The organism is Mesorhizobium sp. dw_380 (assembly GCF_018588885.1).
Taxonomy (GTDB): domain Bacteria; phylum Pseudomonadota; class Alphaproteobacteria; order Rhizobiales; family Rhizobiaceae; genus Mesorhizobium.
Genome location: NZ_JAFFIW010000046.1, coordinates 1 through 50,897, shown reverse-complemented (window position 1 = coordinate 50,897; position 50,897 = coordinate 1). Strand labels below are relative to the sequence as shown.

Genomic DNA, 50,897 nt, shown 5'->3' with positions numbered 1-50,897 from the left:
ACAAGGGGGAGGGTGAAGAAGCGCCTGCCCGCCAGTGGGCCAGCACTTTTGTTGGGAGCGGATCGCAAAAAAGCTGGCTCCCCACCTCCCCCTTGTGGGGAGGTCGGACCGCAGGTCCGGGTGGGGGTGCTTGGCGCTGGCCTTGCAGGACCCAGGTCTTGCAGCGCCGCGCAGACCCCCACCCCGTCCCGCAATCTCCGCTTCGCTCCGACTGCGAGCCGACCCTCCCCACAAGGGGGAGGGTGAAGAGATCAACCCGCTATCGCCAGCGGCACGGCGCTCTTGTTGGGGATCTGGATATCAATCTCCAGCGTCGACATGGTCTCGCCGCGGTCCATCGAGACCTGCAAATAATCCTGGTCGATCTGCACGTGCTTGGCGATGACGGCCATGATCTCCTCGCGCAGGATGGAGACGAGGTCGGGCTGGCTGCGGTTGCGGCGCTCATAGGCGAGCAGCACCTGCAGCCGCTCGCGCGCCACCGGCGCGCTGGAGCGCCGCCGGAAAAGGTCAAACACGTTCATGCCGCCCTCCTTCCCAACAGACGATCGAGGAAGCCCTTGCGCTCGAACGGCACGATAACAGGCAATTCCTCGCCTTCGAGCCGCCTTGCGGCGTCGAGATAGGCCTTGGCCGCGGTGTTGAGCGGCTCCGACAGCGTCACCGGCGAACCGAGGTTGGAGGCCCTGAGCACATCCTGGCTTTCGGGGATGATGCCGAGCAGCGGCACCGACAGGATCTCCAGGACATCGTCGATGGAGAGCATTTGGCCGCGCGCCGCGCGCGCCGCGTCATAGCGCGTCACCAGCACGTGCTTGGCGATCTGCTCGCCCTGTTCGGCGCGCATGGTGCGGGCGTCGAGCAGGCCGATGATGCGGTCGGAATCGCGCACCGACGACACTTCCGGGTTGGTGACGATGACCGCCTCGTCGGCAAAGCGCATGGCGAGCTGCGCGCCGCGCTCGATGCCGGCCGGGCTGTCGCAGAACACGTAGTCGAATACCGAGCGCAGTTTTTCGATGACCTGGCCGACGCCTTCCTCGGTCAGCGCGTCCTTGTCGCGCGTCTGCGAGGCCGGCAGCAGGAACAGCGTTTCGACCCGCTTGTCGCGGATCAGCGCCTGCGACAGCTTGGCCGTGCCCTGGATGACGTTGACGAGGTCGAACACGACGCGCCGCTCGGCGCCCATGATCAGGTCGAGATTCCTGAGGCCGACGTCGAAATCGACGAGCGCCACCTTCTTGCCGGTCTTGGCCACGGCGGCTCCCAGAGCCGCCGTCGAGGTGGTCTTGCCGACGCCCCCCTTGCCTGAGGTGACCACCACTACCTTGCCCATCAAAATGCCTCCGTTGTTGTCGTTGTTATCCCTGGCCGGCTTGCCGGCCTCCGGCCGCCCTGACGGCCGTTCTCAGCTCAATGTCTCGACCCGCAGGCCCTCGCCGTCGAGAAAGGCCTGCACTGGTTTTCCGCGCGACACCCCTTCCATCTCCTCGGCGGTGATGTACCAGCCGTCGACCGACAGAAGCTCGGCCTCGTTGCGGCGACAGAAGATGCGCGCGCCGGTGTTGCCGAGCGCTCCCGCCGAAGCGCGCCCGCGCAGCGTGCCGTAGACATGGATCGAACCCGCCGCGACGATCTCCGAACCGGACGCGACCGAGCCGAGCACGATGACATCGCCATGCGCATGCATGATCGTCTGGCCGGAGCGGATCGGCGCCTTGATCATCAGCGTGCCCGAATCGTAGTGCGCCACCTGCGGCCCGCTTTCGCCCGCCTTGCTTGCGCCAGCCTTGCCCGTTTCGTCCGCCTTGCCCGTTTCCAGCTTGGCCTTGCCCGCCTCGTCCGCTCTGTCAGCTTCCAGCTTGGCCTTGCCCGCGCGACCCGTATCCGCGCGCGCATCCACGCGGGCTTCCGCCGCGCCGCCGTCGGCCATGTCGGAAATCTCCGCCCTGCCCTTGCGGCCGGGCAGCAGCCCATCCGTCGTCGCCTCCTTGGCGCCGACCAGCAGCGGCGGCAGTTCGGGGCCGAGCGAAGCCCCGTCGAGCTCGATGGCATAGATGCGGATGCCGCGCGTACCCAGCTCCGCCACCAGCGCCGCGATCTCGCCGGCTTCAGGCTTCAGCACGTTGAGATCGAGCAGCACCGGCCGCCCGGCAAAATAGCCCGGCGAGTTGCCGATCCAGTGATCCAGCCCCACCAGCCACTCCGCCAGCGGCGCCTCCGGCGTCAACGTGAAAGCGACGAAGGAGCGGGCGCGAAAGCGAATGGATTTGGCCTCGAGGGGAGCGGCAAAGGTCACGGCTGGCGAATCCTTACTGAGAGGTAAACGCTAGCGAGAGAATGGTTAACGAATGGTTAATTTTGCAGTTGGAGGCCGTTAAGAGCTGGCGCGGCTACCTTCTGTGGCTGGGTGGCCACAACGCCTGTTGCCATTCGTTATCCATCCCGACATAGACAAAGCATTCGAGGTTAGTGGATGGGGTGGGGTGGCACCCGAGGGGCGACCGCGCTCACCAGCCACGCGATATTTCAAGGCGCACGCCTAGCGTCGCAGTTGCTCGACCACGTTACATTTGTCCGGAAGGACGGCCTGAATAATGTCCTGCAGCCAGTCTCGCAGCGCGTACTTATGTTCGACACTAGGCCCGTAAGCAACTAGATCGCCGTGGGCCGGATCAGAATCTTTTGGCGTATAAATCACGTTAGTTGGGAAGCTTGGGATTGCGGCGCTACCATCGGTGCGGAGATTTTCAACGCTTTGATACATGACCCCTGCAAACGGCATTTTGTCGCCGCAGAATTCAATCGCTTCCTTTTCCACATCCTTGACGAGAGATAGCAAGCGCCCAGAAAATTCGATACTCCATGGACGCGCGTCGGGCTGACCTATGGCCTTTCCACCAAAGGCAGCATTGTGGAGCGTACCATCTGCCTTCCAATAATCCGTGTTAGTAAGCACACGGAGCCAGTAGTCCGCAGCATCTGCGCCGTCCCCCGCATTCAGCGCCATATTAACTATTCAGCCTTCGCACGAGACTTGCCAAATCAAACTTCAGACTATCAGTCGCGATCGGTTTAGGAGGCAAGATTCCACTTTGCCCATCCATGCGCCTCCAGTAGCCCTTCCAAACATTACCCGGTCCGATATCTATGAACAGCTTACGAAGGCTACCGCTGTTCCAGAGCCATTCAAGGGCTATTGTCCCATCCGTGCCGGGTGCAATTTCGGGGGCTGAAAGCATTCTAGGCAACGCTGCCAAGAAATTTGTAGCGGCCTTTCGGGTACCCGCTGAAATTGGATCGGCATCGAAGCCGTCCCAATCTCGCGACTCGTACTTGGCATAGCTGGCCAGCCTATCCCTAATTTTGAGAGCATCGAGTCGCCTGCTGGTGGCATTTTCTCGGGTGAGCAATGCCAACAAAAGCCGGGCGCGGAAGGGTCTTTCCAAGTCCGTCCTAAAGGGCAGCGCGACATCAAAAGTAATAGGCTGCCAAGCCTTCGGCTCCGATCTTGGAGCCGAAGAGACGGCGTGCCAATCGGCGAAAATTGAGAATTCTGGTCTCGCCGTAATGTTTGCGCTAATCAGCGTGGATCCCTGCGGATGGGAGAACTCACCATCCATCGGGTTAAAGGCATTTAGCGGCAAAATTGGTGCGGTGATATTGGCCGCAGCGAACGCATTCATGGGCACTCACCAGTCTCAACATTCTCGCGTGCTAGATCTACAAGTTCCATAAATATGGGCACTAACAGCGATTTCTCAAATTGTTTTGCGTTTGCCGCATCCGTGCTGTGATCAATTTCCAATCTGACGGCAAAAACTGGCTCACCCATCGCTACCATGCCATTTTCCGCGCCGAGGCTAACCGCGCCAGACAATATACGCATCGCAGAAAACGCAGTTATTCGGTTTAATTCCGCGCCATTCACTTTGCTGTTGGTGGGCCAATTAGTCCTTATTAGAAAATCCTTTACCCTGTCTTCGACTTTAGCAGAGCGGACGTAGTCTCCCAACAATCGATTTGCGTGCTGGAAGTCCTCAGCGCGTTGGAGAATTACGCCACCAAATGCAATGCGAACTATTGGGAAAGCAGCAGTCTCAAGCCATCCGGTCACTGTCTCAACGAATGCATCGGTAGCTTGGTCAAACTCTGCGAACACCGGCAGATCGTGGTCGGATTCCATCGATTGGCTTTGGGCCAAGATGATGTCAGCACGCGACGCTTGATAGGAGAAACTTAGCCTTCCCGGCCCAAACTCGCCAGCGTAAATACGACCCGCCGGCACAGCTTGTCTTGACTCGGCTTCCTCTTGGCCCGTTAGGCGCGACCAATCACTTTCGGACCCCTTCACCGCTTCGTTTGAGAAAACGGAAAGCCTCAGATTTTCAACCAGCCATTTGGCGGTCATAGCTATGCCCCACTGTTCCGCGACATTTAACACTGACAAAAAGTGATTAATAGAGGCGGAGCCCGAGTGAATTGAGGCTCTTGCACCTACCCATCAAATAGCCCACGCTTATTCAGCGCTACAGTCGAGTGCCATTTTCGGAGTGGAACCGCAGGCAACGACGCACCGAAGGCGAGCTTCCGTCCTTGAGTTTCCTGATCATTTCGCTTGGCCCTCCTGAGGCGTGCGCCGCCTTTTGGCTTGGGGGCGCGGGCGGCTTGTTGGATCGCGGCACCAATCGGTGAAACCGCAATACGCATTTCCCTCCCAACTTTCCGACTAGCCGACGCCGCGCCCTCACGGCAGAATGTTGCGATGTGCAACCTCTACAACATCACCACCTCGCAGGAAGCCGTCCGCCAGTGGACCCGCGCTTTGCGCGACATCCTGGGCAACCTCGAGCCATCCATCGATATCTACCCCAATCAGTTCGGCCCGGTGGTTCGCAACGCACCGGACGGCGAGCGCGAGCTTGCGAACCTGCGATGGGGAATGCCGACGCCGCTGGAGCGGGTCAGGGGCAACGCCGACGCCGGCACGACCAATATCCGCAATCCGCAATATGGGCACTGGCAGCAATATGTCGGGGTGGAGCACCGTTGCGTCGTTCCGGTGACGAGCTTCGCCGAGCCCAGCCCGACGCCGGGCGACAAGGACCCCGAGACGGGCGGCATCCAGCGGAACTTCTGGTTCGCCCTCAGTGAGGACCGCCCCCTGTTCTTTTTCGCCGGCCTGTGGACGCGTTGGCAAGGAGTGCGCAAGGTCAGGGAAGGCCCGGGCGATCATGAGGTCTACGGCTTCTTGACGACCGCACCCAACGCCCTCATCAAGCCTATCCACGAGAAAGCAATGCCGGTGATCCTGACGACGCAGGAACAAACGGAGACGTGGCTTACCGCGCCATGGTCGGAGGCGAAACGGCTGCAGCGCACGGCACCGGACGATGCTCTTGTGATTGTCGAGAAGCCGGCGACGCAGATCAAGGTTCCGTCGCAAACACCGCCGCCGGTGCAGGGCTCGCTGTTCTAAGCCTTGTACTTCTGCATCACCCAGATGTAGCCCTTCGGCGGGTGGTCCTGGTCGATAAACTGGGTTTTCACGGTGGCATCCCCGCGGCCGCAACGCTTGCAGCGGAAGCGGATGGTTTCCAGCGGTTTGTTCCATCCCACCACCTTGGCCACGTCGTTGGCGCGGAAGCGGCCGACATGCCAGCAATGGCCGCATTCCACGATGAGCAGCATGTTGGCCTTGGCCGCTCGCCCAACGCTGTCCATTGGCCCGGCCATGGGTCATTCCCGGCCCGAATAGTCCTCGCCAAGCGGCAAAAGGCCAAGGCCGCTCATGCGGAAGTCCGGTTCCTTTTCAGCCACCGCGGCCAACGCTTCGTGCAGCTTGTCCACGAGCCCCGCGAGCAGCCAGAACATCTCGCCATTGGCCTTGAGGTGCAGTTGCGCCGCCAGGATGGTTTTGCGCAGGTCAAGCGCGTCGCGGATTATCGCTTCCGCGTCCGACCGGAACAATCTGTCATAGCGGCTCTTGCGTCTGCCCAATGCGGCTCTCCCTGTTGTGAGCGACCGCCCCACCTCCCGCCCAGATAGGAACTCATTCCTCGCGGAGTCAATTCGCCCTTGACAATTTTGTTCCGTTTTTGTTCACTGTGGGCACAAGCTTTTCGAGCAACCCCCATGGACCACATTGTGACGCTGGACAGCCGCCAGGAAGCAGCCTTGCAAGCAATCGCCGACAAGTTCATTGCACAGCACAAGGGCGACCCGGTGAAGACGCTGAAGGAAATGATCGTTCTCAATGGTCACCTGCAAGACCGGCTTGACGCGCTCTCCGCACCGCGCCGGGCGAGCCGCTAGGAGCAGGCTGCGCGCGGCTTGTTCGATCGCGGCGGGCGCCGGGCCTGTTGCGATTTGGGCAGCAATGATTTTGGCAGCGCCGGAAAACCGGTCTGGAATGCCACAAAAAATGTCATGTCCCGTCGAAGTTGTTGTCATGTCCCGTCCAAGTTGTGGACACTTCTTTTACAAAGGCGCACTCTTGGATTGCGAAACCAAGCTAGAGTTTCGTCCAACACATGCTTGAGGTGCGTCGGTGATTGCCTGACCTATCCGGATACTTCCGGCTGGGCAGAGCTTTCATTGTGTCGCCTATCCGTGATCGGGCTACGGCCTAACGCACGTTGCAGCCTGCTCCGGATCAACTGGGAGGTAAACAACATGCATGGCATTCAACGCAGGGAACTTCTTGTTCAAGGAAGTGCCGCTCTTGTCGCAATCGCTGCTCTCTCGCGTCGCGCCTACGCTTTTCCGGCACAGGCGGGCGAGGAAGTCATTCCGTGGCTGGACCAGCCGACCGAAAATCCCAATCCAGAAGGCATCAAGACGCAGCTTGTCTGGGAGAATCTGGATAGCTGGATAACGCCAAACGACAAGTTCTTCAGCATCTCGCATTTCAATCGACCGACGATCGATGAGAAGACATGGTCCATGGAGATCGGAGGCCTGGTCAAGAAGCCCCTGAAGTTGACGCTCGCCGACATTAGGGCGAGGCCGCGCCAGGAGGTCGTTTTCACCGTGGAATGCTCGGGCAACCACGGTTTTCCCTTTTTCACCGGCGGCATCGGCAACGCCCGTTGGGCAGGGACGCCGCTGGCGCCGATCCTCAAGGAAGCCGGCGTTCTGGAGAAGGGCATCGAGGTCGTCTTTTGGGGTACTGACGAAAGCGAGATCCCGATACGCGACGTCAAGATGAAGCAGAACTTCGCTCGCAGCATGTCGCTCGCCGATGCGATGAACCCCGACAATCTGCTCTGCTATGAAATGAACGGCGCCGCCTTGCCGGCGGCCAATGGCTTCCCGCTGCGGCTCATTGCACCGGGCTGGTACGGGATCGCCAACGTCAAGTGGCTGAAGCGCATCGAGGTTCGCGACACGAGGTTCATGAGCCTGCTGATGGCCCGCGACTATGTCACCATCCGGGAGGAAGACCACAATGGCGAGACCGTATGGGCCGAGACCTCGGTGGGCCGCTCGCTGCTAAAGTCGGCGCCCGCGAAGGTCACCCGGAAAGGCTCGGACTACGCCATCGTCGGCGCAGCCTGGGGGGCGCCGATCGACCGGGTCGAAGTGCAAATCGATCAAGCGCCCTGGGCGCCGGCAACCATCGACCACAGCGAGGAGGCCGAACACGCCTGGAAAATCTGGTCCCTGCCATGGGCGAACCCCTCGCCGGGAGAACACACGGTGACCTCGCGCGCGGTCAGCACCACGGGACAGGTTCAACCAGCAATGGACGACCCCTTGATCGCCAAGAAGCACACATACTGGGAGAGCAATGGCCAGGTGACGCGGCGCATCAAGATCACTTGAAAAAAGACGGGAAAGCCAATGCGGGCGCGAAGCCCGCGGGAGGTTAGAGCGGTTCAGTATTTGATAAACATTGAACCGCTCTAACTATTTGTTTTTGCGTGATTCCAGACGGAAACCGTTACACACTTTTCCTGGAATTGCACTTAGCCGAGTGGCAAAAATTGTCATGCCGACGCTTATGACAAGTCGGGGCGTCGTCACATCGTGCGCGCCAGCCCTCACGCCGCGAGTTGGACCTCGCGGGCGGCGGCGATGATGATGACACTTGCGAGCAAGCCGTAGGCTGCCTCTCAGGCCTCGCGAACCGGCAGCGTGAAGGCGGGGCCAAGACCAGCCGCCAGCGTCTCGATCAGCGCACCAGAGGAGCGTGCCGATGACGCCCGACCAGATCAGACTTGTCCAGGATAGCTTTCGTGAAGTCGTCCCGATACGCGCGGCCGCCGGCGCCCTCGCCACCCACACTCACCGCGCCTCTCAGTGCCTCTTAAAATACTGCACCTCCTTCTCATGCTTCTCCGCCGCCTCGCGTGTCTCGAACGTCCCCAGATTCCGCCGCTTGCCCGTCTTCTCGTCCTTCTTGCGCGAATAAAGCCGGTATTTTCCGTCCTTGAGTTTCCTGATCATTTCGCCTGGCCCTCCTGAGGGGTGCGCCGCCTTTTGGACTTGAGGCTGCGCGCGGCTTGTTCGATGGCGGCGCGGTCGCGGCCCAGGCGGTCGATCAGTTCCTGCGCCTCGTCGCCCGATATGCCGGTGCGCACCGCCAGTTCCTCGACCGTCAGCACGTCGGCGCTGGCGATCTCGCGTGGCAGCGCGTCGCCGGCCGTCAGCGGCAACGCCGCCTCGCGGTCGATCTCGGCTTCGGCCCGGTGCCAGTGATCCTCGGGGTCGCCGCCGCCTTCACGCTGCCAGATCTGGTATGCGCGCTGCTGGATCTTCTCGTGCCGGTCGTCGTCCATATGGTTGTTCCTCCTCTGTTGTTTGGGTGCAGTGCCGATCCGAACGAACCAGGAAATTGCGCGGTCGCACGCGGCGCCCTTCGACGTGTGGGCTCGCCAGCCCGCTACTCGCATTGCCGTCTCGGCCCGCCGAAGTATGGCTGGTAGCTGTTGTCTTCCGGGCGGTAGGAGCGGTAGCGGCTGAAGCAGGAGGCGACATGGTCGGCGTCGCCGCCGGTGGCCGCGTAGGCGCCGAGGCCCGTACCGTTGTCTTCGACATAGCTGGCCTCGGCGGCGGGCGGCTTGGCGCGGTCGGCGGCGAGATAGGGCGAGACGCAGGTGCGCTGCTGCCCGCTATAGGACATGTAGCTGTTGTCGTCGGGATTGTAGGAGCGGTAGCGGTTGGCGCACCAGGCGAGATGCGGCGGCGGCAGCTCGGCCTCTCCCGGCGCAATGGCGCCGGTGACGGTGGGGTCGGGCTGCTTGGCCGGTTCTTGGGCCGGCTCCTGGGCCGGCACCTTGGCGGCGATGTCGGGAGGCGCGGGCTGCTCGGCCGGCACGCGTTCGAGGTCCTGCGCCGCTCTGTTCACCGGCCGCGCTTTCCTGGTCCACAGCTCGGCCACGCTGACGGTCGGCCTTGCCTCATGCGCGGGCTTGGCGGCAAGCAGCCAGGCGGCGAACACCAGCCCGCTGCCGAACACCGCAAGGGTCAGCATGAAGCCGCCGACCAGTCCCAAAACCGCTTTCATGCAACACTCCTTGCGCCCCTGCTAATAGAATGCGGGACGTCAAGGCTTGTTCCAGAAAAGCACGCGCGGCAGGCGTCCGCTGTGGCCGGGGGGCGACCCTCAAACCGGCAGCTCCACGTCGACGGAAAACTGGTTCTCCACGGCCAGCAGCGCCGCCACCATTTCCTTGTCGCGCCGGCGCTGCTGCAGGTAGAGGGCGACCAGCCAGTCCAGCGAGAACCTGCCGGCCCCGGCGACGGCCAGCACGAACATGCCGCCGGCGATCGCCAGATCTTTTTCGAAATGCAAGAGTTCGTTCTGGCTGGCGAAGTTGGTGTGGAACAGCATGGCCGTCGTCAGGCAAAACAGGCCGAGCCCGATGGCGCCTAGCCGCGTCAGCAGGCCCGACGCGACGGAGAGCCCTGCCCCCAGTTGCAGTGCTACGGTGGCGACGAACAGCGGCAGGCCGACGCCAAGCGCCGCCATCGCCTTGGCGGCGCCGTCGAAATGGATGGCGAGGGTCACGCCCTCATGCAGGAAGATGAGGGAAAGCAGCAGGCGGCCGACGAGCAGCGCCGCGTCCCCGAGATGGTATTTCGCGGCGAGGCCGCGCAGCTTCGCGGCGAATTCGGTCGGTGTCATGGGTCAGCCTCCAATTTGAAAGGGCCGGAGCCGGCTCGAGGGAGAGGTGCCGGCTCCGGCAGTGGGCGCCAGCCACGAGCGCCCGAACGGCGGTGGATAAGGGTTGAGGTCGGCGCCAGGCCGCCCACTCCGTCTCGGCTTCGCCGAGCCACCTCTCTCTCCCCGCTTTGCGGAGCGAGAGGAAAGGCGCTGTGGGCTTATTGCGTCACCTTGGTGTCGATGGCCTTTTGCAGATCCGCGAGTTCCTCGCAGCCGGCGGGGCACAGCTTCTGCAGCGACGCCAGCTGCTGCTTGGCCCTGTCCATGTCGCCGGTCTCGACATAGAGCTCGCCCAGATATTCGCGGGCGGCCTTGTGGTCGGGCTTCAGCTCCAGCGCCTTGTTGTAGTAGGTCAGCGCGGTGGTGAAGTCGCCGGTCTTGCGCAGCGTGAAGCCGAGCAAATTGTAGACGTCGGCCTGCTGGTTGTCCTGCGCCAGGTCGCGCAAATCGGCCAGCGCGCCCTTGTAGTCCTTGGCGGCGATCTTGGCCTGGACGGCGCTGAGGTCGGGCGCATCAGTGCCCTCTATGTCGTCCACCGCATAGGCCGGCATGATGGTGGCGACGGGAATGACGGTCAGCACGGCAATGGCGCCGAGCAGGCCGAACAGGGCGTTTCCGCCCAAAAGAAGCTGTTTCATTGTCTTTCTCGCTTGGGTTGGGAGCTCGCGCTCATATCTGCACGGGCGTAAAGCCGTAGGCATTGCCGTCCTTGACGAAGACGCCGGTGCCCGGGAACGGGAAGTGCGACCCGGAAATGCGGATGTTGTCGGCAATCACCCGGTCGATGATCTTGTGGCGCGTGGTGATCGCCGTCGGCCCATCCTGGTCGTAGGCGCCCTGCCATTCCGGATGCGGCGCCAGAAGTGCGGGCACATACATGGTGTCGGCCGAGATCATCAGCTGCTCCTTGCCGGAATTGGCGAGGTAGACAGAGTGGCCGGGCGTGTGGCCGGGTGCGGCGATGATCTGGATGCCGGGCGCGACCTCGGCGCCGTCCTGAACCAGCTTCCAGTTCTTCCATTTCGGAAAGTTTTCGGCGATGCGCTTGCCCGCCGGCTTGCGGCCCTCGGGCAGCTTCGCCAGCCGGCTGGGGTCGGTCCACCAGTTGTACTCGGTGGCGTTGACGATCAGCTCGGCATTGGGGAACACCGGCGTGTTGGTGCCCTTCTCCATCAGGCCCCAGACATGGTCGGGGTGGAAATGCGAGATCATGATGGTGTCGATCGCCCTGTAGTCGATGCCGGCGGCGGCCATGTTGGCCGGCAGATGCGTGGCGTTGGCCTGCCACTGGCCGACGCCCGAGCCGGCATCCATCATGATCAGCTTGCCGCCCATCTTGAGCACGACGACGGTAAGCGGGATGGGCATGAACTCGGTGGTCAGCCCGGCCTTGGCGAGGGCCGCCTTTGTGTCGTCGACGGAAACGTCCTTGATGAAGGCCGGATCGTGGGGCTTGCGCCAGATGCCGTCATAGATGGCGGTGACCTCAATATCGCCGACCGTGTATTTGTAGAAGCCGACGGTGGGTTCCACCGGCGTTTGCGCGAAAGCGGAGCGGGTGAATTCGAGCTTGCCGGCAAGGCCGAAGGCGGCAGCGGCGGCGGCGGATTGAAGCACTGTGCGGCGTGTCATGCTGAACATGGTGATCTCCTCTGTTGAGTGGTGGCTAAAGTCGCGGCAGGCCAGAAATCCCGGGAGAGATGACGGAGGGCCAAGCCCTGGCCCTCCGTCCTGATGCGGTCGAGGTCGGCACCGTCGGGATCCGGTGCCGGCGCTCATGAACTCAGCGGCCCCAGATGCCCTGGCCGGGTTCCTCCGCAGCAGATTGCATCGCAGCCGGCATGCCGTGGCGGGTCATGTCCGGCTTGCCTGTCGAAGCGGTGTAGGTGTTGTCGACGGCCGGCTGGTTGACGGGGCGCTGGCCAAAATGGTCGCTGCCTGCAAAGGCGCTGGTGGTGGCGACGAGAATGACGGCGGCGGCGAAAGCGAGGTTTTTCATGATGATCGTTCCTGTTTGTTGAGAGATTGGTCGAAGGCGGCAGCGCGTTTCAGTGACCCCAGAGGCTGTCGTTGTTGTGCTTGGTGATGATGTCCTGCACCGAGCCCTGGCTCGGTCCGGTCGTCACCTTGGTGTCGACGCCGGCGCGGCGTGCCGTGTAGGGGATCGAAGCGGTCGCACCGGTGTCGACCGGAGCGACAGGCTGGTTGGCATTGTTGGCGCCATGGTCGCTGCCGGCAAAGGCAGCGCTCGAGGCAAGCAACATCGCAGCCACGCCGAGAGCGAGCTTGGTCATTTCGATAATTCCTTGTTTCGTTTCTTCAGGTCGCGGGCCGCTGGATTGGCCCCGCTGAAGTGAAGACCCGGCAGGGCCGCGCTTTATTCCCGAGGGCTGCGAGATTTTTTCGGGAGGGAAGGCATTAGGGGCCGACCTCCCGGAAGGAGGATGAGAAAGCGCGCCGAGACACACTTCAGAAACAATTTTCAACAGTTCGGAAAAACTGGCGAAAAGATCGGATGGCATAAGCATCCCGCGGCGGCCGGAAAATGGCCGGGGCGCAACGCGCACGGGGTGGTTACCGGCAATGCAACGAGGTTCGAACGGATGGATGGGCATGGCGCTCGCCGCCAGCCGTGCCGCAACGGTGCGCCCGCCTGCGCCCCGCGCCCGTGCTCCCGAACATGTGAACACGGAGCGGCCGGTTCCGTGATACCGGCCCGCGCAAAGAGGGGTGCGACTCCGGTCGGAATCCGGGCTCTTCCTTTTTGGAAGCGCCAGTCCTCCATCAACAACGGTCAAGTTGCAGCGGCGGCGACAATGCCTGCCGGCGCGGCGGCGTGATCGATACGTGCCGGTTCGGCAGGATGAGAAAGATTTAGAAATGGACCACGGTGTCGATATCGCCGAACTGGACAGGGAAGCGGCACGATCGGGCAGCGAGCCCGCAACGGGCGAAACGCTTGCAAGGGCTGCCTCCGGCTTCGGAATGCTGGCGCGCCCGCAGGTTCTGACCGGCGCCGACTTCGCCCGGGAAGGCCAGCCCGACGAGCGGCTCGATGTGGTTTTCGAGAATCTGGCCGAAACATTCGCCGCGTTGCCGGCGGTGATCTGCGAAGGCCGCGTCTGGACCTATCAGGAGCTGAACAAGCGCGCCAACCAGTTCGCCCGTCTGCTGGTCGAACGCGGCGTGCGGCCGGGTCACCGGGTCGGGCTTATCCTCGACCGGTCGGCTGAGACCTATGTTGCGGTGCTCGCCGTGATGAAGGCGGGAGCGGCCTTCGTGCCGCTGGCCACCGCGTTCCCTGAGGAGCGCATGACGCTCATCATCGAAGACGCCGGTGTGAGCCTGATCGTCACCATCGCCGCCTATGCCTCGCGGGCCGGCCAACTGCCGGTTCCCCATGTGCTGATCGACGGTGCCGCCGCCGAGATTTCCGCACGCTCCGACGCGCCGCTGCGGCTCGATGCGGCGCCCGCATCCGACGACACCTGCTACATCCTCTACACGTCCGGCACGACAGGCAGGCCAAAGGGCGTCGTCATCCGGCACCAGAGCTTCGTCAATTTCATCCGGGTCGCCGCCGCGTCCTACGGGTACCGCCCGGGCGATCGCGTCTACCAGGGCATGACCATCGCCTTCGACTTTTCTTCCGAGGAGATCTGGGTGCCATTCGTCGCCGGCGCGACGGTCGTGCCGGCGCCTGGCCCGCTGACACTGGTGGGCGAGGAACTGGCGGATTTCCTGCGCCACAATGAAATCACCTGCATGGCGTGCAGCCCGACGCTGCTGTCGTCCATGGCAAGCGACGTGCCCAGCCTGCGCACGCTGCTGGTGGGCGGCGAGGCTTGCCCGCACAATCTGGTGGTGCGCTGGTCGCGGCCGGGACGGCGGATACTCAACACCTATGGCCCGACCGAGGCAACCGTCACCGCAACGATGGGCGCGCTGACGCCCGACAAGCCTGTGACCATCGGCGCGCCGCTGCCCACCTACTCCATCGTCATCCTCGACCCCGACGTGCCGGCACTTGCCGAGCCGGGAGAGCTGGGCGAGATCGGCATAGCCGGTATCGGGCTCGCCGTCGGCTATCTCAACAGGCCTGATCTCACCGACCAGAAATTCATCGCCGATTTCCTCGATTTGCCGAACAATCCGTCGCGGCGCATCTACCGGACCGGCGACCTTGGCCGGATCAACGACGACGGCGAGATCGAGTATGCCGGGCGCATCGACACCCAGGTGAAGATCCGCGGCTATCGCATCGAGCTCGGCGAGATCGAGGCGGTGCTTTTGGACCAGCCCGACATCGCGCAGGCTGCCGTCACCACTTGGGAGATCGAGCCCGGCCGCGTGGAACTCGTTGCCTATTTCGCGCCAAAGGCCGGCCTGCCGCCGCTGTCGCGCTCCGACATTGCCAGCACCATGAAGCGGCGCCTGCCGGATTACATGGTGCCCTCCTATCTGGAGGAACTGCCGGCGATCCCGATGACGGTTTCCAACAAAGTGGACCTTCGCCAGCTTCCGAAGCCGACGAGCCTCAGGCTTTCCGCCGACCGCGAGATGGTGGCGCCCGGCAATGACGACGAGCGCTTCCTCGCCGACGCGCTGGCCGCTGTGCTGAAATTCGACGCGGTGTCCGTCGAGGATAATTTCTTCGACGACCTCGGCGCCAATTCCCTGCTGATGGCCCATTTCTGCGCGCGCGTGCGCACCAGGAAGGAATGGGCGACGGCTTCGATGCGCGACATCTATCTCTATCCGACCGTGGCGCGCCTAGCCAAGCACCTGCGCGTGCCCGAAGAGATGACGACGGCCACCAACGAGCCGGTTCTCACCCGTCAGGCGTCGAATTTTGCCTACTGGACCTGCGGAGCCGCGCAGCTCGCCTTCTATGCTCTCTACAGCTATGTGGCGCTGTGGGCGTTCAATGACGGCCTCAACTGGGTCTATGACGCGCTCGACGACCCGCTGCAGCTCTACATCAGGTGCGTGGCGCTTTCGGCCGGCGTGTTCTTCGGCATGACGGGCTTCGCCGTTGCCGCCAAATGGCTGCTCGTGGGCCGCTGGAAGGCGGAAAGCTTTCCCATCTGGGGCCTTCGCTACTATCGCTTCTGGGTCGTCAAGACATTGATCCGCACGGCGCCCGTCGTCCTGTTCCGCGGCAGCCCGCTCTACAGCATCTACCTGCAGCTGCTGGGAACCAGGATCGGGAAAAACGCGGTCATCGAATCCAAGTCCGTGCCCGTCTGCACGGACCTGATCTCGATCGGCGCCAACACCATCCTGCGCAAGGAATCGATGATCCTCGGCTTCAGGGCCCAGGCCGGCTACATCCACACCGGACCGCTGACCATCGGCTGCGATGCCTTCATCGGCGTCGGCTCCACTCTCGACATCGACACGTCGATCGGCGACGGCGGCCAGCTCGGCCATTCGTCGTCGCTGCAGCGCGGGCAAAGCATCCCCGCCGGCGAACACTGGCATGGTTCGCCGGCCGTGCCGACCACGGCGGACTATTGCAAGGTGCGCAACGTGGATCCGTCCCATGTTCGGCGTGTCCTCTACGAAGCGGTTCAGCTGATTGGGCTGTTCGCCATCGTCACCCCTCTGCCGCTCCTGTTCCACAGCTACTGGGAGAATGTCGGCGACGACTATCAGGAAACGATCGGCGTTGTCGCGATCGGCACCACCGTCACGCTTCTTGGCTACATCGCCGTGGCCTTCCTGGCGGCGACGCTGGTCCCGCGCTTGATAAGCCTGGTGCTGAAGCCGGGCCGCACCTACACGCTCTACGGTTTCCGCTACTGGTTGCAGACCGTTGCCGAATTCACCAGCAATTCCCGTGTCCTGGGGCTGCTGTTCGGCGACAGCTCGGCGATCGTGCACTACATGCGAGCCATCGGCTGGAACCTCAACAAGGTGGTGCAGACCGGCTCCAACTTCGGCTCCAACCAGCAGCACGAGAACCCGCTGCTGTGCGAGATCGGCACCGAGACCATGGTGTCGGACGGGCTGTTCATGATCAACATGCACAAATCCGCCACCGCATTCCGGCTCGAGCCGACACGGATCGGCGAACGCAACTATCTCGGCAACAACATCTACTATCCGCCGGATGGACGCACGGGCGACAACTGCCTGCTCGGCACCAAGGTGATGATCCCCGTCGATGGGCCGTTGCGCGAAAATGTCGGACTGCTGGGCTCGCCGGCCTTCGAGATCCCGCGCATGGTTAACCGCGACAAGGAACTCATCGCCGGCGTCGACGAGGCGGATCGGCGCCAGCGCATCCCGCACAAGAACCGCCACAATCTGGTGACCATCCTCCTGTTCGTGGCAACGCAATGGGTCATGCTGTTCGCCACGCTGGCGATCTGGGACCGGGCGCTGAACTACTATACCGAATGGGCGGAGGTCGCGCTCTTCGTCGCCGTGCTCCTGACCTCGGCCATCACCATTCCGTTCTACATCCTGGTTGAGCGGGCAAGCCTTGGCTTTGGCAGGCTGAAGCCCCAGATGACGACGATCTACGACGTCGCATTCTGGCGCCACGAACGCCACTGGAAGCTCGCCGATTCACCGATCGTGCGCCTGTTCAGCGGCACGCCGTTCCGGCCGATGATCCTGCGCCTGCTGGGCGTCAAAATGGGCAAGCGGGTCTATGACGGCGGCAGCAACCTGACTGAACGCTCCCTGGTGGAGATCGGCGATGATGTCACCCTCAACGAGGGCTGCGTCATCCAGGCCCATTCACTGGAAGAAGGTGCGTTCAAGTCCGATTACATCCGCATCGGCAATGGCTGCACGCTCGGGCCTTCCGCCTTCGTCCACTACGGCGTGGTGATGGGCGAAGGGTCGGTGGCCGACACGGATTCCTTCGTGATGAAGGGCGAAGAGCTGGAGCCTTACTCCCTGTGGCGCGGCAACCCGGCCAAGCTGCACCGGTTCGTGACCCCGGTCACGGACGATGGCGAAAAGTGACGGATCGTCCCGCGAGATGGTGGAAATCCGTCTCGTGCCGGTGACCGGGGCCAACCGGGCCCTGGTCGCGTCCCTGGAACTGGCGCCGGGTCAGATCGATTTCGTCGCGAGCAACGCGGAATCCCTGGATGAAGCCAGATCGGACAGGGACGCACGGCCACGCGCCGTCATGGCCGGCGATCGTGTCGTCGGATTCCTCATGTACGAGGCGCCGCGGGACGACGACGAGGCGCGCATCTATCGCTTCATGATCGACCGCTCCAGCCAGGGCAAAGGCTACGGCAAGGCGGCCCTGCGCGAGGTGCTGGGCGAAATCCGCGCCCTTGGCCACGTCAGGCACGTCTCGATTTGCTACGAACCCGAGAACGAGGCGGCACGACAGCTCTACCGTGCCGCCGGTTTCGTCGAAGAAGGGCTCGACGAGGATGGCGAAATGATCGCCGATCTCATCCTCGCGGCGGGCGATCGTTGACGTCCTCCCTTGAAGGCGAACTGCTGGAGGCAATGACCGCCATCGCGCCCGCAAGTGTCCGCGTCGGATGCCGGCTGATACGCCATGGGGACGAGGCCCATCTCTTGGCCGGGGAAGCGCGTTCCATTCCCGCGCGCCAGCCGGCGATGCGGCGCGCGAGCGGTGCCGCCCGCTGGATCGCGCACGGGCTGCTGGCCGATATGGGCATCAGCGACGTCGCCATCTTGCGCGCGCCCTCCGGCGCGCCGGTCTGGCCCGGCGGGATGACGGGTTCGCTCGCCCATGACGACGACATGGCCGTGGCGGCGGTTGCACCCGTTGGCCGCATCGCCTCGCTGGGCATCGACGTCGAGCCCGCACAGCCCCTGCCCGACGAACTCCAGACGCTCGTTGCAACCCCCGCGGATCGGACAGGCGCGGCGCCCCTGCATCTTGCCGGCCGCATCCTCTTTTCAGCCAAGGAAGCGGTCTACAAGGCGGTCTATCCGCTTGATCGCGAGATCCTGGGCTATGAGGACATCACGGTCGACCTCGACGCGAGGCGCGCGGCGACGAAGACGGGCCGCAAGGTCCGCCTCGCCTACTGCATTGCCCCGCGCGTGGTCGTCCTGGCGTTTGTGGAGGCAAATGCGGGATAGGATCGGGAGGCAGCCTTGTGGACTACGCCTTGACGATCTCCCGATAGGTCCTCACTTCGCCATCCAGCCCTCGTATCCGCCAGGTCTCGCCGTCTCGCCCCTCGATAGGACACGGCCCGAGCGGCACCTTGCCGCCGCCTTCCGGCAGGTCCAGCACATAGACGGGATTGCAGATGCCCGACAGCCGCGCCCTGAGCGCCTCCACCAGCGCCTGGCCCTCGGCGATCGTGGTGCGCCTGTGCGCCATGCCGCGCGCCAGGTCGCCATGGTGCAGGTAATAGGGCTTGACGCCGAGCCGGTACATCAGCTCGCGGCAGAGTTCTTCCAGCGCCTCGACGCTGTCGTTGATCCCCTTGAGGAGAACGCTCTGGTTGAGCAGCACGAAGCCCGCCTGCCGCATCGTCCGGCAGGCTGTCTCGGCGGCGGCGGTGATCTCGCGCGCGTGGTTGAAATGGGTGACGACGGTGACCATCAGCCGGCCCTGCAAGGCCGCGACCAGCCCCGATGTGATGCGCGACGGCAGCGCCACCGGTACCCGCGTGTGGATGCGCAGCAGCCGCACATGCGCAATGGCCTCGATGCTGGCGCGGATCTCGGCCAGTGCGGAGTCAGGCAGCGACAGTGGATCGCCGCCGGTCAGGATCACCTCGCGGATCTCGGGATGGTCCGCGATATAGGCCAGCGCCGGCTCCTGCGCCTCGCGCGTATAGCCACGGCCGATCGAGGTCAGCGATTCCTTGCGGAAGCAGAAGCGGCAATAGACAGCGCATTGATAGGTCGGAAACAACAGCACCCGGTCGGCATGGCGATGCGTCAGCCTGGGCACCGGGCTGAAATCATGATCGGCGATCGGGTCGCCAAGCTCGCCGTCCGCCTCCTCCAGTTCCCCCGGCGACGGGATCACCTGCGCCCGGATCGGGTCGGCCGGGTCGTCCCAGTCGATCAGGTCGAGATAGGTTTTTGGCACGCGCACCTTGTGGCGGCTGGCAGCTTCCTGGGCGGCTTGGCGCTCGGCGGGCGACAGCGGCAGGCGGTCAAGATCGCGCACATGCCGCACGCCCCGGCGGACATCGTCCTGCCAGGTGGCGTCGGGTGCGTGGATTGCGTCTTTGAGGTCGGTCATTGCAGGTCTCGGAGTGGTCGGCTTGCGCGGACCTATCGGCCGGATGGGGGGGCGCGGTCAACCATCACGGTAAGCCAACCAGGACCGCCGCGCCCTACGGCGCCCCCCTCTGCCAAACATCCCAACCTTCACACAGTCTGCCCTCTCCTCTCGGCCATCCCCACAAAAGCACTCTCAATACTTTCAAAGCTCAGCTCCGGATAAAGCACACCCGCTTCCGATGTGGCCGTCTCCAGCGCGGTCTCGCCGCGGATCCAGAATGCCCGGAGCAATCCGAGGCCGGGGACTGCCGCGATCATCGCGTCCAGCTCGTCGGCGTTCATGTGCTTGATACCAGGCGAGCGGCCGCTCACCTGGCGCCACAGCTCGATCATCTCGCTCTGCGTGATCCTGTTCTGCGCGATGCGGATTTCGCGGCGGACGGTACCGGGATCCTCCAGCGCGCGCATGGTCACGGCGGCGATGTCCTTTTCGCTGACGAAGGTGGCCGGCACATTACCGTCGCCATAGAGCGTGACCTCATCCGGCGGCAGGGAAGTCGAGCCGAAGCGCGTCAGGTCGCCCAGCGTCGCCACCCAGGTCGAAAAGAAGCCGTTGGTGTAGATCACCGTATAAGGCAGATCGGCTTGCCTGACGGCCTCGAAGACGGCTCGCTTGATATCGAGCGGTTCGATCGAGCCGGGAGCCGCGGCGGCAAAGTCGAGGCCGAAACCGGCGGAGGGCACATAGCGCGAGACGCCGGCATCCCTGACGGCGCGCACCAGCGTCATCTCGCTGGCCGAGCCAACATGCACCGAACTGATGACGCGATCCATCTTGCCGACAACGCGCACGAGGCTGTCATAATCGTCGAGATCGCCGATTTGCACTGTGGCGCCGAGGTCTCGCAGCGGACGCATCCGCTCTTCATTGCCTGCGGTTGCCGGCCGGACAAGGACATGCAGGCTGTCGCCATTGCGCGCACTCGCCTTCGCCATTTCGCTGCCCAGAAGTCCCGTCGCGCCGATGATCAGGGTGCTGCTCATATCCCCCTCCCATTGCCCAGAATTCCATTGCCAAGGATGGAACCGTCCCAGTCGCGCTCCAGGCCGATATCGCGCAGGCGGCGGTGTGAAAGCCGGGAAATCCGACGCAGCACGCGGCGGCGCTCCAATGCTGCCGTGCTTCGCATGGCAAGGCCGCTCATCGCGGCGCCGATATGTCCAAGGGTGAAGTTCATTATTCGTCTCCTGTGCTTGGTCAGGCGCAAGCGTGCCGGTGCCGCCCAAAGGGCAAGCATGACGATCGCTCACACTCATGTCTGGTCTTCAGCGCATCGGTGATCCGGGAAACCCGATCTGGATGCGCGGTACGCCTTGGATATTGGGCATTTCCGGGCTGGACGACAAACGACTCTTTGTGCAGGATTTGTGAGCAACGCTCACAGGTCGAGATCATGCCGCGCAGACTGCCGCCCCTCACCGCTTTGCCCGCCTTCGACGCCGCCGCCCGGCATTTGAGTTTCTCCAAGGCCGCGGACGAGCTCAACCTCACCCATGGCGCGGTCAGCCGCGCCATCCGCAACATCGAGGATAGGCTGGGCATCCAGCTTTTCGACCGGGGAACGCGATCCGTGCGGCTGACCGCCGTCGGTGCTGCCTACGCGGTCGAGGTCGGCAAGGCGCTGGACCAGATCGCCGCCGCGACCATCGCCGCCACGCCCGACCGCTCGACGCGCATTCTCAATGTCAGCACATCCGACGGCTTTGCCGGCCGCTGGCTGGTGCCGAGGCTGCATCGCTTCCACCGCGCCAATGCCGACATCGACGTCCGGCTTTCGACCTCGGGCGTGCTGGCCGATTTCGTCAGCGACGGCATCGACATCGCCATCCGCTATGGAAGGGGCGACTACACCGGCGTAACCGCCGAGTTTCTTGCCGATGAAGAGGTCTTCCCGGTCTGCAGCCCGGAACTCATGGCGTGCGAACATCCGCTGCGCCGGCCCGAGGATCTCCGGCATCACAAGCTGATCCACGACGCCTTCCGCATCGACTGGGCGACATGGCTGCAACAGGCCGGCGTCGACGGCATCGACCCCAAGCGCGGCGTGCGCTTCGATTCCGCCACCTTCGCCGTCGAGGCAGCGGTGCATGGCGAGGGCGTGCTGCTGGGCCGAAGCGCGCTGGTATCAGCCGACCTGGCGGCAGGTCGGCTGATCCGGCCCTTCGACCTCGCGCTGAAATCGGCGGCCCGCTACTATGTCGTCTATCCCGAAGGCGCGCTGCGGCAAAAGAAGATCAGGGCGTTCCGCGACTGGCTGTTCGCCGAAATCGCGGCCGACTGGGTTGGGGCAGGCAAGGGCGAATGAAGCGCCGCGCTGCCCCCCACCCCGCTGCTACGCAGCGACCCTCCCCACAAGGGGGAGGGTGAGGAAACGCTCTGCCCGCCGGCGGGGCAAAACCCTTATGCAACTCCGGAAAAGGCTAGGCTCCCACCTCCCCCTTGTGGGGAGGTCGGACCGAAGGTCCGGGTGGGGGTGCTGGCGCAAACCTTGCAGGACCTGGGTTGCCCACGACGTCGGGAGCGGTGGCCAGCTCGGCTCGGTCAGTAGTCGTTAGTGACGCGATAGTCTTCCGCCGACGCCGCTCTCGGCGCTCTACCCGCAGAACCGGCAGCTCTCCCCGCGCCTGCGCGTCTTCCTCGACTGGGCCGCGCGCATCTTCGCCGAGGCGAACCTTAGAGCAATTCCAGGAAAAGTGTGTAGCGGTTTTCCGTCCGGAATTGCGTCACAAGAAGAGCAATTCCAGGAAAAGTGTGTAGCGGTTTTCCGTCCGGAATTGCGTCACAAGAAATGGCAGCGGCGTTGCTCATCGGCGCCGTCTGGTGTCATTGTTGCCGCCACAGCACGCCATGGGGAGATGGTGCGCCGGCAGGGAGGATTGCCATGATCAGGACACAAGCCGGCTTGCCGCGCTACGAGGATGCTGTTCTGCGCTTTCGCATCGAAGATGAGATCGCCAGGCTCGATGGCGACCCGGCGACCGGCATCAACGCCTATGTCGAATGCTGCGGCCGCCACACGGGTGAGAACCGGCTGGCGCTGCGCTCGATCTCGGCCGGGGGCGAGCTCAGGCAATTCAGCTTCGACGATCTCGCTGACATGTCGGGCCGCGTCGGCAATCTGCTCAAGAAGCTGGGCGTCGGCCCCGGCGACGTCGTGGCCGGCATGCTGCCGCGCGTTCCCGAACTCGTGGCGCTCATTCTCGGCACCTGGCGCATCGGCGCCGTCTATCAGCCGCTGTTCACTGCTTTCGGTCCCAAGGCCATCGAACACCGGCTGGGCTACAGCGGGGCCAAGCTGGTGGTGACCAATCCGGTCAATCGCGGCAAGCTCGACGAGATGGAAACCTGCCCACGCGTGGCAACCATTCTCGGCCCCAGTGACACCCTGCCCCAAGGCGACATCGATTTCCGCGCCGCCCTTGCGGCCGCCTCGCCCGACTGCGAACCGGTGATGCGGAGCGGCGAGGATCTGTTCATGATGATGTCGACTTCCGGCACCACGGGCCTGCCCAAGGGCGTGCCGGTGCCGCTCAGCGCGCTGCTCGCCTTCGGCGTCTACATGCGCGATGCCATCGGGCTTCGCCCCGACGACGTCTTCTGGAACATCGCCGATCCCGGCTGGGCCTACGGCCTCTACTATGCCATTACGGGCCCCCTGCTGCTCGGCATCGCCACCACCTTCAACGAAGGCGCCTTCACCGCCAAGAGCACCTATGACGTCATCGAGCGGCTCGGCGTTACCAGCCTCGCCGGCTCGCCCACTGCCTTCCGCTTGCTGCTCGCCGAAGGACCCGACGCCGCCGCCCGCATCAAGGGCCGGCTGCGCGTGGTGAGCAGTGCCGGCGAGCCGCTCAACCCGGAAGTGATCCGCTGGTTCGACGCCCATCTCGCCGCGCCCATACATGACCATTACGGCCAGACCGAAAACGGCATGATGGTCAACAATCACCATGGCCTTGCGCATCTTGTCCGCGCGGGCTCCGCCGGGTTCGCCATGCCGGGCTACCGTATGGTGGTGCTGGACGACGAAGGCCATGAACTTGGCCCCAACCAGCCCGGCATTCTCGCCGTCGACATCGCCAACTCGCCGCTGCGCTGGTTCGACGGCTACCACCAGGCGGAAACGCCGGCGATTGTCGGCGGGTATTACCGCACCGGCGACACGGTGGAATACGAGCCCGACGGCTCGGTGTCCTTCATCGGCCGCGCCGACGACGTCATTACCTCGTCGGGCTACCGCATCGGCCCCTTCGACGTCGAGAGCGCGCTGATCGAACATCCCGCCGTCAACGAGGCGGCGGTGGTCGGCGTGCCCGACCCGCAGCGCACCGAGATCGTCAAGGCCTTCGTCATCCTGGCGCCCGCCTACCAGGGCAGCCCCGAACTCGCCGAGGAGCTGGCACAACACGTCCGCAAACGGCTCTCGGCCCACGCCTATCCGCGTGAGATCGATTTTGTCAGCGAACTGCCGAAGACGCCCAGCGGCAAGATCCAGCGGTTTTTGCTGAGGAAGGCCGAGGTGGAGAAGCGGAAGGGGTGAAGCGGGGCACAAAGGTAGAAACTACGTTTTCTAGCCAGTCACCACCCAGGCCTCCGAACGACTGATTGGGGCCAGAAGCCGACTGGCAGCCTCGCTCAATCGAGGCCGAGACGCAGCACCCATCTGCCAACTCACCAGGAACCATGAAGTGAGCTGCGGGTTTGGCTGGGATGCCGACACGTTCGGTCCAACCATCCACATCCAAAGGAGAGCACGATGACACGAGCGAGCAAAGCCACAGCAGTTGCCGCGGTGTTGGCTATGTTGGCCTCGCCGGCACTAGCCCAGACGAGCGGGACACCTGCGCCCGCAGTACCGGGAGAGGATCATGGAGCAGAACAGTCGCCCGGAGTGAGCGAACAGAGTCAAGACTCCATGCGCGAAATGATGCGCCAAATGATGAGTGAGATGCTTCAGAATAGACAGCAAGGAGATCGCGGCCCCCGAGCGGACCGTCGAGGTGGCGACCGCTGGCATCGCGACTACAGAAACGGCCTGCCCGAAGGGCGGCCGATGACGGAAGGCCGCGGTGGTATGGGCGCCGGAATGATGCATGGCGCAAAGATGCGAATAATGTTTGCCATAGTGGATGCCGACGGCGATGGTTCGCTTTCGCAGACCGAGGTTCAGAATTTCATCGGACGCATCTTCAACGCCGTCGACGAGAACGGAGATGGCAGCGTCGACATGGAGGAAATCCGATCCTTCTTCCACGGAGCCGGCAACGAGGAGGCGGAGTAGACTCGAGGGGCACGCCAGCACCTTCTTGTTTAGCTGGCCATCTCAACAAATCGATCAGCGAAGTTGGCAAGTGCGTTCCAGTCAGTGAATTCGTGATCGCGCTCGGGGCTCGGATCGCCGCTCTTCATGACGACGAATTTGACGAACTGCTCCTGAAAGTAATCGTACTTGGTGAAGCGCAAAGCACCCCCGAGAAGGAGGGTCATGCGTGGTTGCCACCCTGTCACGGAGACGAAGCGATCCACGTAGTTTTGCGCTTCCGTCTTTTGGTCTTCCAGCGCCGCCGACAGACTGACGGATATGAGGGCTGAAGGCTTAGTGTTCAGCAGTTCGTGATGCGCAAAGACGAAGTTCGTGACGGCTTCCTGGTGGTGCTCCTGGTGGACCGACGCGGCAATGACGAACGCGTCGAAGTGTCCGAGCTTCAAATCGGATGCGAGCGCTGCGCTATCTAGCAGCTCGACTTGGTGCCCGCGCTCGCGAATATGCGTTGCCGTCCGTGCGGCAATTTTCCGCGTCTGGCCTTCGGTCGTTCCATAGACAATCAGGATATTCACGATATTCCTCCGACAGCAACGCCCACGTCGGTTGCCGAGAGGTGGAGTAGCCTCTGCTAGCCGCTGGCGAGCGCGGCGTCTGCGCAATCTTCCTCGACTGTCAGGAAACCGATCTAACCTCGATCCGCTTTGCCGCTGCCTCCGGAGCTCTCGGAATGGCGAGGTGAAGCACACCGTCCTTCATGTTCGCCTCAATTCCATTGATGTCGAAATCCCCGGAGAGAGTGAACTGCCGCTCGAAATCGCCGACCTCATACTCGCGATAGGCCTGGCTGTAGCCCTCGGGCGTATCCTCTTCGACGCGGCCATAGATCGACAGCACCCGCTTCTCCAACGTGACCTCCAAACCCTCCGGGCTGACGCCGGGCAGGTCCGCAACGACGACGAGGCCCGTTTCAGTTTCGTAGATGTCAACCCATGGTACGAAGACCAGCCTCTCGTGGGTCCGCTCGCCCGCGTCCTGCTCCGCGGACAGCTTGCCCTCCAGCTCCGGTTGGCTAGTCGGCGTGGCCTGAGACTGCCTGCTCCCCTTCGTTCCCGCTCTCGTGGTCTCCGGCTTAGCCATGACCCGCCTCCTTGCTCGCCTTCACGTGAATGCGCCTGGGCTTGTCCTCTTCGGCCCGAGGAAGATCCAGAGTCAGTACGCCATTGACGAGATCCGCTTCAACCTTGTTCGGGTCGACCACAAACGGCAATGACACAGTCCGCACAAACCGGCCTCGACGACGCTCACGCCGGTGGTATCCCCGCCGGGCTTCCTCAGTTTCGGTTTGCCGCTCTCCGCTGAGCGTAACGGAATCTCTGTGAATCAAGATGTCCAAGTCTTCTGATCTTACAGCAGGCAGTTCGGCGGTGATGATGACGCCGTCCTGGTTTACGAAGATATTCACCGCCGGGAATTCCTGTCGGCTCACTTCGTCTTGGAGGCGGCGTATGTTGCGGAAAGGATCTGCGCCGAATAGCATTCGTGCTATCATTGTCTCCTCCTCGGAAAGCCGCGCCGCAAGGCGCTCGGGTTCCCTCGATGTACAGCAGGGCCACTCCCCGCTCTTCACCGCCCATCGGCGGTGCGCCATAGAGCGATGAGTCCCGAGCCCGCGGCTCCCACCTTCCAGCTCTGAACTTAACTCCAGAGTCGCCTAGGTGGTGCCGCAGGTTCGCTCATCATGTTTCACTGGCAATCTGGTTTACCTGCCTGGCTCCCATTCGCTTGAACGGTTCTCCATGGTGTATGGCCAGTTTGTCTCCGCATGACGATGAAGAAGAATGCCCAGATGGCACTTTGTTGCTTTGATCTGAATCAATTCGAACAGCTCATTGGATGGTTCCGCCCCGATCCCCTTTTTAGTTCGAAGCTGATCGACGACCCGCAACTTGCCATCCTTGTACAAACCATTGCCGATCCGACCGATGCCGATTTGGGTTCTCGGGGCCAATAGTCAAAGTAGAACCCCCGACCCAGACGGAGGTTGCTGCCGTTAACATCTATTCACCGTACAACGTCCTATAACGGGGCGAAGCGGAAATGCTTTCCTGACTCACCGAAGTCAGCTCCTGATGCAGTCGAGGCAAAAACCGCGTCAGCTCCTCATCAGGCCAGTGACAGCGTCGAATGACCAGTTCGGGTGGGTTTTTCGCCAATCGGAACGAGCAAGCAGCGGGACCAACACCAGATGGCCCAATTCTAGGGGAATCAACCCATCACTCCGGTAGGGGCACCGAGGGTCCTGCAGGCACAGAAAATGTCATCGTCGACTTGCGAGTGCCGATTTTCGCGGAGGGCAATCGTGATGGAAGGCCGAATTTCGAATGAGCGCGATGACGCCGGATTTCGGTCGAATCCCAAAGCGCGTGTGCGGCGTGCGCGAAGCCCACCATACACGAACGACTACTTGACCGTGAAGATCGTCCACATCCCGGATGTGAAGTGACCTGGAATGTTGCAGAAGAGAAGGTACGTGCCCGGCTTTAGATCGAGCCGCAGGGCGGCAGTCTTATTCGGATCGAGCTCCGAGACTTCGCCTAGAATATCCGGCATTTTATCCTCGTCCACCCTACTCTCGCTGCTGTTATATGGAAACAGCCTCGACAAATCCCTGAGCCGCGTGATGATCATTTCGTGGATTGTGTCCTTCGATGAGTTGAGAACCTCGAACGTTATCTCGCCAGCTTTGACTGTGTCCACGCTAAGTGCAACGCCCATCGTCACCTTTGACATATCCTTGCCGGCCGCGGGAAACCCGAGGTCGGTCGCCATAGCCGTTTCCACTCCCTTGTCCCAAAGCGATACGTTTACCACCGTCCCTGCGGCTTGGGATGGACTCGCCGTCGCCACTCCGATGGCCAAAGCCGCGATCGGCAGAAATGCGCGGATAGAAAGTGGCCTTCCAATCGCGTTACGTTTGAACATGATCGAACCTTCCATCTAACCAGAGTGACGCCAGTAGAATAAGTGTCCGAACCATGAAACGCATTGATCCGAATCAATGAATGACCCAGGCGACCGGACGCTCCCTGAATCACCGCCGCCGGTCTCGGCGCGATCGCGCTGCTGTAACGCCTAAGGGTGCTTGATTCCGGGTGAGTCGCGAAGCAAGGCTAGAGTATTCGAAAGGGATGCCACTCTTCGCGGAGCAGAACAGTCGCCCGGAGTGAGCGAACAGACTCAAGACTCCATGCGCGAAATGATGCGCCAAATGATGAGTGAGATGCTTCAGAATAGACAGCAAGGAGATCGCGGCCCCCGAGCGGACCGTCGAGGTGGCGACCGCTGGCATCGCGACTACAGAAACGGCCTGCCCGAAGGGCGGCCGATGACGGAAGGCCGCGGTGGTATGGGCGCCGGAATGATGCATGGCGCAAAGATGCGAATAATGTTTGCCATAGTGGATGCCGACGGCGATGGTTCGCTTTCGCAGACCGAGGTTCAGAATTTCATCGGACGCATCTTCAACGCCGTCGACGAGAACGGAGATGGCAGCGTCGACATGGAGGAAATCCGATCCTTCTTCCATGGAGCCGGCAACGAGGAGGCGGAGTAGACTCGAGGGGCACGCCAGCCAGCTCGGAGTCGCCGGCGTATGGCTCATCCACGCCCAAAGTGCCTACCCCGGTAACAAATTGATCCCGTCAACAATCGCAATTGATGTGCGCGTGATGTGCACGACTGTTAGCTGCAACGTCAGGCCAGCCTTCGAAGACGGTCATGACCCCGGATTGGATCGAGTGCGGTAAAGCTGACTACAACACTGCCGAGGATCGCTACGGTAATCGTTGTACAGAAAGCCTTGGCCTCACGGGATCGCCGATCCAGCGCCTCCGGCCAGCGGAACATCTCGGCGACGGCATAGGCAGCCGAGCCGGCAAGCAAAAGACGGCCAGCATGCCGGTGCCGATGATGCCGGCCCGCACCGTCCTGAGGAATGTGGACTAGGCATGAATGGCACCTTTGTGAGTATCCACAGGGGTCGCCACGCGCCGTCTTGATGCCGGTTGGTTCGCCCTACTTCCCCTGCAGCAGGTCCATGAATGGCGGGAAGGTCAGCAAGATGCCTACCGCGAGAAGGGCGAACGAGATCAGGTTCACTCTTGCCATCGGAACCGCAGCGGTTGCCCAACGACGCGCCAGAATGAACCAGGCGACAAGCCAGATGACGACCGCCATGGTGGATACGCCGGATAGTCCGCCGCTCGGACCATAGAAGATGAGCAGCTTATTGATCGCCGGAAATGCATCATTTGCGAGCGCCAGTATCCCAAGAGCGGCGGAGCCGATGCCGGCAGCGAGGATCGCCGCGGCGCCGGGTCCGTTAGGCAGGGTCTCACCGGAAAGTGCCTTTGAAGGCGATATGGTTTCGGGCTTCTTCATGGCTATTCTCGCTCCTGCACCTGAATGATGTGGATTGCTGGGCCGCCGCGCACAGGCGCGTATTTGTTGAGAAAAGCGCCAAACGCTCCAGCTACGCCGGTTGCAGCAAAAGCGACCACGACGAAGGCCATCACGGCGGTGCGAAGATGACGCGGGCGGGTAAGCCCGGCGCCATACTTCGCCGTCACGTAAGCGACCATGGTGATCGCGATCGGCGCCAGCCAGGCGACGTGCTCTTTCCACTCCATTCCGAGGCTATGCCAGGCCGACGTGTCGGGACTCGAGTTCAGCAGGAACTTCGGATAGAGCGACAGATCGGTGGTGCCGGCAGGCGGAACCGCACGATACCACGGATAGACCATATACGTGCCCGAGAGTACCGCAGCCCAGGCAAGGACGACCATTGCGATCAAGTACCATCGCAAGAGACGCTGCGCTCCCGGTGTCGGCAGTATGGCGGCCGCAGGAGCCGATATTCGGTAGAGTTCGGCGACAGCCCCTGCAAAGGCAAGCATGAATAGCGCGCCAAAACCCATTCCATGAAGGACGGTCAAAAGATCACGCAGTGAGATTTCCATGACGCTTTCCCCTTCTAACTCTGTGACATGTTACATTTGGGGGCATGTGAACACGTTGACGTAGATCAAAATGCGTCGCCTTCGGCCGGCGACATGGGGGGCGCCGCGAGCAGTCATTCGGCTTGCTCTTGAGACCCAGGTTTGACGTCTCTCTGCCTTTTATAGCGATGGGTCACGCGCCCAGGAGAAAGCCGTAGGTGGGTGCGAGCGCGCGGACCCCGGCAAAGTCCCTAGGACGAACTAGAGGCAGCGACCCTCGTCGAGCGCATAAGCAGACGAGCCGTCATGGTCGTAGCGAACAGACCGAATACAGCGAGAGCATCCGTCTCAGGGCCTCGCTAGGTCTTGGAAGACCGTGCAGTCCAGATCGGGCCAGTCTTGACTCAGGTCAGGCCAAACTCCTCATCGATCGTCCGCTTCGCCGCCAATTCTGATAGTTAAACAGGTGCGATTGGATGACTGCTTCCAGGCGCATTGCCGTCATACGCAGGACTGGCAGCCGGGGCTCGATCAAGGCCCGCTGACCGAACTCAGTGCGCCACGCCATCGGATGCGTGCAGCAGCCTCCAGGTCGAGCCGAGACGCCAGTCGAATTGCGAAACAAAATGCTTCGCGGCCACGTCCTCCAGTCCGTCATCGACGAGCGCCTCGATGCTTCGTCGCATCAAGGCAAGCTGCATCTGCCTGGCGTGTTCCAGGTCTGCCTCTCGCATGATAGCCGTGACGTGGTAGGCGACGACGGGTTGGCCGAGGCACGACAACAGCGCGTTGGCCTCGGCTGTCACCGCCGTAACTGCGTCTTCGATGTTCATTCTGGCGCTCCTCATCAAAAATGATGCTGGCGCCTCCCCGCAAGGCGACGGTGGTCCGTCGCTTCTTTTTTAGATTCGGACTGCTTTAGATTCAGACTGCCGCGCGACCGGAAGCGGCGCGCCAAGCTGACGATTGCTGCCTTCCCTCGAGCAGCCTCGTTCGGCCCAAAAACAGTATCCGCCAAATTTGATTCAAAGGCGACCGGATAGTTAATCGATGGTTAATGGGAACGCTTGCATCCCTCCCCGATGAGGATGCTTCGCCTCGACGATCGCTGCCGCGCAATAGCCGCAAAGCTGCCCGATGGCTGGCAGCCTGGTTGATCGCGACAAGGAAGGGTCAAATCATGCGGCTGGTCTGGACGGTCATGTTCGCGCTGGCGAGCAGCGCGGCTTTCGCGGCCTCGCCTGAGGACGACTATATCGCAGCGCGCGACAAGGCGATTGCAGTCATCGCGGCGCTCAATAGCGCGAACGCTCCCGTGGAAACGCTCGATGCCGCCGACGCCAAGGCGCGGACCGACCTCGAAGCGCGCCTTTCCGCAATTCTCGGGCCCCTAGCGGTCAAGGATTTTCCGCCAACCGGCACCATCAATCTGGAAAGCCTGAGCGACGCCGATGTCGGCTATGGCATGCTCGACGGGCTGCGATACACCAAGAGCGATGATGGCCCGAGCCTGTTGGCCACGACCCGCGGGCTGCTCGACCGCTGGCTCCAGGCCCGGTCCGCCGAGACGGACCCGAATTTCAAACTGCCCACCGGCATCGACGAGGCGCTGAAGCTCGACGCCTTCTACACCCAGGCGATCAACAGCGACGCCGCCTTCATGGGCACGCTCGACTTTCCGCTGAAGAAGCCTGATGGCGCCGACATCGCCATCGCGCGGCTCGGCGGCTGGACGCAGGACGTCGGACCAATCTACGAGCAGCAGGTCGTCGTCACGATCGTCAAGGGCAACAGCGTCCTGATCGCCTCGGCGTCGGCAACACCCCCTGTTCCCAAGATCGCGGCCTGCGAGGCCCTGTGGACCGCCGCCGACGAAGCCGCGCAGAAACTCGCCGCCCAGGCGTCCGGCCAGCAGGATGAAAAGACCTACGACGCCGCCAACGCCGCCTGGGAAAAAGGCGACGGCGACTATCGCAAATGCATGGGCGAGCAATTGCCGAAGGACCCGGCCTTCCCGGCTCTGCTCGGCGAGGCGCAAACGCTGGCGGATGATATAGAGGGGAAGTAAGGCGGAACGTCGGCGCTGCCCCTCACCTGCCTGCCGGCATCCTCTCCCCGTATAGTGACGGGGAGAGGGGTGCTGTCGTCACCGATTTCGCCGTTCACCAGCGTTGCAAAGAGGGTGTCTGCGTTTCGGCCAGTCCCCTTCTCCCCGTCACTATACGGGGAGAAGTGCCCGGCAGGGCGATGAGGGGCGGCGCCGAAATCTGTAAACTGGCGATCTTGTTGCCTTCACATCCCGTCACGATATTGTCGTCGCGCTGGCACCTGCCGGTTGCCAGCGCAATAGAAAATGGTTGAAGGATGAACCTGGAACGCGCCTCGGCGCGGCGGGCGGATGAACAGCGTGGGAAAATTTCAATGACGACGGATACGAAAGCGACGGAAACCAGGGCGTTCGAGGCGGATGTTTCGCGGCTGCTGCACATGATGGTGCATTCGGTCTATTCCGATAAGGACGTCTTCCTGCGCGAGCTGATTTCCAATGCGGCCGACGCTTGCGAGAAGCTGCGCTTCGAGGCCGTCAGCCGTCCTGAACTGCTGGCCGACGACCCCAAGCCGCGCATTTCGATTTCGGCCGATCCCGACAACAAAGAGATCACCGTCGAGGACAATGGCATTGGCATGAGCCGTGACGACATGGCCGAGGCGCTGGGCACGATCGCCCGCTCGGGCACACGCGCCTTCATCGAGCGCGTCGAGACAGGCACCGAGGACACGCAGCTCATCGGACAGTTCGGCGTCGGCTTCTATTCCGCCTTCATGGTGGCGGAACGGGTCGACGTCATCAGCCGCCTGGCGGGAAGCGAGGAAGCCTGGCGCTGGTCGTCCGACGGCAAGGGTTCCTACGAGATCGCGCCGGCGCCGCTCGAAGCCGCACCCAAGCGCGGCACGCGGGTCGTGCTGCATCTCATGGACGACGCCGTATCCTACACCGGATCCTACCGGCTCGAGCAGCTGGCCAAGTCGCAGTCGGGCCATGTGCCGGTGCCGATTACGCTGGTGGAAAAACCCGGCGCCGAGGCGCGCGATATCGCCGACGGCACGGCGCTTTGGGTCAAGCCGAAGAGCGAGATCACGCCCGAGGAATACACGGACTTCTACCGCAGTGTCGCCGGCCAGTATGACGAGCCCGCCGCCACCATCCATTTCCGCGCCGAAGGCCGGCAGGAATACTCAGTGCTGGCCTTCGTGCCCGGCTCGCGTCCCTTCGACCTGTTCGACCAGGATCGCAAGGGCCGCATGAAGCTCTATGTGCGCCGCGTCTTCATCACCGAAGATGCCGACCTTCTGCCGCGTTACCTGCGTTTCGTGCGTGGGCTGGTCGATTCCGCCGACCTGCCGCTCAACGTCTCGCGCGAGATGATCCAGGAGAGCCCGCTGCTGGCCTCGATCCGCAAGGGCCTGACCAATCGCGTGCTCGGCGATCTCACAAAACTGGCCGAGAACGAGGCCGAGGCCTACGCCAAGATCTGGGAGGATTTCGGCGTCGTTCTGAAGGAAGGGCTTTACGAGGACCATGAGCGGCGCGAGCAATTGCTGAAGCTCGCCCGCTTCCGCTCGACCAGTTCGGGCGAAGGCTGGCGCGGCCTTGCCGACTATGTCGCCGCGATGAAGGAGGGCCAGAAGGCGATCTTCTTCATGGCCGGCGACGACCGCGCCCGGCTCGAAGCCTCGCCGCAGCTCGAAGGATTCAAGGCACGCGGCATCGAGGTGCTGCTCTTGACCGACCCGGTCGACAGTTTCTGGGTGACGATGGCGCCGGACTTCAACGGCAAACCGTTCAAATCGGTGACGCAGGGCGTGGCTGAATTGTCCGACATCCCGCTGCTCGACGAGGCGAAGAAGCCGGAGACGGTGGCGACGCCCGAGGTCGACGGCTTCCTGGCTTTCGTCAAGGCAGCACTTGGTGACGCCGTTTCGGATGTGAAGGCTTCCGACCGCCTGACCGAAAGTGCCGTCTGCCTGGTCGCGCCCGAACATGGCCCCGACCGGCAGTTCGAGCGGCTGCTCAATGCCGCTGGCCGCCTCGACAAGGCAGCCAAGCCCATCCTCGAAATCAACCCGCGCCACGAACGCGTGCTGGCGCTTGCGGGCCTTGGCGAGGACGAGCGGGATTTCAAGGAAGATGCCGCCCATCTCCTCTACGACGAGGCACGCGTGCTCGACGGCGACAAGCCGGCGGACGCCAGGGCGTTCTCCCAACGCCTTGCTCGCCTGATCGAGCGCGGCCTGCCGAAGGGCTGAGGCGGCGGACCAGCACCATCGATCTGATTGTCGATCAGGCCCGCAAGGCCGGGTTGAACTACGCCTGCCAATGACGAGCGGTGCCGTTGCGCTGCCGTCCGCCGACAAAGTTTCGGTGTCTGCCGCGACCGGCACCGCGCGGATCCACTGGCTCAATCGCCGACTGTAGACATCGGGCCTGCAATCACCCAATCTTGGCCCCGGGAACAAAACAGGCGCTTCAAAGAAAGCGCACCGGGTGCTCATGGAACGACGATGGACATTGTATGATCCGCGGCTGGCCTGGATGCTGGTCGCGCCGGTGCTCCTGCTGCTGATCTTCTTCCTGGTGCTGCCGATCGCGGTGATGGCCGCCTACACCTTCTTCACCTTCGTCACCGCCGGTGTGGAGACCAGCGCGCTGACGACCGCGAACTGGCACGAATTCCTGACCGACAGCTACTATCACGGCTTCCTGCTGAAGACGCTGAGGGTTGGCGCCATGACGGCGCTGCTCTGCGGCGTGCTGGGCTATTTTCCCGCCTATTTCATCTGGGCGACGACGTTCAAACACAAATGGCTGCTGCTGCTTTTGCTCATCGTGCCGTTCTGGATCAGCTTCACCATCCGGACATTCTCCTGGATCAACATCCTGGGCGAACAGGGCGTCATCAACGTTGCGCTGCTGAAACTAGGCATCATCAACGAGCCTTTGCCGATGCTTTACAACGAGGGCGCGGTGATCCTCGGGCTGCTGCACTTCCTGCTGCCCTACATGATCCTCAACGTCTATGTGAGCCTCGAGGGCATCGACCGCACGTTGATCTCGGCGGCCCGCTCGATGGGCTGCACCAGCGCGCAGGCGTTCCGCGAGGTCACGCTTCCGCTTTCGCTGCCCGGCCTGGCGGCGGGCCTGCTGCTCTGCTTCGTGCTCGCGGCCGGCAGCTATGTGACGCCGCAGCTTCTCGGCTCCGGCCGCGACGCGCTGTTCGGCAACCTGATCTACGACACCATCATGGGCGAGCTGAACTGGCCGATGGGCGCCACGCTCTCGATCGTGCTGTTCGTCGTGCTCGGCTTCTTCGCCGCCATCTACACCCGCTACATGGGCATGTCGCAGATCGTCAAAGGACTTGCTGGATGATGGGGGTTGGTCGGATGAAGGCGCGGCGAAAAGAGGAAGGCAGATGGGCCTGGCGGCTGACTGGCTTCGTCACGCTCTGCGTCTACATCTTCATGTTCGCGCCGATCGCCGCGACGGTGATCCTGTCGTTCAACGCCTCGATGTTCGGCGGCTTCCCGATGACGGGTTTTTCCCTGCAATGGTACGCCAAGCTGATGGGGAATGAGCAGGTGCTGACCGCCTTCCGCACGTCGCTGTGGATCGCATTGGTCACCGCCGCCGCCACCACCGCAATAGGCGTGGTCACGGCGTTTGCGCTGGTGCGCTTCGAATTCCGCGGCAAGCAGGCGCTGAGCACGCTGGTGATCCTGCCGGCGCTGGTGCCCGAGACCATCCTTGGCGTCGGCCTGTTGGTGCTGATCAAGGCGGTCGACCAGCCGAGGACGATGCTTCTCCTGGTGCTCGGCCATATCATGCTCGCCGTGCCCTATGTGGTGCTGATCGCGCAGGCGCGCATGGTCGGCATAAGGCGCGTCTATGAGGAGGCGGCGCTCTCGCTCGGCGCCTCGCGCTTTTCGTCCTTCCGCGAGATCACGCTGCCGCTGCTCATCCCCGCCGTCGTCGGCGGCGCGCTGCTCGCCTTCACCATCTCGTTCGACAACACGTCGGCCAGCCTGTTCTGGCGGCCGGCGGGCGTCGAGACCATGCCCACCCAGATCCTTTCGATGCTCAAGATCTCGATCAGCCCGGAGATCAACGCGCTCGGCACCGTGATGATCCTGGTGACGGTCGGCATCCCGCTGCTCGGCGGCCTGATCCTGCAAAGCCTGACCAGATTGAAAAGACGCGGCCAACCCAAGGAGGAAGCACGATGAAACTGTCCAACGGCAAACGGCTTGAACGGCTGCACGATAGGTATCTCAACGGCGATCTGAGCCGCCGCACTTTCCTGACGCTGACCGCTGCCGCCGCGGCCGCGGCCGGCCTCGACATGCCCTGGATGAGGCAGGCGCTCGCCGCGGTCGAAGAGGTTCGCTTCGACGGCTGGGGCGGCACGGTGCAGGATGCGATCGACAAATATGCCTTCAAGCCCTACACGGCCAAGACCAAGATCAAGGTCGTCCAGGGCACGTTCGGCGACGAGGACGAGATCATCACCAAGATCAAGACCGCCAAGCCCGGCGACTACCAGGTCATCCATTCCTCTGGCGTCAACTACTACATCAAATACGTGAATGCCGGGCTCACCTCCGAGATCAACGAGGCCAACATTCCCAACATGGTGAATGTGCTGCAGCCGATGATCGATCCGTTCCGCAAGCTGACGCCGAAACTCTCGGCCGTGCCTTACGATTACGGCACGACTGGCATTGCCTACAACACCAAGGTGATCTCGCCCGAGGAAGCCAAGGAAAAGGGTGCCGCACTCCTGCTCGACAAGAAATATGCGGGCAAGGTCGGCGGCTATAACGACATGACCACGCGCGTCTGGTACGCGGCGCTCGCCACCGGACAGGATCCCAACAACCTCAAGGACATGGACGCGATCTGGGCCAAGGTGCGCGAGACGCGCGACCTCGCCAAGAAGTTCTGGAGTTCCGGCGCGGAGCTGATGGACCTGCTTTCCAAGGGCGAGATCGTGGTGACCGACGCGTGGTCGGGCCGCGTTGCCGCTTTGCAGGACCAGGGCCTTCCGATCGGCTATCTCGATCCCGCCGGTTCCTATGCGTGGATGGAGGACATGCTGATCCTGAAAGGCTCGCCAATGGCCGAGTGCGAGGAACTGATCAACTTCATGCTCGAGCCGGCGACCTCCATCGCGGTGGCCGAGGGCCAGAGCTATCCGCCGTCGCTCGACCCGACAAAGGTCAAGCTCACCGAGAAGATCGAGAAGCTGCCGGCCTTCGACAAGACGGGCACGATGAAATCGCTGACCTTCGCCGATCCGGTCTACTGGGCGACCAATGAGGACGCCTGGGCCAAGCAGTGGAACAGGATCTCGAAAGGTGCCTGACAGCCATGACCTTTCAGAAGTGCCCCGGCCGGCAGCGGCCGGGGTGGCCAGGGCCGGCGTGGGCGGATCCGCTGCGGGCGGCGGCGAGACGAGCCGGCCGGCGGTCGAGTTCCGCGACATCGACATCGCCTATGGCAAGTTCGTCGCCGTGCGCGATTTCTCGCTCTCGATCCGCAAGGGCAGCTTCGTCACCCTGCTCGGGCCTTCGGGCTGCGGCAAGACCACGATCCTGCGCTCCATCGCCGGCCTGGTCGACATTTCGGGCGGCCAGATCATGATCGACGGGCGCCGGGTCGACGACGTGCCGATCTACAAGCGCAACATCGGGCTGGTCTTCCAGAGCTACGCGCTGTTCCCGCACAAGAACGTGTTCGACAATGTCGCCTTCGGCCTGAAATACCGCAATGTGCCGAAGCCCGAGATCGCGCGCAAGGTCGGCCAGGCGCTCGAAATGGTGCGGCTGCCGGGCAGCGAGAAGAAGCTGCCGTCGCAGCTGTCGGGCGGGCAGCAGCAGCGCATCGCGCTCGCCCGCGCCATCGTCTTCGAGCCGCAGGTGCTGCTGCTCGACGAGCCGCTATCGGCGCTGGACGCCAACATGCGCGAGGAGATGCGCGTCGAGATCAAGAAGATCCAGAAGGAAACCGGCATCACCGCCATCTTCGTCACGCACGACCAGGAAGAAGCGCTCTCCATGTCGGATCGCATCGTGGTGATGAACGCGGGCGCTGTGGAGCAGATCGGAACCCCGCAGGAGGTCTACGAAACACCGGCCACGGCCTTCGTCGCCGACTTCCTTGGCAAGGCCAACATGCTTGCCGGGACCGTGAGCAAATCCGACGGGGCGACGGCGGTCGTGCTCGCCGCCGGCCAGACGGTCAATGTGGTTTGCCCAAGGCCGCTTGCCCCCGGCAGCAAGGTCACTATCGTCGTGCGGCCGCAGAAACTGTCGGTCGGCGCGGCGGTGAGCGCTAACCGACTGTCCGGCCGCGTCGTCTCGGCTTCGTATCTGGGCGGCAGCGCAATCTACGAGATCGACGTCGGCGGCAAGACCAGCATCCGCGCCAACGCGCCGATCAGCGGCCGCGTCCTTCGCGAAGGCGAGGCGATCGATCTTGGATTCGATCCCGAAGGCTGCGTTCTGCTCGACGAGGACGGTCAGCGGATTTCGTGACCCGCGTCGCCCAGGCGTCGGGCTTCATTGTCTCGCGGGCATGCGGTTGGGGTGCCTGAGATGGGTCGGCGTGATGCCGGTCTGCTGGCGGAACACGCGGCTGAAATGGCCGGCATTGGTGAAGCCGCAGCGATAGGCGATGTCGCCGATCTGCAGGTCGCTGCCTTCCAGAAGCGACTTCGCCTGATGCACCCTGAGCGCCAGGTATGCCGCCATCGGGCCGATGCCGAGTTCGATGCCGAAAAGACGCTCGAGCTGACGCCGCGAGCAGTTCAGCCGGCTTGCGATCTCGCTGACCGACAGCGTCTCCTGGAGATTGCTCTCCATCAAAAGCAAGGCGCGCTTCACCGCGCGGCTCGATGCCTCGGGAAACAGGTCGCCGACGGGCTGCACGTCCCTGCTGCCTCTGATCCGGTCGAGCACCAGGATCTTGGCGGCTTTTTCCGCCGCCTTCCGGCCGATGAACTCAGACACGAAATGGCCGGCGAGGTCGGCGGCGCCCGTGCCGCCGGCGCATGTCGAACGGCCACGGTCGACGGAAAACAGACTGTCGGCATGGGCGTTGACCTCCGGAAACTGGTTGCGGAAGTCCTTGATGTGGAACCAGCTGACAGCGGCGCTGTAGCCATCGAGCAGGCCGTAGCGCGCGAGCACGAAGCTTCCCGTGCAGAGCGCCGTCAGCGGCACCCCCTTCTCTGCGGCGCGCAGAAGGAAGGCCTCCTTGTCGGAACTCAGGCTGCGGTTGGTGTCGAGCAGGCCGCCGACCACGACGACGTTGTCGAAATCCTCGGGATGGCCGATCCCCCTTGTCGGCAGCAGTTCGACGCCGCAACTTGCCCGGATCGGCAGGCCGTGTTCGCCGACGATCTCCCAGTCGAACTCTATCCTGCGGCTGCGGTCGCCCTCGTCACCCGCCAACCGCAGCGTGTCGATGAACAGCGACAGCGGCGACAGCGTGAAGTCGCGCACCAGCAGAAACGCAAACCGCCTGGCCATTGTGTATCCGGAACCGTTGCCTCTTCCGTGCCGAGGCCCTTTATCACCGATCTCCACGGTATGGCATAGGTGCGCGCCCGACGCTTCTCAGAGCGGCCGCGAGATGTCGGAGATGAGATTGATGGCCTCGGCATGAGATACCCAAAAGGAAGCGTGATGTTACTCGCAGCCTCGACATCCGACTTGAATTTTTTCCCCTAGGTATTGATGACAGGCGGGACTAGCATACGGGCTGACTGGGGGTGTGCGATGACAGACGCCTCGATACGCCGAGCGGACTTCATGATGGTCCTGGCTTATGCTTCGGATCTCGCCACCGGCCACTCTCGCGACTTCGCGCTGAAATCCTGTGTGCTTGCAATGCGGATCGCAGAGCTTGCGGGTGTTTCCGATGAGGTTCGGCGCAATGCCTACCACCAGTCGATGCTGCGCTATGTCGGCTGCAATGCCGACACGGACCTGCTGTCAGCTACCTTCGGCGACGAAATCGCGCTCCGCCAGGATCTTGTCGGTCTCGACATGGGCAATCGTGCGGAACTGGGCAGGGTCTTCGTGCAGGCCTTCAAGCGGTTCTACTACGATCTCGAGCCTGACGCGCAGGCCAGGGCGATCGAGGCCGCGATGTCGCAGGCGCTCGCGGTGGCGCGCCCGGTGCTCACCGCGCATTGCGAGGTCGCGCAGCGGATCGGCCAACGGCTTGGCCTTTCCGAGGAGATCCGGCGCAATCTCGGGCAGATCTACGAACGCTGGGACGGCAAGGGGCTACCGCGTGGACTGAGCGGCGAGGATGTCCTGCCGGCCGTACGCCTGATCACGCTGGCGCAGGATGCCATCGCGCTCAGCGAAGCCGTCGGCATCGAGGGGATGGCCGAAACCATCGCCAGCCGCGCCGACGGCCCATACGAGGCGGCTCTGGCCCAGCTCGTCTCGGCCAACGCGTCGGAGCTTATGCAGGGCATCGGCGCGACGGTCGACCGCGAGACGATCCTGGCGCTTGAGCCCGATCCGCCGGTGACGCTAGACGAAGCAGCCTGCGACGAGGCTTTCCTCGCCATCGCTGACATGATCGACATGCGCATGCCGCTTACGCAAGGCCATTCGCGGATGGTGTCGGAACTGGCCGAGGGTGCGGGAGAACGGATGGGGTTGCCCGCCGCTGACGTTCTTGCACTGCGCTGGTCGGGCTGTATCCACGACATTGGCGAACTCGTGGTGCCGGTGGCGACCTGGATGCGCAACGGCCCGCTGTCGGTGCGCGAACGCGACGCGGCGCAACTGCACGCCTATTACGGCGAGCGGGCGCTGACCTCGTTCGGTCGCGAGGGCGAGGCGATGGCCGGACTCGTCCTGCGCCATCACGAACGCCTGGACGGCTCGGGCTATCACCGCAAGGTCCACGGCTCCGACCTGTCCCCGGCGGCGAGGATCCTGGCCGCTGCCGAAGCATTCCAGACGTCGCGAGAGGAACGCCCTCACCGCCGGGCACTGTCCAGTGAGGCGGCGGCAACCCAGTTGCGTGTTGCCGTTCGCGAGGGCTGGATCTGCCCTGACGCCGCCGAGGCCGTGCTGTCCTTCGCCGGGCAGCCGTCGCGCCGGGCGCCGCCCCGGCCGCTGGCTGGAATGACGCCGCGCGAAATCGAGGTGCTGCGCCTGATCGCCGCCGGCCTTACGGCGAAGGAAGCGGCGCGCAAGCTGGATATCGCGCCCAAGACCGCCGACCACCATATCCAGAGCGTCTATGCCAAGATCGGCGTAACCACCCGCGCCGCGGCAGCGCTCTATGCGGTCGAGCATGGTCTTGTCCGACCGGGCGAAACGCAGGCATAGGGAATCCACCCCATGTGCGCCCGCTCGCGGGCGCGCATCGTGATCCTGTCGACGGACCAATGGTGGCCGCGACCGACAGGAGGAAATCAGATGCTTCTCGCAACGACCAAGGTGGCGGACGTCGACCGCTTCATCCATGTCTTTTCGACCAAGGGCGCCGACAAGCGCCGGCTGCACGGCTCGAACGGCGCGACCGTCTTCCGCGACCCCAGCGAGCCCGACCGCGTCTGGGCGATCTTCGACTGGGACGCCGAGGGCTGGAAGAATTTCGTGTCGGATCCGGAGGTGCCTGCGATCCTGCAGGAAGCCGGCCATGTCGGCAAGCCGCAAGCGGCACTGCTCCTCGGCCACTACGAGGCCTGAGGTCCCGCGCTGAGCGCCGCCCGCCGCCCGGCGGCGGCGCGCCCAATGAACCCAGAGATTGGAGAAATCAAATGGATACGAAACCCATCAAGATCGGCCTTATTGCCGAACTCACTGGCCCATTGTCTTTCATGGGCATCGCCAATGCGAACCTCGCCACCATGCTCGTCGACGATATCAACACCGGGGGCGGCTTGCTCGGTCGGCCGCTGAAGCTTGTCATCGAGGACGGCGAAACCGTCGATGGCGTCGCCAAGGCAAGGGCAGCGAAACTGATCGACGTCGACAAGGTCGATGTTGTCATCGGCGGCATCTACAGTTCGACCCGCCAGGCCATCAAGAGCGAGGCGGTGACGCGCGGCAGGACGCTCTACATCTACACCGAGCAGTACGAGGGGCAGGAAAACGATCCCCTGATCTTCTGCACCGGGCCCGTGCCCGCACAGCAGGTCGAGCCGCTTATCCCATGGTTCATAAATACCACCGGGGCGAAGAAATTCTACCTGCCGTCGGCCGACTACATCTGGCCCCATCTGCTGAACAAGGCGGCCAGCCGGGTGGTGCGCGCCAATGGCGGCGAGATCGTCGGTGAGGAGTATTTTCCGCTCGATACCATCGATTTCCGGCACACGGTGCGGCAGATCATGGCAAGCGGCGCCGAGGTCGTATTCAACACCCTCGTTCCACCAGGCTTGACGCCGTTCCTCGACGAACTGCACAAGGCCGATTTCGGCAAGCGGGGCGGCAAGATCATCTGCACCTACTTCGACGAGAACTTCTTCAATCTCGTTCCGTCGGAGCAGATCGAGGGCCTCTACAGCTGCCTCGACTACTATCAGGAACTCGACGATCCGTTTGGCCGAGCGCTATTGCGTCGCTACAAGGACCGGTTCCCCGGCAGCGCTATGTTGACCGCGGGCAGCGGCTGCACCGGCCACTACCGCGCGATCAAAATGTGGGAAGCGGCGGTGAACGAAGCAGGCACGGTCGAGCGCGACGCGGTCATCCGAGCGCTCGATCACGCTCGGATCAGCGAGGGCCCGGGCGGCCCGGCCGAAATGGTTCCCGGCCAGCACCATGTCCGCATGAACATGTACATCGCGCAGGCGCAGGGCGGTCGATTCCGCGTTGTAAAGAATTTGGGTCTGATCGATCCCAACGAGCGGGTGCTGAGCGAATTCGAACTGAACAAGGCGCGCTAGCTTGCCCATCACCGTTCGTCCGATGGCGAGGGCGGCTGGCCCTCGCCATCGCTGGACCAATAGTGATTGTACCAGTCTAATCTCAGAACGGCTTCTCGCCCTTCTCGCTTCCATACAGCTTTTGCATGGATTTCCCGCAGTTTGACCTCAGGCGAAGTACGGCCTGCCTTCAAGCGCGCTTTCGCCACTCAGCTGACGGTCTCCACGCCGCAACGGCGGGCGGAGGAGGCTGGGCACTCCGCTTCGCGCGGAAAAAACGGCTGCTACGGGTATTTCCCCCGATTGGCATCCGCGGGCTCGGATCGCCCTCCAGCTCCTTCGGCAGCGGCAGGCTTGAGCATTGCAGGTGCACGGTGCGGGCGAACAGTTTTCGTTGCTTCTGCTCGTGCTCCTTGGTGGCCGCTATGATGCCCAGTCCGTAGGGGCCAAGTGCTGCGAATTCCCAGCCCGGGTGCTGTTTTTCGCGAACCTCGTAGTCCGAAGCCTCCGCGCGGGCCTGCTGGCATTGCGGCGACGCCCATTTCTGGTCTTGCTGCGAAAGCGACGCGCCATAGTCGACCGGAGAGGTCGCGCATCCAGCCACCGTCGCGGCCAATGCGGACATTGCAATTCTCGCAAATCTCAATCCCGAACCCTTCCCGCAATCATGTGGAGAGTACACAGAACTCTGGTCTCCACAAAGAGACCGCATCGATGAGCCAGGTCCGATACGGCTGGCCGTCAAAACGGCCATTCGCCGTGGTCTTCCCACAGCCAGATTCAGACCGCCTACCTGGAACAAATGACGGGCGAGACTGTTCAGTTGTAACGTTGATCCAACGCTGACCCCGGCCGGCAAAGCGCCAACCTTGAGGAGCTTTCATCATGAACATTTCGTCCGGATTCCGATCAATCGCGGTTGCCGCCATGGCCATCGCGGGCGCCAGTGTTGCCAGCGCCGCGCATGCCGACAGCGGCAAGATCAGCTTCGCCGTTTACAAGGCCGCCTTCTTCGTCGGCGGTTCCGGAGGCGAAGGCACGCTGACCTTCCACGGTCGCCGCTATCCCATCTCGGTCGGCGGCATCTCGGGCGGCCTCGCCTTTGGCGTTTCCAAGACCTATTTCCAAGGCACCGTGCGCCACATCAGGCGCGCCCGGGATGTGACGGGCGTATACGGCGCGGCGGGCGGTGGCGGTGCGCTCGGCAGAGGCGCCCAGGTGATCGTCATGACCAATGACAAGGGCGCCCAGCTCCAACTCACAGGCAGACAGGTGGGCATGCAGGTCAACGCCGATCTCAGTGGGATGAGCATCACGGTGAAGTAAAATCAGCTCCGCAGCCCCGGCGCTTCCTGCCCCGTGCGCTCGACATATTCGGTGTAGCCGCCGCCATAGGTGTGGATGCCGTCCGGCGTCAGCTCCAGCACGCGGTTCGAGAGCGCGGCCAGAAAATGCCGGTCGTGCGAGACGAACAGCATGGTGCCCTCATACTGCGACAGCGCTTCGATCAGCATCTGCTTGGTGGCGATGTCGAGGTGGTTGGTCGGCTCGTCCAGCACCAGGAGATTGGGCGGATCGAACAGCATCAGCGCCATCACCAGCCGCGCCTTCTCGCCGCCTGACAGAACCCGGCATTTCTTCTCGATCTCGTCGCCCGAAAAGCCGAAGCAGCCGGCGAGCGCCCGCAGCGGCGCCTGCCCGGCCTGCGGGAAATTGTCTTCCAGCGTCTGGAACACGGTGCGCTCGCCCTCGAGCAGCTCCATGGCGTGCTGCGCGAAATAGCCCATTTTCACACTGGGTCCGCGCGCCACCGTGCCGTTGTCCGGGTCGGAAGCGCCGGCCACCAGCTTCAACAGCGTCGACTTGCCGGCGCCATTGACGCCCATGATGCACCATCGCTCGCGGCGGCGGACCTGGAAGTCGAGCCCCTCATAGATGGTGCGGCTGCCATAGGCCTTGTGCACGTTCTTCAAGGTGACGACATCCTCGCCGCAGCGCGGCGCCGGCTGGAACTCGAAATTCACGATCTGGCGGCGCTTGGGCGGCTCGACGCGGTCGATCTTGTCGAGCTTCTTCACCCGGCTCTGCACCTGTGCGGCATGGGAAGCGCGCGCCTTGAAGCGCTCGATGAAGGCGATCTCCTTGGCCAGCATCGCCTGCTGGCGTTCGAACTGCGCCTGCTGCTGCTTGTCGGCGATCGCGCGCTGCTGCTGGTAGAATTCGTAGTTGCCGGAATAGGCGGTGAGCGAACCGGCATCGATCTCGACGATCTTGTTGACGATGCGGTTCATGAACTCGCGATCGTGCGAGGTCATCAGCAGCGCGCCGTCATAGCCTTTGAGAAACTGCTCCAGCCAGATCAGGCTTTCGAGGTCAAGATGGTTGGACGGTTCGTCGAGCAGCATGACGTCGGGCCGCATCAACAGGATGCGCGCCAGCGCCACGCGCATCTTCCAGCCGCCGGACAGTTTTCCGACATCGCCGTCCATCATCTCCTGCGAAAAGCCGAGACCATCGAGCACTTCGCGCGCCCGGCCATCGAGCGCATAGCCGTCGAGCTCCTCGAAGCGATGCTGCGCCTCGCCATATTTCTCGATGATCTCGTCCATGCGGTCGGCCTGGTCGGGATCGGCCATGGCAGCCTCGAGTTCCGCCATCTCGGCCGCCACGTCGCTGACCGGCCCGGCGCCGTTCATCACTTCGGCGACAGCGCTATGGCCGGCCATGTCGCCGACATCCTGGCTGAAATAGCCGATGGTGACGCCGCGATCGACCTGCACCTGGCCTTCGTCCGGCTGCTCCTGCCCGGTCATCATGCGAAACAGCGTCGTCTTGCCGGCGCCGTTGGGCCCGACAAGGCCGATCTTCTCGCCCTTTTGCAAGGAAGCCGACGCCTCGATGAAGACAAGCTGACGGCCGTTCTGCTTGCTGATGCTTTCAAGTCTGATCATGCGTTTTCCGGACTGCGCTGAAAGGATTTGCCCGGCGCCTTACGCGAAGGATGGCACGGGGGGAAGAGGCAGAAGCGCCGCAGCGCTTTTACCCTCCCCCTTGTGGGGAGGGTCGGCGAACCGGCGTTGCGAAGCAACACCGGCGAGACGGGGTGGGGGTGCGGCGCTGCCCCCACCCCGCTCCGCTGCGCGGAGCGACCCTCCCCACGAGGGGGAGGGTAAGAGCCAGACACACTCCAGAAACAAGATTCAACACACCGGAAAAACTGGCGAAAAGATCGTCTGCGATAACCGCCCCGCGGCGGCCAGCGGTCGCCACACGACACAAAGAGATATGCCTGTAATGCAACGTTCGACCGGATGGATGGGTGCCCTGACCGGCATTTCACTCGCCATGCTTGCGGTCGCGCCGTCGGGCGCGGAAGCGGCGGTCACCCGGAGCGAATATTGCAGCCGGCTCGGTCTTCAACTCGACGGGGCCATCCAGACCAAGGCCGCCCCCGGTGCCAGTGCGAGCGAGATCGCGCAGGCAAGGGCACTCCAGGACAAGGCAAGCCGGTTCTGTGCCGAGCGCAAGCAGGCGCAAGGCATCCGCAGCTACGCCAACGCCCTGAAGCTTCTGGGCGTAACACCGGTCGACCTCGATCAGTGACAGCATAGCACTCCGTGGCGCCCCCCTCTGTCCGGCAGGACAGAGGGGGGCGTTCAAGCGCCGACATGTCCGAGCGGGTGCCTGAATGCTATTTCTTGCCCTGCGGATAGATCGTCTCGCCGCGCTTCAGCATCGCGACGAAGGTTTCGATCTTCTTCTTGCGGCCGGCCTCGGTCTTCATGTTGTGGACGCGAAAGGCGAGCGAGAAGCGGTTCTGCGCGCTGAGTTCTTCCAGCATCGCCTTCGCCTCGGGTTCGGCGTCGATCGCCGCCTGCAGATCGCTAGGGATCTTCATCTCCTTGCCGCTGCCATAGGCCCGCGCCCAGCGCCCGTCGGCCTTGGCTGCCTCGACCTGTTTTAAGCCATGCTCGGTCATGCGGCCCTCCTCGACCAGCCGCGCGACATTGTCGATGTTGATCTTGCTCCAGATGCTCTTTTTGCCGCGCGGCGTGTAGCGCTGCAGGAAGCTGTTCTCGTCCAGCCCCTTGCGCACCGCGTCGATCCAGCCGAAGCACAGCACGACGTCGATCGCTTCCTTCGGCGTGATCGACTTCAGCCCAGACCCCACCTTGTGCATCTTGATCCAGACTTCGGTTTCCGTGGCGTGGTGCTTTCCGAGCCAGGCATAGAAGCTCGCCGCGTCGGGGAATTCCCGGACTTTGTCGGGATCGACCTTGACCGGCGCCATCAGCCACTCTGCCCGCTCTGTGTTTTCGCTGGCGTCGCTGTCATCTTGCCTCCGGCATCGTAGCATTCCCGTATCTTAGTGTTGCCAGCTGTCAGTTTTCGTCAGCAGACGCACCAAGCCAAGCAACGGAACGCACCATCCATCGCCGCGTTCCCGCTTCAGTGCAACCGCTCCGTGGAGGATGCCGATGGCGATCCAGACCGTTTTCGCCCATGTCAGCTGCTCCGACCTCGAGGCCAGCATCGACTGGTACGAGAAACTCTTCGGCAAGCCGCCGCTGCGCCGGCCGATGCCGGGCCTGGCCGAATGGCAATTCACCGAAAGCGCCGAGGTGCAGCTCTTCGAGGACAAGGACAAGGCCGGCACCTCCACGCTGACGCTCGGCGTGCTGCCGCTGGCGCCAGAGCGGCAGCGACTGGTGAATGCCGGCCTCGAGCCGGGTGCGATCGAGGAAGCGGACAATTTCTGGATCATGCGGATGCGCGATCCCGACGGGAACCTGGTGGTGTTTGCCAGCGCGGAACGCGACTAGCGCAATTCCAGGAAAAGTGTGAAACGGTTTTCCGTCCGGAATTGCGTCAAAACAAAGAGTTAGAGCAGTTTGCCGTTTCCATGGAACGGTGAACTGCTCTAGCAGCTTGCCCTCTCCCTGCGGCGAGAAGGGGAAGCGCTGGCGCCTCCCCGTGCTGTGCTGTACCACAGCGGGTGCCGCACTCGGGGGACACGCCATGAGATTTCTGCTCCTCGCCTTTGCCCTCGCGCTCCCCACAACCGCCCTCGCCGAACCGATCGAAACCCAAAAAATCATCAGCGCAGCCGCCGGCGACTGGAACGGCGACGGTGCCATCGACCTGGCGATGATCGTCGAGACAGAACCCGGCGTTGCCATGGACATGCATTTTTTCCTCAGGGACAAGGATCACAATTTTCTCAAGCCTGCCGGCATTGTGCAGGAGCAGATGTATGGCGAATGGAACGGCTACGACCGGCCGGGCTACGAGGCGTCCTACATCGAGCCGGAGCTGACCGCGCTGCCAAACGGCTCGATCAAGCTCTACATACCGGGGATACCGACCAATGGCGCGCGGACCGACCAGACGCTGACAATCGCCTGGCGCAACGATGCCTTCGTCGTCGCCGGCTTTGCCTATGACTATCACAACTACATGAAGGACAATGTCGCCAGCGACTGCGACTACAATCTGCTGACCGGCAAGGGCAAAAGCAGCAAGATGCAGCCGGATGGCACCAGTGTGCACAGGACGGTGGCGGTGGAAGGCAAGGTCATCCCGCTCGCCGAGTGGGACAGCGGGGCCAGCTTTACCGATTGCGGGGAGTGAGCAGCCTCGCGCTTCGCGTCCGCAGCGCGCGGCGGCGCCCCCTGCTGTAAAAATCCCGCGAGGCTTGCCATGGTCCTGTTCGGACGCCGTTTTTCTCCCACCCTCGGAAAATGCCATGCGATCCCTGCTGTTCGCTCTTGCTCTCCTGCTCCCCACCATGGCGTTCGCCGAACCGATCGAAACCTAGAAGATCATCACCGCGGTCACCGGTGACTTCAACGGCGATGGCGCCGTCGACCTTGCCATGGTGGTCGAGACCGGGCCGACCGACCCGATGGACATCCATGTCTTCCTCAGGGACAAGGCGCGTTGAGCGAGGCGGCGCCTGCGCGGCGCGACCATCGGCATCTCCGATGACACCATCGGTTTCTTCCGTTTTCCCTTGGCGCCCTGACCTGCCAATCCCTGCCCTTGTTCCAATCCAGCAAAGGCAGAGCGGTTATGAACATCTCAAATCAGAAAATCCTGATCGTCGGCGGCGGCTCCGGCATGGGCCTGGCGCTTGCCCGGCGTTGCATCGAAGCCGGCGCCAAGGTCATCATCGCCGGGCGCGGCGAGCAGAAGCTGCAACAGGCGCGCGAGGCGCTGAGCAATCCAGCCGACATGGACGTGGCCGTCGTCGACATCACGCGGGAAGACGAGGTTGCGGCAATGTTCGCGCGCATCGGCGCCCTTGACCACATCGTCAGCACCGCGGCCGATATCGAAGGCGCCTACAGGCTCCTGCCGGAGCTTGATCTCGAGGCGGCGCAACGCGTGGTCGACAGCAAGCTCTTCGGCCCGCTGCTGCTCGCCAAGCATGGTGCGCCACAGCTTACGCCTGGAGGTTCGATGACTTTCGTCTCCGGCATCGCCGCCTACCGGCCGGCAGCGCGCGGCTCCATCGTCGCCGCCGTCAATGCGGCGCTCGAAGGGCTGGTGCGGGCGCTGGCCGTCGAACTCGCGCCGATCCGCGTCAACGCCGTCTCGCCCGGCTGGGTCGACACCACGATCTGGGAGCAGGTCGCCGGCGGCCGGAAGGCCGAGATGCTTGCTGCGATGGCGGAGCGGCTGCCCGTCGGCAGGGTCGGCCAGCCCGAGGACATCGCCGACGCCATTGCCTTCCTCATCGGCAATGGTTTCACCACCGGAACGACTCTGCATGTCGAGGGTGGCCACCGGCTGGTCTAGGGTCAGGACTCATTGATTCAGAGGAAGAGTTGACTGCTGACGCAGGCAACCTAGAGGCCGGTGAGCAATTTCTTAAGTAGAGCGTTAAGAGTTTCCTGCTCCGCCGGCGTCAGCACGGAGATTAATTGCTCTTCCAGCACCACCATTGGACCGATCAAATCGTCTATCGCGCGTTTGCCGCCGGTCGTTAGCGCAATTTGCTTGCCGCGCCGATCGTTGGGATCGGGGCGGCGTTCAACCAGCCCGGCGCGTTCCAGCCGGTCCAGGCGGCTCGTCATGCCGGCCGAGGAGATCATTGCCGATTCGTAGAGCTGAGTAGGTGAAAGCATATAGGGTTCACCGGCGCGCCTGAGTGGCGTGAGCACATCGAACTCACCTACATTCAGGCCTGCTTCTTTGAGCAGCGGGTTCATGTGATCGCGGATCACACGGGCGGCGGCATCAAGCAGACGACCTACAGTTTCAACAGGTAACATTGGAAGGTCGGGACGCTCGCGGGCCCATCCCTCAGCTGCGGCCTCGGCGCGATCCATGGCAAATATTCCCTCGACAAAATGTATCTTGCCATTAAGATACATTGCAGCTACTAACATGACAGGAAGACAATAGCGCAGCACTCAGCCCTGGAGAAGGAAAAATAGATGTCCAAAATGATTTTCGTGAACCTGCCTGTTCGTGACCTGTCGGCGTCGACGGCGTTCTACGTGGCGCTAGGCGGCACTGTGAACCCGCAGTTTTCGGGCGAGAAATCCACCTCGCTCATGTTCTCGGACACCATCGGGGTGATGCTGCTGTCCCATGACCACTACCGCGAATTCACGACGCGCCCAATCGGCGACGCACGGCGCGACAGCCAGGCTATGATCGTCCTCACTGTCGATGACCGCGACGCCGTCGATGCAACGCTGACCAGCGCTGTTGCGGCGGGCGGTCGCGCCGATCCCAACCCGGCACAGGATCTTGGCTTCATGTATAACCGCCACGTTGAAGACCCAGATGGCTATGTTTGGGAAATCGTATGGATGAACATGACGGCGAACGCCTGAACGTAGAAGGCTATGCAATGAGCGCGACCAATTAAAACAAGGCGTTGGATCGGTTCGTCGATTCACATCCTGAACCGGTTCGAGCGTCTCACGAAGCCGGCGTGTCGCGAGCGGCGGCGAGCAATTGCCGCAGCGCCGGCGGCTGGACGCGCCGGCGCCGCCAGACCATCGCCAGCGGCGCCGCCTGCGCCCGGCCGGGCCCCGCCAGTTCGACAAGCCCCCCCCGTCCGAGCGCGTCGCCGCCGGCAAGCCGTGGACCGAGGCTCAAACCGGCCCCGGCCCCGACACGCCGGCCAAGTGCGCCGCTGCGGCCCCCTCGCGCCCCCACCCCCGCCGCCGCCCTCCCCCCCGCCCAACACGCGTGGTCGCCCCGCCACCGACAGCGGCACACCGCCCCC

The 50,897-nt window shown here is 63.1% G+C and carries 59 protein-coding genes and 1 pseudogene; 28 read left to right on the top strand and 32 right to left on the bottom strand.

Features of this window, described 5'->3' with window-relative positions; translation table 11 throughout:
* Positions 1-251: 251 nt before the first annotated feature.
* From minE to JT360_RS28720, 6 genes are all read right to left on the bottom strand, one after another.
* Positions 252-524, bottom strand: coding sequence for a cell division topological specificity factor MinE (gene minE, locus JT360_RS28745; RefSeq protein WP_214476061.1), 273 nt, complete (start codon positions 522-524; stop codon positions 252-254).
* Positions 521-1,336 (bottom strand): septum site-determining protein MinD, encoded by an 816-nt coding sequence (gene minD, locus JT360_RS28740; protein ID WP_214476059.1) that lies wholly within the window; start codon positions 1,334-1,336, stop codon positions 521-523. Before minD ends, minE begins: the two co-directional genes overlap by 4 nt.
* 72 nt (positions 1,337-1,408) lie before the next feature.
* Positions 1,409-2,299 carry a septum site-determining protein MinC gene (gene minC, locus JT360_RS28735; RefSeq protein ID WP_214476057.1) on the bottom strand — a complete coding sequence of 297 codons (891 nt, stop codon included), beginning with the start codon at positions 2,297-2,299 and terminating at the stop codon, positions 1,409-1,411.
* Between the two features lie 243 nt (positions 2,300-2,542).
* Positions 2,543-3,010: a hypothetical protein gene (locus JT360_RS28730; RefSeq protein ID WP_214476055.1), complete on the bottom strand. Its 468-nt coding sequence runs from the start codon at positions 3,008-3,010 to the stop codon at positions 2,543-2,545.
* A gap of 1 nt (position 3,011) precedes the next feature.
* Positions 3,012-3,686, bottom strand: a complete 675-nt coding sequence (locus JT360_RS28725) for a hypothetical protein (RefSeq protein ID WP_214476053.1) — start codon at positions 3,684-3,686, stop codon at positions 3,012-3,014.
* Positions 3,683-4,411, bottom strand: a complete 729-nt coding sequence (locus tag JT360_RS28720; RefSeq protein ID WP_214476052.1) for a hypothetical protein — start codon at positions 4,409-4,411, stop codon at positions 3,683-3,685. Before JT360_RS28720 ends, JT360_RS28725 begins: the two co-directional genes overlap by 4 nt.
* A gap of 354 nt (positions 4,412-4,765) precedes the next feature.
* On the opposite strand from JT360_RS28720, the gene JT360_RS28715 reads away from it, so the two are divergent.
* Positions 4,766-5,479, top strand: coding sequence for an SOS response-associated peptidase (locus JT360_RS28715; protein WP_214476050.1), 714 nt, complete (start codon positions 4,766-4,768; stop codon positions 5,477-5,479).
* Here the strand turns inward: JT360_RS28715 and JT360_RS28710 are convergent.
* Together JT360_RS28710 and JT360_RS28705 are read right to left on the bottom strand one after the other, a co-directional pair.
* Positions 5,476-5,736: a hypothetical protein gene (locus JT360_RS28710; protein WP_214476048.1), complete on the bottom strand. Its 261-nt coding sequence runs from the start codon at positions 5,734-5,736 to the stop codon at positions 5,476-5,478. The two genes, JT360_RS28715 and JT360_RS28710, sit on opposite strands and share 4 nt — an antisense overlap.
* 3 nt (positions 5,737-5,739) lie before the next feature.
* Entirely contained in the window at positions 5,740-6,000 is a 261-nt protein-coding gene (locus JT360_RS28705) for a hypothetical protein (RefSeq protein WP_214476047.1), read from the bottom strand.
* 135 nt (positions 6,001-6,135) lie between these two features.
* Between JT360_RS28705 and JT360_RS28700 the strand changes: the two genes are divergently transcribed.
* Positions 6,136-6,315 (top strand): hypothetical protein, encoded by a 180-nt coding sequence (locus tag JT360_RS28700; RefSeq protein ID WP_214476045.1) that lies wholly within the window; start codon positions 6,136-6,138, stop codon positions 6,313-6,315.
* 360 nt (positions 6,316-6,675) lie between these two features.
* The gene (locus JT360_RS28695) at positions 6,676-7,827 is read left to right on the top strand and encodes a sulfite oxidase (protein WP_214476070.1); all 1,152 of its coding nucleotides are present in this window, start codon (positions 6,676-6,678) and stop codon (positions 7,825-7,827) included.
* 474 nt (positions 7,828-8,301) lie between these two features.
* Here JT360_RS28695 and JT360_RS28690 read toward each other — a convergent pair whose 3' ends face one another.
* From JT360_RS28690 to JT360_RS28655, 8 genes are all read right to left on the bottom strand, one after another.
* Positions 8,302-8,451, bottom strand: coding sequence for a hypothetical protein (locus tag JT360_RS28690; RefSeq protein WP_140773983.1), 150 nt, complete (start codon positions 8,449-8,451; stop codon positions 8,302-8,304).
* Positions 8,448-8,783: a DUF2934 domain-containing protein gene (locus JT360_RS28685; RefSeq protein WP_214476043.1), complete on the bottom strand. Its 336-nt coding sequence runs from the start codon at positions 8,781-8,783 to the stop codon at positions 8,448-8,450. The genes JT360_RS28690 and JT360_RS28685 overlap by 4 nt, the downstream gene beginning before the upstream one ends.
* Positions 8,784-8,887: 104 nt before the next feature.
* The gene (locus JT360_RS28680; RefSeq protein ID WP_214476041.1) at positions 8,888-9,511 is read right to left on the bottom strand and encodes a BA14K family protein; all 624 of its coding nucleotides are present in this window, start codon (positions 9,509-9,511) and stop codon (positions 8,888-8,890) included.
* Positions 9,512-9,610: 99 nt separating this feature from the next.
* Positions 9,611-10,132, bottom strand: a complete 522-nt coding sequence (locus tag JT360_RS28675; protein WP_214476039.1) for a DoxX family protein — start codon at positions 10,130-10,132, stop codon at positions 9,611-9,613.
* 197 nt (positions 10,133-10,329) lie between these two features.
* The gene (locus JT360_RS28670; RefSeq protein WP_214476037.1) at positions 10,330-10,809 is read right to left on the bottom strand and encodes a tetratricopeptide repeat protein; all 480 of its coding nucleotides are present in this window, start codon (positions 10,807-10,809) and stop codon (positions 10,330-10,332) included.
* Between the two features lie 31 nt (positions 10,810-10,840).
* Positions 10,841-11,812, bottom strand: a complete 972-nt coding sequence (locus JT360_RS28665) for an MBL fold metallo-hydrolase (RefSeq protein WP_214476035.1) — start codon at positions 11,810-11,812, stop codon at positions 10,841-10,843.
* A 142-nt stretch (positions 11,813-11,954) separates the two neighbouring features.
* Positions 11,955-12,170, bottom strand: coding sequence for a DUF680 domain-containing protein (locus tag JT360_RS28660; protein ID WP_214476033.1), 216 nt, complete (start codon positions 12,168-12,170; stop codon positions 11,955-11,957).
* Positions 12,171-12,219: 49 nt separating this feature from the next.
* Positions 12,220-12,465 (bottom strand): DUF680 domain-containing protein, encoded by a 246-nt coding sequence (locus JT360_RS28655; protein ID WP_214476031.1) that lies wholly within the window; start codon positions 12,463-12,465, stop codon positions 12,220-12,222.
* Positions 12,466-13,051: 586 nt separating this feature from the next.
* Here JT360_RS28655 and JT360_RS28650 point away from each other — a divergent pair.
* From JT360_RS28650 to JT360_RS28640, 3 genes are read left to right on the top strand one after another with little or no spacing between them, the layout of a single operon-like run.
* A complete protein-coding gene (locus tag JT360_RS28650; RefSeq protein WP_214476029.1) occupies positions 13,052-17,152 on the top strand; it encodes a Pls/PosA family non-ribosomal peptide synthetase in 4,101 nt (1,366 codons plus the stop codon).
* Positions 17,139-17,624, top strand: coding sequence for a GNAT family N-acetyltransferase (locus tag JT360_RS28645; RefSeq protein WP_250889139.1), 486 nt, complete (start codon positions 17,139-17,141; stop codon positions 17,622-17,624). Before JT360_RS28650 ends, JT360_RS28645 begins: the two co-directional genes overlap by 14 nt.
* A gap of 32 nt (positions 17,625-17,656) precedes the next feature.
* On the top strand, positions 17,657-18,262 hold the full coding sequence (locus JT360_RS28640) for a 4'-phosphopantetheinyl transferase family protein (protein ID WP_214476027.1): 606 nt from the start codon (positions 17,657-17,659) through the stop codon (positions 18,260-18,262).
* A gap of 22 nt (positions 18,263-18,284) precedes the next feature.
* On the opposite strand, the gene JT360_RS28635 is transcribed toward JT360_RS28640, so the two are convergent.
* From JT360_RS28635 to JT360_RS28625, 3 genes are all read right to left on the bottom strand, one after another.
* The gene (locus JT360_RS28635; RefSeq protein WP_214476025.1) at positions 18,285-19,385 is read right to left on the bottom strand and encodes a KamA family radical SAM protein; all 1,101 of its coding nucleotides are present in this window, start codon (positions 19,383-19,385) and stop codon (positions 18,285-18,287) included.
* 128 nt (positions 19,386-19,513) lie between these two features.
* The gene (locus tag JT360_RS28630; RefSeq protein WP_214476023.1) at positions 19,514-20,410 is read right to left on the bottom strand and encodes an NmrA family NAD(P)-binding protein; all 897 of its coding nucleotides are present in this window, start codon (positions 20,408-20,410) and stop codon (positions 19,514-19,516) included.
* Positions 20,407-20,604: a DUF1127 domain-containing protein gene (locus tag JT360_RS28625; RefSeq protein WP_214476021.1), complete on the bottom strand. Its 198-nt coding sequence runs from the start codon at positions 20,602-20,604 to the stop codon at positions 20,407-20,409. Before JT360_RS28625 ends, JT360_RS28630 begins: the two co-directional genes overlap by 4 nt.
* Before the next feature lie 216 nt (positions 20,605-20,820).
* Here JT360_RS28625 and gcvA point away from each other — a divergent pair, with 216 nt between their 5' ends.
* The 4 genes and pseudogenes from gcvA (at position 20,821) to JT360_RS28610 (ending at position 24,708) form a co-directional block, all read left to right on the top strand.
* The gene (gene gcvA / locus JT360_RS28620) at positions 20,821-21,732 is read left to right on the top strand and encodes a transcriptional regulator GcvA (protein ID WP_214476018.1); all 912 of its coding nucleotides are present in this window, start codon (positions 20,821-20,823) and stop codon (positions 21,730-21,732) included.
* A gap of 268 nt (positions 21,733-22,000) precedes the next feature.
* Positions 22,001-22,102, top strand: a pseudogene (locus JT360_RS33810) (LysR family transcriptional regulator); the annotation flags it as partial.
* A 206-nt stretch (positions 22,103-22,308) separates the two neighbouring features.
* Entirely contained in the window at positions 22,309-23,967 is a 1,659-nt protein-coding gene (locus JT360_RS28615) for an acyl-CoA synthetase (RefSeq protein ID WP_214476016.1), read from the top strand.
* A gap of 216 nt (positions 23,968-24,183) precedes the next feature.
* Positions 24,184-24,708 (top strand): EF-hand domain-containing protein, encoded by a 525-nt coding sequence (locus JT360_RS28610; protein WP_214476014.1) that lies wholly within the window; start codon positions 24,184-24,186, stop codon positions 24,706-24,708.
* Positions 24,709-24,737: 29 nt separating this feature from the next.
* On the opposite strand, the gene JT360_RS28605 is transcribed toward JT360_RS28610, so the two are convergent.
* The 3 genes from JT360_RS28605 to JT360_RS28595 form a co-directional block, all read right to left on the bottom strand.
* On the bottom strand, positions 24,738-25,265 hold the full coding sequence (locus tag JT360_RS28605) for a flavodoxin domain-containing protein (protein WP_214476012.1): 528 nt from the start codon (positions 25,263-25,265) through the stop codon (positions 24,738-24,740).
* Between the two features lie 100 nt (positions 25,266-25,365).
* Positions 25,366-25,830 (bottom strand): Hsp20/alpha crystallin family protein, encoded by a 465-nt coding sequence (locus JT360_RS28600; RefSeq protein ID WP_214476010.1) that lies wholly within the window; start codon positions 25,828-25,830, stop codon positions 25,366-25,368.
* Positions 25,823-26,242 carry an Hsp20/alpha crystallin family protein gene (locus JT360_RS28595; RefSeq protein WP_250889138.1) on the bottom strand — a complete coding sequence of 140 codons (420 nt, stop codon included), beginning with the start codon at positions 26,240-26,242 and terminating at the stop codon, positions 25,823-25,825. The genes JT360_RS28600 and JT360_RS28595 overlap by 8 nt, the downstream gene beginning before the upstream one ends.
* 273 nt (positions 26,243-26,515) lie before the next feature.
* On the opposite strand from JT360_RS28595, the gene JT360_RS28590 reads away from it, so the two are divergent.
* A complete protein-coding gene (locus JT360_RS28590; RefSeq protein ID WP_214476008.1) occupies positions 26,516-26,704 on the top strand; it encodes a hypothetical protein in 189 nt (62 codons plus the stop codon).
* A 449-nt stretch (positions 26,705-27,153) separates the two neighbouring features.
* Here JT360_RS28590 and JT360_RS28585 read toward each other — a convergent pair whose 3' ends face one another.
* The gene (locus JT360_RS28585) at positions 27,154-27,675 is read right to left on the bottom strand and encodes a sulfocyanin-like copper-binding protein (RefSeq protein ID WP_214476007.1); all 522 of its coding nucleotides are present in this window, start codon (positions 27,673-27,675) and stop codon (positions 27,154-27,156) included.
* A gap of 241 nt (positions 27,676-27,916) precedes the next feature.
* Between JT360_RS28585 and JT360_RS34155 the strand changes: the two genes are divergently transcribed.
* Both JT360_RS34155 and JT360_RS28575 read left to right on the top strand, forming a co-directional pair.
* Positions 27,917-28,306, top strand: coding sequence for an EF-hand domain-containing protein (locus tag JT360_RS34155; RefSeq protein WP_352128636.1), 390 nt, complete (start codon positions 27,917-27,919; stop codon positions 28,304-28,306).
* A 164-nt stretch (positions 28,307-28,470) separates the two neighbouring features.
* Entirely contained in the window at positions 28,471-28,698 is a 228-nt protein-coding gene (locus JT360_RS28575; protein ID WP_214476005.1) for a hypothetical protein, read from the top strand.
* Positions 28,699-28,767: 69 nt separating this feature from the next.
* On the opposite strand, the gene JT360_RS28570 is transcribed toward JT360_RS28575, so the two are convergent.
* The 3 genes from JT360_RS28570 to JT360_RS28560 all read right to left on the bottom strand — a co-directional run bounded on the left by JT360_RS28570 (position 28,768) and on the right by JT360_RS28560 (position 30,523).
* Complete coding sequence (locus JT360_RS28570) at positions 28,768-29,133, bottom strand: hypothetical protein (protein ID WP_214476002.1); 366 nt, start codon at positions 29,131-29,133, stop codon at positions 28,768-28,770.
* A gap of 2 nt (positions 29,134-29,135) precedes the next feature.
* Entirely contained in the window at positions 29,136-29,711 is a 576-nt protein-coding gene (locus JT360_RS28565) for a hypothetical protein (protein WP_214476000.1), read from the bottom strand.
* A 530-nt stretch (positions 29,712-30,241) separates the two neighbouring features.
* The gene (locus tag JT360_RS28560) at positions 30,242-30,523 is read right to left on the bottom strand and encodes a hypothetical protein (protein ID WP_250889137.1); all 282 of its coding nucleotides are present in this window, start codon (positions 30,521-30,523) and stop codon (positions 30,242-30,244) included.
* A gap of 347 nt (positions 30,524-30,870) precedes the next feature.
* On the opposite strand from JT360_RS28560, the gene JT360_RS28555 reads away from it, so the two are divergent.
* The 6 genes from JT360_RS28555 to JT360_RS28530 all read left to right on the top strand — a co-directional run bounded on the left by JT360_RS28555 (position 30,871) and on the right by JT360_RS28530 (position 38,285).
* On the top strand, positions 30,871-31,758 hold the full coding sequence (locus tag JT360_RS28555) for a hypothetical protein (protein WP_214475997.1): 888 nt from the start codon (positions 30,871-30,873) through the stop codon (positions 31,756-31,758).
* Positions 31,759-32,111: 353 nt separating this feature from the next.
* Positions 32,112-33,998: a molecular chaperone HtpG gene (gene htpG, locus JT360_RS28550; RefSeq protein WP_214475995.1), complete on the top strand. Its 1,887-nt coding sequence runs from the start codon at positions 32,112-32,114 to the stop codon at positions 33,996-33,998.
* A gap of 244 nt (positions 33,999-34,242) precedes the next feature.
* Positions 34,243-35,121 carry an ABC transporter permease gene (locus JT360_RS28545; RefSeq protein WP_214475993.1) on the top strand — a complete coding sequence of 293 codons (879 nt, stop codon included), beginning with the start codon at positions 34,243-34,245 and terminating at the stop codon, positions 35,119-35,121.
* A gap of 14 nt (positions 35,122-35,135) precedes the next feature.
* The gene (locus JT360_RS28540; protein ID WP_214476063.1) at positions 35,136-35,975 is read left to right on the top strand and encodes an ABC transporter permease; all 840 of its coding nucleotides are present in this window, start codon (positions 35,136-35,138) and stop codon (positions 35,973-35,975) included.
* Complete coding sequence (locus JT360_RS28535; protein WP_214475991.1) at positions 35,972-37,114, top strand: ABC transporter substrate-binding protein; 1,143 nt, start codon at positions 35,972-35,974, stop codon at positions 37,112-37,114. The genes JT360_RS28540 and JT360_RS28535 overlap by 4 nt, the downstream gene beginning before the upstream one ends.
* Positions 37,107-38,285, top strand: a complete 1,179-nt coding sequence (locus tag JT360_RS28530; RefSeq protein ID WP_214475988.1) for an ABC transporter ATP-binding protein — start codon at positions 37,107-37,109, stop codon at positions 38,283-38,285. The genes JT360_RS28535 and JT360_RS28530 overlap by 8 nt, the downstream gene beginning before the upstream one ends.
* 24 nt (positions 38,286-38,309) lie before the next feature.
* On the opposite strand, the gene JT360_RS28525 is transcribed toward JT360_RS28530, so the two are convergent.
* The gene (locus JT360_RS28525; RefSeq protein WP_214475986.1) at positions 38,310-39,281 is read right to left on the bottom strand and encodes a GlxA family transcriptional regulator; all 972 of its coding nucleotides are present in this window, start codon (positions 39,279-39,281) and stop codon (positions 38,310-38,312) included.
* Positions 39,282-39,530: 249 nt separating this feature from the next.
* On the opposite strand from JT360_RS28525, the gene JT360_RS28520 reads away from it, so the two are divergent.
* The 3 genes from JT360_RS28520 (at position 39,531) to JT360_RS28510 (ending at position 42,673) form a co-directional block, all read left to right on the top strand.
* Positions 39,531-41,108 carry an HD domain-containing phosphohydrolase gene (locus tag JT360_RS28520; RefSeq protein WP_214475985.1) on the top strand — a complete coding sequence of 526 codons (1,578 nt, stop codon included), beginning with the start codon at positions 39,531-39,533 and terminating at the stop codon, positions 41,106-41,108.
* A gap of 90 nt (positions 41,109-41,198) precedes the next feature.
* On the top strand, positions 41,199-41,471 hold the full coding sequence (locus JT360_RS28515; protein WP_214475983.1) for a hypothetical protein: 273 nt from the start codon (positions 41,199-41,201) through the stop codon (positions 41,469-41,471).
* 71 nt (positions 41,472-41,542) lie between these two features.
* Entirely contained in the window at positions 41,543-42,673 is a 1,131-nt protein-coding gene (locus tag JT360_RS28510) for a substrate-binding protein (RefSeq protein ID WP_214475980.1), read from the top strand.
* Between the two features lie 169 nt (positions 42,674-42,842).
* Here JT360_RS28510 and JT360_RS28505 read toward each other — a convergent pair whose 3' ends face one another.
* A complete protein-coding gene (locus JT360_RS28505; protein ID WP_250889135.1) occupies positions 42,843-43,277 on the bottom strand; it encodes a hypothetical protein in 435 nt (144 codons plus the stop codon).
* A gap of 260 nt (positions 43,278-43,537) precedes the next feature.
* Between JT360_RS28505 and JT360_RS28500 the strand changes: the two genes are divergently transcribed.
* Complete coding sequence (locus tag JT360_RS28500) at positions 43,538-43,978, top strand: lipid-binding SYLF domain-containing protein (protein ID WP_214475979.1); 441 nt, start codon at positions 43,538-43,540, stop codon at positions 43,976-43,978.
* A gap of 2 nt (positions 43,979-43,980) precedes the next feature.
* Here the strand turns inward: JT360_RS28500 and JT360_RS28495 are convergent, their stop codons facing one another.
* On the bottom strand, positions 43,981-45,603 hold the full coding sequence (locus tag JT360_RS28495) for an ABC-F family ATP-binding cassette domain-containing protein (protein ID WP_214475977.1): 1,623 nt from the start codon (positions 45,601-45,603) through the stop codon (positions 43,981-43,983).
* Between the two features lie 343 nt (positions 45,604-45,946).
* On the opposite strand from JT360_RS28495, the gene JT360_RS28490 reads away from it, so the two are divergent.
* The gene (locus JT360_RS28490) at positions 45,947-46,255 is read left to right on the top strand and encodes a hypothetical protein (RefSeq protein WP_214475975.1); all 309 of its coding nucleotides are present in this window, start codon (positions 45,947-45,949) and stop codon (positions 46,253-46,255) included.
* Positions 46,256-46,343: 88 nt separating this feature from the next.
* Here JT360_RS28490 and JT360_RS28485 read toward each other — a convergent pair whose 3' ends face one another.
* Positions 46,344-46,943, bottom strand: a complete 600-nt coding sequence (locus JT360_RS28485) for a YdeI/OmpD-associated family protein (protein WP_214475973.1) — start codon at positions 46,941-46,943, stop codon at positions 46,344-46,346.
* Between the two features lie 187 nt (positions 46,944-47,130).
* On the opposite strand from JT360_RS28485, the gene JT360_RS28480 reads away from it, so the two are divergent.
* The 3 genes from JT360_RS28480 (at position 47,131) to JT360_RS28470 (ending at position 49,453) form a co-directional block, all read left to right on the top strand.
* Complete coding sequence (locus JT360_RS28480; RefSeq protein WP_214475971.1) at positions 47,131-47,475, top strand: VOC family protein; 345 nt, start codon at positions 47,131-47,133, stop codon at positions 47,473-47,475.
* A gap of 196 nt (positions 47,476-47,671) precedes the next feature.
* Positions 47,672-48,283, top strand: a complete 612-nt coding sequence (locus JT360_RS28475; RefSeq protein WP_214475969.1) for a hypothetical protein — start codon at positions 47,672-47,674, stop codon at positions 48,281-48,283.
* Between the two features lie 441 nt (positions 48,284-48,724).
* Positions 48,725-49,453 (top strand): SDR family oxidoreductase, encoded by a 729-nt coding sequence (locus JT360_RS28470; RefSeq protein WP_214475968.1) that lies wholly within the window; start codon positions 48,725-48,727, stop codon positions 49,451-49,453.
* Between the two features lie 50 nt (positions 49,454-49,503).
* On the opposite strand, the gene JT360_RS28465 is transcribed toward JT360_RS28470, so the two are convergent.
* Positions 49,504-49,986, bottom strand: coding sequence for a MarR family winged helix-turn-helix transcriptional regulator (locus JT360_RS28465; protein ID WP_214475967.1), 483 nt, complete (start codon positions 49,984-49,986; stop codon positions 49,504-49,506).
* A gap of 108 nt (positions 49,987-50,094) precedes the next feature.
* Here JT360_RS28465 and JT360_RS28460 point away from each other — a divergent pair, with 108 nt between their 5' ends.
* Entirely contained in the window at positions 50,095-50,499 is a 405-nt protein-coding gene (locus JT360_RS28460) for a VOC family protein (RefSeq protein ID WP_214475966.1), read from the top strand.
* Positions 50,500-50,587: 88 nt separating this feature from the next.
* Here JT360_RS28460 and JT360_RS28455 read toward each other — a convergent pair whose 3' ends face one another.
* Complete coding sequence (locus tag JT360_RS28455; protein WP_352128649.1) at positions 50,588-50,890, bottom strand: LysR substrate-binding domain-containing protein; 303 nt, start codon at positions 50,888-50,890, stop codon at positions 50,588-50,590.
* Between the last annotated feature and the right edge of the window lie 7 nt (positions 50,891-50,897).

Excerpts from the sequence above, each read along its gene's own strand:
- JT360_RS28630 (WP_214476023.1), bottom strand. The coding sequence starts at position 20,410 with ATGAGCAGCACCCTGATCATCGGCGCGACGGGACTTCTGGGCAGCGAA.
- JT360_RS28640 (WP_214476027.1), top strand. The coding sequence starts at position 17,657 with ATGACCGCCATCGCGCCCGCAAGTGTCCGCGTCGGATGCCGGCTGATA.
- JT360_RS28510 (WP_214475980.1), top strand. The coding sequence starts at position 41,543 with ATGGATACGAAACCCATCAAGATCGGCCTTATTGCCGAACTCACTGGC.
- JT360_RS28660 (WP_214476033.1), bottom strand. The coding sequence starts at position 12,170 with ATGAAAAACCTCGCTTTCGCCGCCGCCGTCATTCTCGTCGCCACCACC.
- JT360_RS28560 (WP_250889137.1), bottom strand. The coding sequence starts at position 30,523 with ATGAACATCGAAGACGCAGTTACGGCGGTGACAGCCGAGGCCAACGCG.
- JT360_RS28680 (WP_214476041.1), bottom strand. The coding sequence starts at position 9,511 with ATGAAAGCGGTTTTGGGACTGGTCGGCGGCTTCATGCTGACCCTTGCG.
- JT360_RS28570 (WP_214476002.1), bottom strand. The coding sequence starts at position 29,133 with ATGAAGAAGCCCGAAACCATATCGCCTTCAAAGGCACTTTCCGGTGAG.
- JT360_RS28710 (WP_214476048.1), bottom strand. The coding sequence starts at position 5,736 with ATGGCCGGGCCAATGGACAGCGTTGGGCGAGCGGCCAAGGCCAACATG.
- JT360_RS28470 (WP_214475968.1), top strand. The coding sequence starts at position 48,725 with ATGAACATCTCAAATCAGAAAATCCTGATCGTCGGCGGCGGCTCCGGC.
- JT360_RS28565 (WP_214476000.1), bottom strand. The coding sequence starts at position 29,711 with ATGGAAATCTCACTGCGTGATCTTTTGACCGTCCTTCATGGAATGGGT.
- JT360_RS28575 (WP_214476005.1), top strand. The coding sequence starts at position 28,471 with ATGACCCCGGATTGGATCGAGTGCGGTAAAGCTGACTACAACACTGCC.
- JT360_RS28725 (WP_214476053.1), bottom strand. The coding sequence starts at position 3,686 with ATGAATGCGTTCGCTGCGGCCAATATCACCGCACCAATTTTGCCGCTA.
- JT360_RS28720 (WP_214476052.1), bottom strand. The coding sequence starts at position 4,411 with ATGACCGCCAAATGGCTGGTTGAAAATCTGAGGCTTTCCGTTTTCTCA.
- JT360_RS28690 (WP_140773983.1), bottom strand. The coding sequence starts at position 8,451 with ATGATCAGGAAACTCAAGGACGGAAAATACCGGCTTTATTCGCGCAAG.
- JT360_RS28625 (WP_214476021.1), bottom strand. The coding sequence starts at position 20,604 with ATGAACTTCACCCTTGGACATATCGGCGCCGCGATGAGCGGCCTTGCC.
- JT360_RS28610 (WP_214476014.1), top strand. The coding sequence starts at position 24,184 with ATGACACGAGCGAGCAAAGCCACAGCAGTTGCCGCGGTGTTGGCTATG.
- JT360_RS28460 (WP_214475966.1), top strand. The coding sequence starts at position 50,095 with ATGTCCAAAATGATTTTCGTGAACCTGCCTGTTCGTGACCTGTCGGCG.
- JT360_RS28520 (WP_214475985.1), top strand. The coding sequence starts at position 39,531 with ATGACAGACGCCTCGATACGCCGAGCGGACTTCATGATGGTCCTGGCT.
- JT360_RS28540 (WP_214476063.1), top strand. The coding sequence starts at position 35,136 with ATGAAGGCGCGGCGAAAAGAGGAAGGCAGATGGGCCTGGCGGCTGACT.
- JT360_RS28545 (WP_214475993.1), top strand. The coding sequence starts at position 34,243 with ATGGAACGACGATGGACATTGTATGATCCGCGGCTGGCCTGGATGCTG.
- JT360_RS28515 (WP_214475983.1), top strand. The coding sequence starts at position 41,199 with ATGCTTCTCGCAACGACCAAGGTGGCGGACGTCGACCGCTTCATCCAT.
- JT360_RS28635 (WP_214476025.1), bottom strand. The coding sequence starts at position 19,385 with ATGACCGACCTCAAAGACGCAATCCACGCACCCGACGCCACCTGGCAG.
- JT360_RS28650 (WP_214476029.1), top strand. The coding sequence starts at position 13,052 with ATGGACCACGGTGTCGATATCGCCGAACTGGACAGGGAAGCGGCACGA.
- JT360_RS28495 (WP_214475977.1), bottom strand. The coding sequence starts at position 45,603 with ATGATCAGACTTGAAAGCATCAGCAAGCAGAACGGCCGTCAGCTTGTC.
- JT360_RS28500 (WP_214475979.1), top strand. The coding sequence starts at position 43,538 with ATGAACATTTCGTCCGGATTCCGATCAATCGCGGTTGCCGCCATGGCC.
- gcvA (WP_214476018.1), top strand. The coding sequence starts at position 20,821 with ATGCCGCGCAGACTGCCGCCCCTCACCGCTTTGCCCGCCTTCGACGCC.
- JT360_RS28505 (WP_250889135.1), bottom strand. The coding sequence starts at position 43,277 with ATGTCCGCATTGGCCGCGACGGTGGCTGGATGCGCGACCTCTCCGGTC.
- JT360_RS28600 (WP_214476010.1), bottom strand. The coding sequence starts at position 25,830 with ATGGCTAAGCCGGAGACCACGAGAGCGGGAACGAAGGGGAGCAGGCAG.
- minE (WP_214476061.1), bottom strand. The coding sequence starts at position 524 with ATGAACGTGTTTGACCTTTTCCGGCGGCGCTCCAGCGCGCCGGTGGCG.
- JT360_RS28665 (WP_214476035.1), bottom strand. The coding sequence starts at position 11,812 with ATGTTCAGCATGACACGCCGCACAGTGCTTCAATCCGCCGCCGCCGCT.
- JT360_RS28465 (WP_214475967.1), bottom strand. The coding sequence starts at position 49,986 with ATGGATCGCGCCGAGGCCGCAGCTGAGGGATGGGCCCGCGAGCGTCCC.
- JT360_RS28480 (WP_214475971.1), top strand. The coding sequence starts at position 47,131 with ATGGCGATCCAGACCGTTTTCGCCCATGTCAGCTGCTCCGACCTCGAG.
- JT360_RS28655 (WP_214476031.1), bottom strand. The coding sequence starts at position 12,465 with ATGACCAAGCTCGCTCTCGGCGTGGCTGCGATGTTGCTTGCCTCGAGC.
- JT360_RS28685 (WP_214476043.1), bottom strand. The coding sequence starts at position 8,783 with ATGGACGACGACCGGCACGAGAAGATCCAGCAGCGCGCATACCAGATC.
- JT360_RS28525 (WP_214475986.1), bottom strand. The coding sequence starts at position 39,281 with ATGGCCAGGCGGTTTGCGTTTCTGCTGGTGCGCGACTTCACGCTGTCG.
- JT360_RS28715 (WP_214476050.1), top strand. The coding sequence starts at position 4,766 with ATGTGCAACCTCTACAACATCACCACCTCGCAGGAAGCCGTCCGCCAG.
- JT360_RS28490 (WP_214475975.1), top strand. The coding sequence starts at position 45,947 with ATGCAACGTTCGACCGGATGGATGGGTGCCCTGACCGGCATTTCACTC.
- JT360_RS28730 (WP_214476055.1), bottom strand. The coding sequence starts at position 3,010 with ATGGCGCTGAATGCGGGGGACGGCGCAGATGCTGCGGACTACTGGCTC.
- JT360_RS28670 (WP_214476037.1), bottom strand. The coding sequence starts at position 10,809 with ATGAAACAGCTTCTTTTGGGCGGAAACGCCCTGTTCGGCCTGCTCGGC.
- JT360_RS28555 (WP_214475997.1), top strand. The coding sequence starts at position 30,871 with ATGCGGCTGGTCTGGACGGTCATGTTCGCGCTGGCGAGCAGCGCGGCT.
- JT360_RS28590 (WP_214476008.1), top strand. The coding sequence starts at position 26,516 with ATGACGATGAAGAAGAATGCCCAGATGGCACTTTGTTGCTTTGATCTG.
- JT360_RS28675 (WP_214476039.1), bottom strand. The coding sequence starts at position 10,132 with ATGACACCGACCGAATTCGCCGCGAAGCTGCGCGGCCTCGCCGCGAAA.
- JT360_RS28695 (WP_214476070.1), top strand. The coding sequence starts at position 6,676 with ATGCATGGCATTCAACGCAGGGAACTTCTTGTTCAAGGAAGTGCCGCT.
- minD (WP_214476059.1), bottom strand. The coding sequence starts at position 1,336 with ATGGGCAAGGTAGTGGTGGTCACCTCAGGCAAGGGGGGCGTCGGCAAG.
- JT360_RS28615 (WP_214476016.1), top strand. The coding sequence starts at position 22,309 with ATGATCAGGACACAAGCCGGCTTGCCGCGCTACGAGGATGCTGTTCTG.
- htpG (WP_214475995.1), top strand. The coding sequence starts at position 32,112 with ATGACGACGGATACGAAAGCGACGGAAACCAGGGCGTTCGAGGCGGAT.
- JT360_RS28475 (WP_214475969.1), top strand. The coding sequence starts at position 47,672 with ATGAGATTTCTGCTCCTCGCCTTTGCCCTCGCGCTCCCCACAACCGCC.
- JT360_RS28485 (WP_214475973.1), bottom strand. The coding sequence starts at position 46,943 with ATGGCGCCGGTCAAGGTCGATCCCGACAAAGTCCGGGAATTCCCCGAC.
- JT360_RS28645 (WP_250889139.1), top strand. The coding sequence starts at position 17,139 with ATGGCGAAAAGTGACGGATCGTCCCGCGAGATGGTGGAAATCCGTCTC.
- JT360_RS28595 (WP_250889138.1), bottom strand. The coding sequence starts at position 26,242 with ATGATAGCACGAATGCTATTCGGCGCAGATCCTTTCCGCAACATACGC.
- JT360_RS28585 (WP_214476007.1), bottom strand. The coding sequence starts at position 27,675 with ATGTTCAAACGTAACGCGATTGGAAGGCCACTTTCTATCCGCGCATTT.
- JT360_RS28700 (WP_214476045.1), top strand. The coding sequence starts at position 6,136 with ATGGACCACATTGTGACGCTGGACAGCCGCCAGGAAGCAGCCTTGCAA.
- JT360_RS28535 (WP_214475991.1), top strand. The coding sequence starts at position 35,972 with ATGAAACTGTCCAACGGCAAACGGCTTGAACGGCTGCACGATAGGTAT.